General features: G+C 42.8%; 50 protein-coding genes and 1 pseudogene. 41 read left to right on the top strand and 10 right to left on the bottom strand.

The window, feature by feature from the left end; translation table 11 throughout:
* Positions 1-26 precede the first annotated feature (26 nt).
* From RDS42_RS00375 to RDS42_RS00385, 3 genes are read right to left on the bottom strand one after another with little or no spacing between them, the layout of a single operon-like run.
* Positions 27-653: a manganese catalase family protein gene (locus tag RDS42_RS00375; RefSeq protein ID WP_308781851.1), complete on the bottom strand. Its 627-nt coding sequence runs from the start codon at positions 651-653 to the stop codon at positions 27-29.
* 3 nt (positions 654-656) lie between these two features.
* On the bottom strand, positions 657-941 hold the full coding sequence (locus RDS42_RS00380) for a spore coat protein CotJB (protein ID WP_308781852.1): 285 nt from the start codon (positions 939-941) through the stop codon (positions 657-659).
* A complete protein-coding gene (locus tag RDS42_RS00385; protein ID WP_308781853.1) occupies positions 938-1255 on the bottom strand; it encodes a spore coat associated protein CotJA in 318 nt (105 codons plus the stop codon). The genes RDS42_RS00380 and RDS42_RS00385 overlap by 4 nt, the downstream gene beginning before the upstream one ends.
* A 189-nt stretch (positions 1256-1444) precedes the next feature.
* Between RDS42_RS00385 and RDS42_RS00390 the strand changes: the two genes are divergently transcribed.
* The 4 genes from RDS42_RS00390 (at position 1445) to RDS42_RS00405 (ending at position 5793) form a co-directional block, all read left to right on the top strand.
* Positions 1445-2419 (top strand): hypothetical protein, encoded by a 975-nt coding sequence (locus RDS42_RS00390; protein WP_308781854.1) that lies wholly within the window; start codon positions 1445-1447, stop codon positions 2417-2419.
* 64 nt (positions 2420-2483) lie between these two features.
* The gene (locus RDS42_RS00395; RefSeq protein ID WP_308781855.1) at positions 2484-2966 is read left to right on the top strand and encodes a hypothetical protein; all 483 of its coding nucleotides are present in this window, start codon (positions 2484-2486) and stop codon (positions 2964-2966) included.
* Between the two features lie 103 nt (positions 2967-3069).
* The gene (locus tag RDS42_RS00400; RefSeq protein ID WP_308781856.1) at positions 3070-3501 is read left to right on the top strand and encodes a hypothetical protein; all 432 of its coding nucleotides are present in this window, start codon (positions 3070-3072) and stop codon (positions 3499-3501) included.
* Between the two features lie 189 nt (positions 3502-3690).
* Complete coding sequence (locus tag RDS42_RS00405) at positions 3691-5793, top strand: penicillin-binding transpeptidase domain-containing protein (protein ID WP_308781857.1); 2103 nt, start codon at positions 3691-3693, stop codon at positions 5791-5793.
* 55 nt (positions 5794-5848) lie between these two features.
* On the opposite strand, the gene RDS42_RS00410 is transcribed toward RDS42_RS00405, so the two are convergent.
* Positions 5849-7627, bottom strand: coding sequence for a BlaR1 family beta-lactam sensor/signal transducer (locus RDS42_RS00410; protein ID WP_308781858.1), 1779 nt, complete (start codon positions 7625-7627; stop codon positions 5849-5851).
* 11 nt (positions 7628-7638) lie between these two features.
* Complete coding sequence (locus tag RDS42_RS00415) at positions 7639-8019, bottom strand: BlaI/MecI/CopY family transcriptional regulator (protein WP_308781859.1); 381 nt, start codon at positions 8017-8019, stop codon at positions 7639-7641.
* Between the two features lie 165 nt (positions 8020-8184).
* Between RDS42_RS00415 and uvrB the strand changes: the two genes are divergently transcribed.
* From uvrB to thiI, 9 genes are all read left to right on the top strand, one after another.
* A complete protein-coding gene (gene uvrB, locus RDS42_RS00420) occupies positions 8185-10173 on the top strand; it encodes an excinuclease ABC subunit UvrB (RefSeq protein WP_308781860.1) in 1989 nt (662 codons plus the stop codon).
* A gap of 209 nt (positions 10174-10382) precedes the next feature.
* Positions 10383-11444 (top strand): heat-inducible transcriptional repressor HrcA, encoded by a 1062-nt coding sequence (gene hrcA / locus RDS42_RS00425; protein WP_308781861.1) that lies wholly within the window; start codon positions 10383-10385, stop codon positions 11442-11444.
* 40 nt (positions 11445-11484) lie between these two features.
* Positions 11485-12111: a nucleotide exchange factor GrpE gene (grpE, locus tag RDS42_RS00430; RefSeq protein ID WP_334307431.1), complete on the top strand. Its 627-nt coding sequence runs from the start codon at positions 11485-11487 to the stop codon at positions 12109-12111.
* Between the two features lie 15 nt (positions 12112-12126).
* A complete protein-coding gene (gene dnaK, locus RDS42_RS00435; protein WP_308781863.1) occupies positions 12127-14007 on the top strand; it encodes a molecular chaperone DnaK in 1881 nt (626 codons plus the stop codon).
* Between the two features lie 24 nt (positions 14008-14031).
* Positions 14032-15213 (top strand): molecular chaperone DnaJ, encoded by a 1182-nt coding sequence (gene dnaJ, locus RDS42_RS00440; RefSeq protein WP_308781864.1) that lies wholly within the window; start codon positions 14032-14034, stop codon positions 15211-15213.
* 141 nt (positions 15214-15354) lie between these two features.
* The gene (prmA, locus tag RDS42_RS00445; protein ID WP_308781865.1) at positions 15355-16341 is read left to right on the top strand and encodes a 50S ribosomal protein L11 methyltransferase; all 987 of its coding nucleotides are present in this window, start codon (positions 15355-15357) and stop codon (positions 16339-16341) included.
* Positions 16342-16344: 3 nt separating this feature from the next.
* Positions 16345-17088 (top strand): 16S rRNA (uracil(1498)-N(3))-methyltransferase, encoded by a 744-nt coding sequence (locus RDS42_RS00450; protein ID WP_308781866.1) that lies wholly within the window; start codon positions 16345-16347, stop codon positions 17086-17088.
* Positions 17089-17138: 50 nt separating this feature from the next.
* Positions 17139-18293, top strand: a complete 1155-nt coding sequence (locus RDS42_RS00455; RefSeq protein ID WP_308781867.1) for a cysteine desulfurase family protein — start codon at positions 17139-17141, stop codon at positions 18291-18293.
* A gap of 43 nt (positions 18294-18336) precedes the next feature.
* Positions 18337-19518: a tRNA uracil 4-sulfurtransferase ThiI gene (gene thiI, locus RDS42_RS00460; RefSeq protein ID WP_308781868.1), complete on the top strand. Its 1182-nt coding sequence runs from the start codon at positions 18337-18339 to the stop codon at positions 19516-19518.
* A 47-nt stretch (positions 19519-19565) separates the two neighbouring features.
* Here the strand turns inward: thiI and RDS42_RS00465 are convergent, their stop codons facing one another.
* The gene (locus RDS42_RS00465) at positions 19566-19802 is read right to left on the bottom strand and encodes an HPr family phosphocarrier protein (RefSeq protein WP_308781869.1); all 237 of its coding nucleotides are present in this window, start codon (positions 19800-19802) and stop codon (positions 19566-19568) included.
* A 212-nt stretch (positions 19803-20014) separates the two neighbouring features.
* On the opposite strand from RDS42_RS00465, the gene mtaB reads away from it, so the two are divergent.
* The 9 genes from mtaB to RDS42_RS00510 all read left to right on the top strand — a co-directional run bounded on the left by mtaB (position 20015) and on the right by RDS42_RS00510 (position 27091).
* Complete coding sequence (gene mtaB / locus RDS42_RS00470; protein WP_308781870.1) at positions 20015-21364, top strand: tRNA (N(6)-L-threonylcarbamoyladenosine(37)-C(2))-methylthiotransferase MtaB; 1350 nt, start codon at positions 20015-20017, stop codon at positions 21362-21364.
* Positions 21365-21410: 46 nt separating this feature from the next.
* Positions 21411-21683 carry an IreB family regulatory phosphoprotein gene (locus tag RDS42_RS00475; protein WP_308781871.1) on the top strand — a complete coding sequence of 91 codons (273 nt, stop codon included), beginning with the start codon at positions 21411-21413 and terminating at the stop codon, positions 21681-21683.
* 1 nt (position 21684) lies between these two features.
* Entirely contained in the window at positions 21685-22110 is a 426-nt protein-coding gene (gene ruvX / locus RDS42_RS00480; protein ID WP_308781897.1) for a Holliday junction resolvase RuvX, read from the top strand.
* A gap of 10 nt (positions 22111-22120) precedes the next feature.
* A complete protein-coding gene (locus RDS42_RS00485) occupies positions 22121-22378 on the top strand; it encodes a DUF1292 domain-containing protein (RefSeq protein ID WP_308781872.1) in 258 nt (85 codons plus the stop codon).
* A gap of 313 nt (positions 22379-22691) precedes the next feature.
* Entirely contained in the window at positions 22692-24425 is a 1734-nt protein-coding gene (locus tag RDS42_RS00490) for a ribonuclease J (RefSeq protein WP_308781898.1), read from the top strand.
* 2 nt (positions 24426-24427) lie between these two features.
* Positions 24428-24766: a YlbF family regulator gene (locus RDS42_RS00495; RefSeq protein WP_308781873.1), complete on the top strand. Its 339-nt coding sequence runs from the start codon at positions 24428-24430 to the stop codon at positions 24764-24766.
* A 26-nt stretch (positions 24767-24792) separates the two neighbouring features.
* The gene (locus RDS42_RS00500; protein ID WP_308781874.1) at positions 24793-25194 is read left to right on the top strand and encodes an endolytic transglycosylase MltG; all 402 of its coding nucleotides are present in this window, start codon (positions 24793-24795) and stop codon (positions 25192-25194) included.
* Complete coding sequence (locus tag RDS42_RS00505; RefSeq protein WP_308781875.1) at positions 25191-25868, top strand: O-methyltransferase; 678 nt, start codon at positions 25191-25193, stop codon at positions 25866-25868. The genes RDS42_RS00500 and RDS42_RS00505 overlap by 4 nt, the downstream gene beginning before the upstream one ends.
* Entirely contained in the window at positions 25865-27091 is a 1227-nt protein-coding gene (locus RDS42_RS00510; protein WP_308781876.1) for a U32 family peptidase, read from the top strand. Before RDS42_RS00505 ends, RDS42_RS00510 begins: the two co-directional genes overlap by 4 nt.
* A 53-nt stretch (positions 27092-27144) precedes the next feature.
* Here the strand turns inward: RDS42_RS00510 and sigK are convergent, their stop codons facing one another.
* The gene (sigK, locus tag RDS42_RS00515) at positions 27145-27774 is read right to left on the bottom strand and encodes an RNA polymerase sporulation sigma factor SigK (protein ID WP_308781877.1); all 630 of its coding nucleotides are present in this window, start codon (positions 27772-27774) and stop codon (positions 27145-27147) included.
* A gap of 169 nt (positions 27775-27943) precedes the next feature.
* On the opposite strand from sigK, the gene RDS42_RS00520 reads away from it, so the two are divergent.
* The 12 genes from RDS42_RS00520 (at position 27944) to xerD (ending at position 42274) form a co-directional block, all read left to right on the top strand.
* Positions 27944-28828: a ribokinase gene (locus tag RDS42_RS00520; RefSeq protein ID WP_308781878.1), complete on the top strand. Its 885-nt coding sequence runs from the start codon at positions 27944-27946 to the stop codon at positions 28826-28828.
* Positions 28829-28867: 39 nt separating this feature from the next.
* Entirely contained in the window at positions 28868-32413 is a 3546-nt protein-coding gene (locus RDS42_RS00525; protein WP_308781879.1) for a DUF5717 family protein, read from the top strand.
* Positions 32410-33657, top strand: coding sequence for a DUF5716 family protein (locus RDS42_RS00530; protein ID WP_308781880.1), 1248 nt, complete (start codon positions 32410-32412; stop codon positions 33655-33657). The genes RDS42_RS00525 and RDS42_RS00530 overlap by 4 nt, the downstream gene beginning before the upstream one ends.
* A 12-nt stretch (positions 33658-33669) precedes the next feature.
* Positions 33670-34452: a tetratricopeptide repeat protein gene (locus RDS42_RS00535; protein WP_308781881.1), complete on the top strand. Its 783-nt coding sequence runs from the start codon at positions 33670-33672 to the stop codon at positions 34450-34452.
* A gap of 105 nt (positions 34453-34557) precedes the next feature.
* Entirely contained in the window at positions 34558-35421 is an 864-nt protein-coding gene (gene fba / locus RDS42_RS00540) for a class II fructose-1,6-bisphosphate aldolase (RefSeq protein ID WP_308781882.1), read from the top strand.
* A 162-nt stretch (positions 35422-35583) separates the two neighbouring features.
* Positions 35584-36345 (top strand): arginase family protein, encoded by a 762-nt coding sequence (locus tag RDS42_RS00545; protein WP_308781883.1) that lies wholly within the window; start codon positions 35584-35586, stop codon positions 36343-36345.
* Positions 36335-37090, top strand: a complete 756-nt coding sequence (locus RDS42_RS00550) for a prolipoprotein diacylglyceryl transferase (RefSeq protein WP_308781884.1) — start codon at positions 36335-36337, stop codon at positions 37088-37090. The genes RDS42_RS00545 and RDS42_RS00550 overlap by 11 nt, the downstream gene beginning before the upstream one ends.
* A 193-nt stretch (positions 37091-37283) precedes the next feature.
* Entirely contained in the window at positions 37284-38348 is a 1065-nt protein-coding gene (gene recA / locus RDS42_RS00555) for a recombinase RecA (protein WP_308781885.1), read from the top strand.
* A 3-nt stretch (positions 38349-38351) separates the two neighbouring features.
* Positions 38352-38855, top strand: a complete 504-nt coding sequence (locus RDS42_RS00560; RefSeq protein WP_308781886.1) for a regulatory protein RecX — start codon at positions 38352-38354, stop codon at positions 38853-38855.
* A gap of 95 nt (positions 38856-38950) precedes the next feature.
* The gene (gene rny / locus RDS42_RS00565; RefSeq protein ID WP_308781899.1) at positions 38951-40501 is read left to right on the top strand and encodes a ribonuclease Y; all 1551 of its coding nucleotides are present in this window, start codon (positions 38951-38953) and stop codon (positions 40499-40501) included.
* A gap of 157 nt (positions 40502-40658) precedes the next feature.
* Positions 40659-41276 (top strand): stage II sporulation protein M, encoded by a 618-nt coding sequence (locus tag RDS42_RS00570; RefSeq protein ID WP_308781887.1) that lies wholly within the window; start codon positions 40659-40661, stop codon positions 41274-41276.
* 113 nt (positions 41277-41389) lie between these two features.
* Positions 41390-42274: a site-specific tyrosine recombinase XerD gene (gene xerD, locus RDS42_RS00575; RefSeq protein WP_308781888.1), complete on the top strand. Its 885-nt coding sequence runs from the start codon at positions 41390-41392 to the stop codon at positions 42272-42274.
* Between the two features lie 163 nt (positions 42275-42437).
* On the opposite strand, the gene RDS42_RS00580 is transcribed toward xerD, so the two are convergent.
* On the bottom strand, positions 42438-43469 hold the full coding sequence (locus tag RDS42_RS00580) for a 3-deoxy-7-phosphoheptulonate synthase (RefSeq protein ID WP_308781889.1): 1032 nt from the start codon (positions 43467-43469) through the stop codon (positions 42438-42440).
* 206 nt (positions 43470-43675) lie between these two features.
* Positions 43676-44977, bottom strand: a complete 1302-nt coding sequence (locus RDS42_RS00585; protein ID WP_308781890.1) for a polysaccharide biosynthesis protein — start codon at positions 44975-44977, stop codon at positions 43676-43678.
* 123 nt (positions 44978-45100) lie between these two features.
* On the opposite strand from RDS42_RS00585, the gene RDS42_RS00590 reads away from it, so the two are divergent.
* From RDS42_RS00590 to RDS42_RS00620, 7 genes and pseudogenes are all read left to right on the top strand, one after another.
* On the top strand, positions 45101-45535 hold the full coding sequence (locus RDS42_RS00590) for an Rrf2 family transcriptional regulator (RefSeq protein ID WP_308781891.1): 435 nt from the start codon (positions 45101-45103) through the stop codon (positions 45533-45535).
* Between the two features lie 31 nt (positions 45536-45566).
* A complete protein-coding gene (nifS, locus tag RDS42_RS00595) occupies positions 45567-46751 on the top strand; it encodes a cysteine desulfurase NifS (protein WP_308781892.1) in 1185 nt (394 codons plus the stop codon).
* Between the two features lie 82 nt (positions 46752-46833).
* Entirely contained in the window at positions 46834-47280 is a 447-nt protein-coding gene (nifU, locus tag RDS42_RS00600; RefSeq protein WP_308781893.1) for a Fe-S cluster assembly scaffold protein NifU, read from the top strand.
* A gap of 109 nt (positions 47281-47389) precedes the next feature.
* A complete protein-coding gene (locus RDS42_RS00605; protein WP_308781894.1) occupies positions 47390-49888 on the top strand; it encodes an HAD-IC family P-type ATPase in 2499 nt (832 codons plus the stop codon).
* Positions 49889-49982: 94 nt separating this feature from the next.
* Positions 49983-50599: pseudogene (gene yedF / locus RDS42_RS00610) on the top strand (sulfurtransferase-like selenium metabolism protein YedF).
* A complete protein-coding gene (locus RDS42_RS00615) occupies positions 50596-50835 on the top strand; it encodes a DUF3343 domain-containing protein (RefSeq protein ID WP_331602296.1) in 240 nt (79 codons plus the stop codon). Before yedF ends, RDS42_RS00615 begins: the two are co-directional and overlap by 4 nt.
* 83 nt (positions 50836-50918) lie before the next feature.
* Positions 50919-52052, top strand: a complete 1134-nt coding sequence (locus RDS42_RS00620) for an aminotransferase class V-fold PLP-dependent enzyme (RefSeq protein ID WP_308781895.1) — start codon at positions 50919-50921, stop codon at positions 52050-52052.
* A gap of 7 nt (positions 52053-52059) precedes the next feature.
* On the opposite strand, the gene RDS42_RS00625 is transcribed toward RDS42_RS00620, so the two are convergent.
* The gene (locus RDS42_RS00625) at positions 52060-54345 is read right to left on the bottom strand and encodes an alpha-amylase family glycosyl hydrolase (protein ID WP_308781896.1); all 2286 of its coding nucleotides are present in this window, start codon (positions 54343-54345) and stop codon (positions 52060-52062) included.
* Positions 54346-54391: the final 46 nt, after the last annotated feature.

Here is a 54391-nt window from a genome sequence, read left to right on the forward strand (position 1 = left end):
CCCGGCCTGCAGACCGGGGAGGTTTTTTAGACGTTTTTACAGGAAGCTTCGCAAGGTATATCAAAGCCTGGGTTAAAGGCATAGAAGTTTTTGGAGTCAAGCTGTTCCTGAACACTTCGAAGTGCTTCACCGAATCTCTGGAAATGAACCACTTCCCTTGCACGGAGAAAACGGATAGGATCAGCAATTTCCGGGATATTGCGTACTACACGGAGAATGTTGTCATAGGTAGCACGGGCTTTTTGTTCTGCTGCAAGGTCTTCAAAAAGATCAGTAAGAGGATCGCCCTTGCTCTGGAATTCACAGGCATTAAATGGGATTCCACCTGCTGCCTGAGGCCAGATACCGACTGTATGGTCAATATAATAGGCGCCGAAACCACTTTTTTCAATTTCCTCCATAGAGAGATCGCGTGTAAGCTGATGAACAATGGTGGAAACCATTTCAAGGTGGGCGAGCTCTTCAGTTCCCACATCGTTTAAAACGGCGGCAACCATACGGTTCGGCATGGCAAATCGCTGAGACAGATAGCGGAGAGACGCGCCGATTTCTCCGTCCGGGCCGCCATACTGACTCATGATATATTGGGCGATTTTGGCATTGGGAGTTTTGATATTGATCGGATACTGCAGTCTTTTTTCATAATTCCACATATATTATCTGCACCCTCCTTCCCTTTCCCATGGGAATGGCTGTTCCATCCATTTCCATGTGTCTGCATTTGTTTCTAATGCATTGTCTATGGTAAGCGGTCCATAGCATTCGGCATACTCCTTCATGAGTTTTTTTCGTTTTTCCGCATATTCTCTGTAAAGTGCCATACCTTTTTCACAGCAGGGATGAGTGTCCAGATATAAAAGAAGGTCATCCACCGCAAAGCTTACTTCATTGATCTGCTGGAGAAGCTGGGCTCTGGAACAGGAAGGACTGTGATGCATCATCTCTGGACACCTCTCTTTCCGCAAAATGGCTTACATAACTGGGGGAAGATTGTTCCGGCATTTAATGCATAGCAAAGATCATAGGTGTTGGTAAGCTGTTGGCAGGGTACATATGCCATGGCAGGCTCCATGTGATCGGTATGGGTATACATTTCTGCATTTTTTGTTATTGTACCTGGAATCCGGCAGGCACAGGACTGTCTGTTCTGCCCGGAATCACAGCGGCAGGCCGGGACAGGGGACTGAGCCTTTGCCATACCACAGGTTGCATGGTAGGGACGGCTGCAGGAACGGTTTATCGGATAATTTTCCATGGATAAATCCTTTCTTTTCAAAGTTACTGTATATTTTATGTGGGGAAAACGGAAGTGTGAACGTTGGTACTATCCCGGACTGCTGTGAAGGAGGTGTTTTCTGTATTTCAATGAAATCCGTTGCTTTATATTGTAAAAAAATGATACAATAAAGAAAGATATTTTACCATTGATGCAAGGAGAAGTGCCATGATATTAACAGAAGAAAAAAAATACACCATATCCCTGGAAATGGAGGATCGGGAAAGTACCACAGGGCTTACCAGCAAAAACACAGAACTGGAATTTTCTAATAAGGAACTGCTCCATGCAGTTGTTACCTGTGGAATGCCAATACAGAGGATGACAGCAGGTTTTTTTAGCAAAAAGAGACTGGAGTTAACTTATAAGCTGTTTCTGGTGGAAACCGCGCTGGATACGGAGGGCGATCGGATAAAAAAAGCAAAACGTATTGCATATCTGGATTCCTCAGAAAAAAGCGTGATGTCTTATTATATGGGAATGTTTCTTACAAAGCTGATCAGCAAGAGAATGTATGACACAGATTACCTGACTCACTTAAATCTGATTGAAAAAACAAATGGGGATGGTTTTATTGATTTTTTCAACAGCGAATGGCGTCCGGATATGATCGGTCTGCAGGAGACTGCTCAGACCTGGAGTGTATGGGAAGCAAAAGGCGGAAGCAACAGAAGAGAGCAGGCACTGAAAAAAGGCAGCCAGCAGGCTGCAGCCATTGCCTCTATCAATGGAACCGTTCCAGCTCCGGCAGCAGTATGTATGACCTATTATGACCATGGATTTCTCTGCGGTGTGGTAAGAGAACCGGAAAAACTGGAAGAAAAAAACAGAGAAGCCATTCAGTTTACTGAGGAAACTTTTTTTCGGGCGTATTATAAACCAATCTGTGAATTATTTACGGAGCAGGGAACAAGACTTCATTTTCATGGTAAAAATGCAGAAATTTCTGTGGCAGTTCCGTATTTTCCGGAGGAGAAAAGAGAAGAAGAGGAGCGTATGATCCATGTGGGAATGTCCCGAGATCTTCTTTTCTGTCTTATGGAAAACGATTATAAAAAACTGGTGAAGGGCAGAAAAAAACTTTTGGAGATTTCCTGTCCGGAGGGAGCTTTTATGGGAAGCGACGGGATTTATATCCGCTAAAAATATAATACAATGGAACAAAAACGGGTGTGCTTCATAAGATAAACAAAAAAGGTTTTTTATTATGACATATGCTTCCTATGAAAAAGTTGTTGGTATGATCCGGGATATCCGAAGCGGCGGTTCCTGCTGTTCCATTGTGGTATCAGTAGATACGGAGGGGGAGATTGTTAATTTTGTGGTGTCACCGGATACCATAGTAGTGGATAATATAAGACTGAGGCGAGGAATGCGGGTGGCTGCTTTTTATGATACCAGCCTTCCGGCTCCGAAGATTTTTCCGCCGCAATATCAGGCAGAACTGATCACAGCACTTAGAAATAGTCAGGATGTGACTCTGAAATTTTTTGATGATTCCCTGACTGCCGAAGACCAGTCCCTGAAGCTGAATCTTTCTCCGCTGACAAACATCCGGACACTGAACGGACAGAGGTTTCTGTGCACTCCGGAAGGTCAGGAGCTTTTGGTCTATTATGGATCTGTGACAAAAAGTATTCCTCCTGAGACAGCTCCGCAGAGAATTATTGTTATGTGTCCGAACCGGTAAGATACTGCGCTGACAGAAATTTACCGTAGATTCTGTGATAAAAGGTGTATGAAAGCAGCAAATTTGGAAATACTGTCCTGTATTAAGATCAGGAGGTGTTTTTTTGGAAGACGATACCATTAAGCTGCTGAGAGAATGCAATGCAGGAATCAAGATGGGAGTTTCTTCTCTGGAGGATGTACTGAAGCATGTAACGGACAGTAATTTACGTAAATTGATACTGAAAAGTATGGAAACCCACTCCAGATTGGGCGATACGACTCATGAATATCTGATTTCCTTTCATGATGAGGGGAAGGAACCGCCTGTTATGGCAAAAATGATGTCCTGGGTAAAAACAAACATGAAATTTGAGGATGATGATCCGGATCGTGCAGCGGCAGATCTGCTTACAGACGGATGTAATATGGGAGTAAAGTCATTGCATCAGTATCTGCATCAGTATCCAAAGGCAGAGGAAAAGGTAAAAAAACTTGCAGAAGATGTGATAAAAGCAGAGGAAACTCTGATAAAAGAATTACAGGATTATCTTTAAAATCTGGTCAGATAAACGAAATACCACAGCATGAAAAGGTGTCAGAAAGTCTTAGAAAAGGCTTTCTGACATTTTTGTCTGTCAGGAAAGAGTACCTGTTTCATTAGGTCAAAAAGAATACTTGACTTCTAATTCTTACAGATGTAATATTTAATAAACTTACAAATGTAATATTTAGGAGGACAACTGATGAGAAAAAAATTAAGACACAAAGAAAAGAAAAAGATCAGAAGAGCCCTGCTCTTTTTTGGGGGGATTATCGTACTTATAGGAGGAGCAAATGCAGCTGGAAATTTACTCCAGGAAAACCCGGAAAAGCTGCTTACAGAGTATATGGCTCATATTGAACAGAAGGAATACGAAGAAATGTATGAAATGACAGACACAGATGGACAGTCTCCTGAACAAAAACAGCATTTTATAGAACGTAATTCCAGGATTTATGAGGGGATTGGCATAAAAAATTTGAAATTAAGCAATATTACAGAAAAGAAAAACAAAGGGAAAATGAAATCTTTTTTCTATACTGTTTCCTTTGAAACAGAAGCTGGAAAGGTGGAATTTGACAATCAGGCAAATTTTGTCAGATGTAAAGAGGGATATAAATTACTATGGCAGGACAGTATGATTTATCCGACACTGACAGAGACAGATAAAGTACAGGTTTCTGTGTTAAAGGCAAAGAGGGGACAGATTCTGGACAGAAACGGAAAACGTCTTGCAGGGCAGGGAAGAGCGGTTTCTGTGGGAGTTGTTCCTGGAAAATTAGAAGAACATTCGTTAGAAGATCTGGCTGCTTTATTGGATACAGATATAGAAAATATAGAGAATAAACTGGAGGCTGACTGGGTAAAAGACGGTTTTTTTGTACCGGTGGCAACTCTTCAGAAAATACATGAAATTGATCGGATGAAGATAGAGACAAATGAGGAAATGATGAAGGAATATGAAAGACAAAGGCAGATGAAAGAGATTCCGGGGGTCCAGTTTTCTGATATTGAGATCCGCACCTATGATATGGGGGAAGCTGCCGCCCATCTGGCAGGATATGTGCAGGCTGTTACTGCAGAAGATCTGGAAAAGCATCCGAACGAAGGATATCGTTCGGACAGCGTCATTGGACGAAGCGGAATGGAAGGGCTTTATGAAAAAGAACTGAAAGGAAACGACGGATGTGAAATCTGGATAGTAGATAAGACAGGAGAAAAAAAGGAGAAAATTGCCGGAATCACAAAAGAGGACGGAAAGGATATCCGTCTTACTATAGATTCTGAACTTCAGATGCAGCTTTATGAACAGTTTAAAGAGGATGAGGGATGTTCTGTTGCCATGGATCCTTATACGGGAGAGATTCTGGCTCTGGTAAGTACTCCTTCGTATGATAATAATGATTTTGTCAGAGGGATGTCAGAAGAACAGTGGGATACTTTAAATGAAAATGAAAAAAGACCATTATATAACCGGTTCCGGCAGATCTGGTGCCCCGGTTCTGTATTTAAGCCTGTAGTTGCCGGAATCGGAATAAATGAGGGGATACTTGATCCGAATGAGGATTTTGGAAATGAGGGACTGTCATGGCAGAAGGACTCTTCCTGGGGAGATTATCAGGTAACGACACTGCATGAATATGAACCGGTGATACTGAAAAATGCTCTGATTTATTCGGACAATATTTATTTTGCAAAAGTGGCATTGAGAACAGGCTCCGAGAGACTGGAAAGAGCCCTGGAGCAGCTGGGATTTAATCAGAAACTGCCCTTCGAAATAGAGATGGTACAATCGCAATATTCAAATACGGAGCATATAGAAACCGAGATACAGCTTGCAGACAGTGGATATGGACAAGGACAGATTTTAGTAAATCCGGTGCATCTGGCAAGCATTTATTCAGCATTTCTAAACGGAGGAAATATGATAAAGCCTTATTTGCTGTATGAGGAGAAGCAGGAGAGTGAAATATGGATTCCCGAAGCATTTTCTCAGGAAGCTTCGGCAGAAATACTGGAGGGATTAAAAGGTGTTATAAATGATCCAGGCGGTACAGGATACGGAGCCTGCAGAGAAGATATTTTACTGGCCGGTAAAACAGGGACGGCTGAATTAAAGGCTGCAAAAGAAGATCATACGGGAACAGAAATTGGATGGTTTGCAGTTTTTACTGCAGATAAGAATGTGGAGAGACCGATTCTTATCCTTAGTATGGCTGAAAATGTTAAGGATACAGGGGGAAGCGGTTATGTTGTGAAAAAAGATAAAGCAGTATTGGATCAGTATTTTTCCATGCAGAAATAGAGTAAGTAAAAAGAACTGACAGTAGATCAAATAAATCTGGCGCCAGTTCTTTTTATTAATAAGGAATCTTTAATTTTGACAAAGCAGAAGCTGTGATTTCTGCCGCTTTGCTTCCGGAAGCGGATGCAGTATTCTGAATATTTGTTGCAAAGTAATACACATGATCAGGGGATTCTATAAAGCCGATAAACCAGCCGCTGACATCTTTTCCGTCTATGCGGTCTGTTCCGGTTTTTCCATAAAGAACACTCCGTGGAGAGGCACTTTGAAGGATGGAAGCTTTGACCGTCTGGATATGCTCCGATGAAAAATGAAACTGGTTTTCATTTAGTTTTCTTAACAGATCCACCTGTTCAAAAGGAGAGATTTTCAGATCCCCATCTGTCCAGTATAAACGGATATCGGAACCAATCTGCTGATTTCCATACTGTATTTTTTGCAAAAAAGAGCTTATAGAATGAAATCCCAGCTGAGAATCAATAGACTGAAAATACCAGTTTACAGAATTTTTCATGGCAGAGTCTAATGTCTGGTCTGCTTCCCATGAATGGAACGGCTGATCTTTGCCATCCCAGACCATACCGGTGCTGCCGGGAGTAATGATACCGGATTCCAGCCCAAGCAATGCGTCATATATTTTGTAGGTGGAATTTGGCGAGATCCTTTTGGCGGCATTCTGGGGATGATAAACTGTCCATGTGTTTTGACCGGAATCATATAATACAAAACTTCCGTCATAGTCTCCGAATATATCCCTCAGGTCAACGACAGAAATATGATCCATATGTTCCGGAAAGTAAGCTTCACCGTATTGTGGAGAGCCAGGGAAAGCAAGTGCGGGAGCAGAAAAAACAAATAAGCAGGCAAGTATTGTAAGTACAGCTCCTCCTCTTAGTCTGCTGATTTTTGTATCTCTCTGAAAATGTATAATATTCAGGATCCTGCTTTCCATCTGAGATTTGCTTCCGCTGATGCCGGCTGTATAAGGAAAATGAGAAATTTTTTCAGCATAATCAATCAGTGTATTTCCATAGGCATGATGATCAGAAGGTTTGAGAAGCTGCAGCACGGCTGAGTCGCAGGCGATTTCACGGTCACACTGTATTTTTCTCAGAGCATACCATACCAGAGGATTAAACCAGTACAGAATACCTGTTAGGGGCATGAGAAAACTGATAAAAGTATCTTTTTGGCGGCAATGCTGTAATTCGTGCAGCAGGATAAAACGTAATTCAGCCGGACTGAAATCTGAGATCAGCTGGATCGGAAGATAAATGCGCGGTTTTAATAATCCTGCAGCATAAGGGGAAGCTAAAAATGCGGTACTGTAAACAGGAACAGCTTTTTTTATTTTTAGTTCACTGCAGCATTTTTTATATAAATCCTGAACCTGAGGGTTCTGTACGGGCAGGGCGGATTTTTCTAATATACGACGGTGCGAAAAAGATCGGAGAGTAAAAAAGCTTACTACAGCCATACCGGAAATCCACAGGATCAGCAAAAACAAAGGAATCAATGGAGTCCTGCTGCTGACAGAAACTGCAAAGTCATTGGCTTCTGTGAATATAGAGCCCGGATCTGTGAAGAGAGGCCGGGCAGACATATCCATAAGTCCTGTTTGTGAAAGGTGATTTGATGAAAGCCCTGGCAAAAGGCGAAAGATATCCGCAGGCAAAAAAGGAACAGTCAATAATCCTAGTACGAAAAACCAGAGATAATAGAGAATCCGGGCAGATACATATTTTTTCAGTAAATGCCTTACTATACTTATGATACCGATTTCTATGGAAATAAAAATATTGCATATGAAAAAATGAACGGCAAAATCAGGCAAAAGCTTCCCTCCTATTTATTATCACTGGTATCAGAAAGAAGACGGCGCAGGGCGGTGAGATCTGTTTCCGATAAATGTTCATCTTTTAAATAGGAAGAAACCATAGAAACAAGATTGCCGTTATAGAAACGGTTTAAGAAGGTGCTGCTTTCCTGCTGAATATATTCTTTTTCCTGAACCAGCGGAGTATAGACAAAGACCCTGCTGTGTTTTTCGTAGGTAATGGCTTTTTTGTTGACCAGACGTTTCAGCATGGTCTGTATGGTCTTAGGACTCCAGTCGGTTGTTTTTGTTAATTTTTCAGTTACTTCATTGGTACTGACAGGTGCATATTTCCAGATGATTTTCATTACTTCAAATTCAGCTTCTGAAATCTGGGGAAGTTTTGTCATTGTGATCCCTCCAAATCTTACATATGTAATAAAAATAGTATAAGAGGATTTTGGAAGAAAGTCAAACAAAAAGAAAAAGAACAGACATTCGATTGTCCTGTACTTTTATTTTATAGTCTGATATAATGACAGAAGAAACAGATAACAGATTCATAGGAGGAATTTATGGATCATTTTGAATTAGTATCAGAATATGCCCCTACCGGCGACCAGCCCAAGGCTATTGAGAAACTGGTCCAGGGATTTAAAGAAGGAAATCAGTTTGAGACGCTGCTTGGGGTTACCGGCTCCGGCAAGACCTTTACTATGGCAAATGTTATTGCACAGCTAAATAAGCCTACGCTGGTGCTTGCTCACAACAAAACCCTTGCAGCACAGCTTTATGGGGAGTTTAAAGAATTTTTTCCCAATAATGCAGTTGAATACTTTGTGAGCTATTACGATTACTATCAGCCGGAAGCCTATGTTCCTTCCACAGACACCTATATTGCAAAGGATGCTTCCACCAATGACGAAATCGACAAGCTGAGGCTTTCTGCCACAGCGGCTCTTTGTGAACGCAGAGATGTGATCGTGGTTTCTTCAGTATCCTGCATTTACGGATTGGGAGCGCCTCAGGAATTTTTTGATATGATGATTTCTCTTCGTCCGGGAATGGAAAAGGACAGGGATGAGGTAATATGCCAGCTGATCGATATCCAGTATACAAGAAACGAAATGGATTTTCATAGAGGTACCTTCCGGGTAAAAGGGGATGTGCTGGAAATTTTTCCTGCCAATGCTACAGACCGTGCAGTGCGTGTAGAGTTTTTTGGCGATGAGATCGAGCGTATTACAGAAATTGATGTACTGACAGGCGAGATCAAAAATGAGCAGAGCCATGCGGCTATTTTCCCGGCATCTCATTATGTAGTGCCCCAGGAACAGATAAAAAGAGCCGCGGATGCCATCCTTGCAGAAATGAAGGAGCAGGTGGATTACTTTAAAAGTGAAGATAAGCTGATCGAAGCCCAGAGAATTGCGGAACGGACAAATTTCGATGTGGAAATGATGAAGGAAACAGGATTTTGCTCCGGTATTGAAAACTATTCCCGGCATCTGACCGGACTGGCTCCGGGCCAGCCGCCCTATACCCTTATGGATTACTTTAAAGACGATTTTCTTCTTATTATTGATGAGTCCCATAAGACAGTTTCACAGGTGGGAGGAATGTACGCCGGAGATCAGAGCAGGAAACAGACCCTTGTGGATTATGGCTTTCGTCTTCCATCGGCCAAGGATAACCGTCCTTTGAGTTTTGAGGAGTTTGAGGGAAAACTGGATCAGGTTATGTTTGTTTCTGCTACACCGGGAGTTTATGAGGCAGAACATGAACTGCTTCGTGCAGAGCAGATCATCCGCCCGACAGGCCTGCTTGATCCAAAGGTAGAAGTACGTCCGGTAGAAGGGCAGATTGATGACCTGATCGGAGAGGTTAATAAAGAAGTCGAAAAAGGGCATAAGATCCTGATCACTACGCTGACAAAGAGAATGGCAGAGGATCTGTCTGCTTACATGAAAGACGTGGGAATCCGTGTCCGTTATCTTCATTCGGATATTGATACTCTGGAACGGGCGGAGATCATCCGGGATATGCGTTTGGATGTATTTGATGTGCTGGTAGGCATCAATCTTTTGAGAGAGGGACTGGATATTCCCGAGATTACTCTGGTGGCGATCCTGGATGCTGACAAGGAGGGATTTCTCCGTTCAGAGGTTTCTCTGATCCAGACCATTGGACGAGCTGCCAGAAACAGTGAGGGACATGTGATCATGTATGCGGACGTGATGACAGACTCCATGAAAAATGCGATTCGTGAAACAGAGCGCCGCCGCGGAATTCAGGAAGCATATAATAAAGAGCATGGAATTACTCCTACTACCATCAAAAAGGCGGTTCGCGACCTGATCACGGTATCCAGGGCGGTAGCGGAAACAGAAGTGAAGCTGAAAAAGGATCCGGAATCTATGAACCGCAAGGAATTGCTTAAACTGATTGCACAGGTGGAGAAACAGATGCGGGCAGCAGCGGCAGACCTGAACTTTGAACAGGCGGCAGAGCTGAGAGACAAGATGCTGGATTTAAAGCGAAATCTTCAGGAACTGGAGAACTGATATAAATAAAAACCCCGTATATAAAAGACAGACATGACAGAGGATAAGATTCTGTGCCGTCTGTCTTTTTTTGCCGAACAAAAAAGATTTTTATAAAAATACATCTTATCCCTTGACAAAAGATTTTAACGGTGCTATCTTAACAATGTAGATGTTAGCACTCCTTGAAATCGAGTGCTAACAAAAACAGAAGGAAAGGAGCTGAGGGCGTGGAAGATAATTTGACAGATCGTAAAAAGAAAATTCTGAAGGCGATCATCAAAACCTACATGGAAACAGGAGAACCGGTTGGATCCAGAACGATTTCCAAGTATACGGATCTGAATGTCAGCTCAGCAACAATCCGAAATGAAATGTCGGACCTGACAGATTTAGGCTACATTATACAGCCCCATACATCAGCGGGAAGAATCCCTTCTGATAAAGGTTATCGCTTATATGTAGATGAGCTGATGCAGGAAAAGGAAGATGAGATCGAAGAAATACGTAATCTGATGATCGAGAAGACAGACAAGATGGAAAAGGTCCTGAAAAATGTGGCCAAGGTTCTTGCTTCCAACACCAATTACGCTACGATGATCTCCGTTCCGCAGTACAGTGGAAGTAAGCTGAAATTCATCCAGCTTTCACGAGTCAATGAACTGCAGCTGGTGGCTGTGGTGGTTTGCGAGGGAAATGTGATCCGAAATCAGATTATAGATCTGGATGAGGAGATGGATGATGAGACGATCCTGAAATTGAATCTGCTTTTGAATACCAATCTGAACGGCCTTCCTATTCAGGATATTAATCTGGGTATGATCGCAAGGCTGAAGGAGCAGGCAGGAATCCACAGCGGACTTGTTGCAAGAGTGCTGGATGCTGTTGCCGCAACGATTCAGGTGGATGAAGATGATTTGGAGATTTACACTTCAGGCGCTACAAACTTCTTTAAGTATCCGGAGCTTTCTGATAAGCAGAGAGCCACCGAACTGATATCAACCTTTGAAGAAAAACAGCAGCTTGCGGATCTGGTGAAGGAACATATGTCAGACTCTGAAAACACTGGGGTTCAGGTGTATATAGGAGATGAACTTCCGATCCCTACAATGAAAGACTGCAGTGTAGTAACTGCAACGTATGAGCTGGGAGAAGGGATGCACGGTACCATTGGTATTGTAGGTCCGAAACGAATGGATTATGAAAATGTTGTAAACAATCTGAAAACCCTGAAAGTTGAATTGGATCAGGTATTCAGAAAGAATAAAAATGATAATGATGACAGCCAGTAGGTGAAGATAGAAAGGTGGTAGAAAAAGCGTGGCAGAAGAAATGAAAAACACGTCTGAGGTGCAGGAGGATACAGAACAGGTTGTTTCTGAAAACGAAACTGCAGCAGAAGTGCAGGAGGATTCACCGGAAGCCACAGCCGGAGAGGAAACTGCTGAAGAGGTTCCGGAAGGAAAGGAAGAGGCAGAGGAAAAAACAGAAGGAAAGGCGAAAACCTCTTTTTTCGGCAAAAAGAAAAAAGATAAAAAGGATCAGCAGATTGAAGAGCTGACAGATCGTCTGAAACGAAGCATGGCAGAATTTGATAATTTCCGTAAGCGTACAGAGAAAGAAAAATCCAGTATGTATATTGTGGGAGCAAAAGAAATTATTGAGAACATGCTTCCTGTAGTGGATAATTTTGAGAGAGGTCTTGCACAGGCTCCGGAAGGAGATGCATTTGCCGAAGGTATGCAGATGATCTACAAACAGCTTATGACAACACTGGAAGGACTGGGAGTAGAGGTGATCGAAGCTGTAGGCAAAGAATTTAATCCGGACTTCCATAATGCTGTAATGCATGTGGAGGATGAAGAAGCCGGCGAGAATATTATTGTAGAAGAGTTTCAGAAGGGCTACACCTATAAAGGATTTGTAGTCAGACACAGTATGGTAAAGGTTGCTAATTAAGGAGGATAAATTATCATGGGAAAAATTATTGGTATTGACTTAGGAACAACAAACAGCTGCGTAGCAGTTATGGAAGGTGGTCAGCCCACCGTTATCGCAAACACAGAAGGCGCAAGAACAACACCGTCTGTAGTTGCTTTTACAAAAACAGGAGAGCGTCTGGTAGGTGAGCCTGCAAAACGTCAGGCAGTTACCAATGCAGAGAAAACAATCTCTTCTATTAAAAGAGAAATGGGATCCGATTATCGTGTGACAATCGATGATAAAAAATACTCTCCGCAGGAGATTTCTGCGATGATCCTTCAGAAGCTGAAAAAAGATGCTGAGGGATATCTTGGAGAAAGTGTAACAGAAGCGGTTATCACAGTACCGGCATATTTCAATGACGCACAGCGTCAGGCAACCAAGGACGCAGGTAAGATCGCAGGCCTTGACGTAAAACGTATCATCAACGAGCCTACAGCAGCAGCTCTGGCATATGGTCTTGATAACGAAAAAGAGCAGAAGATCATGGTATATGACCTTGGCGGCGGTACTTTCGACGTTTCCATCATTGAGATCGGTGACGGCGTTATCGAGGTTCTTTCTACAGCAGGCAACAACCGTCTTGGCGGTGATGACTTCGACCAGAAGATCACAGACTACATGCTTTCTGAGTTCAAGAGAACTGAGGGTGTAGATCTTTCCAATGACAAAATGGCTCTTCAGAGACTGAAAGAAGCAGCTGAAAAAGCAAAGAAAGAGCTTTCTTCTGCAACAACAACAAACATCAACCTTCCGTTCATTACTGCTACAGCAGAAGGACCGAAGCATTTTGATATGAACCTTACAAGAGCAAAATTTGACGAACTGACACATGATCTTGTTGAAAAGACAGCAGAGCCGGTACGCCGTGCACTTTCTGATGCAGGCATCAGCGCTTCTGAGCTTGGTCAGGTGCTTCTGGTAGGCGGATCCACACGTATCCCGGCTGTACAGGACAAAGTAAAACAGATCACAGGCAAAGAGCCGAGCAAATCTCTGAACCCGGATGAGTGTGTTGCACTTGGTGCTTCTGTACAGGGCGGTAAACTTGCAGGTGATGCAGGCGCAGGCGATATCCTTCTTCTGGATGTTACTCCACTGTCTCTTTCTATTGAGACTATGGGTGGAATCGCAACTCGTCTGATCGAGAGAAACACAACTATCCCGACAAAGAAGAGCCAGATCTTCTCTACAGCAGCAGATAATCAGACAGCTGTAGATATCAACGTAGTACAGGGTGAGCGTCAGTTTGCAAGAGACAATAAATCCCTTGGCCAGTTCCGTCTGGATGGAATCCCGCCAGCACGTCGTGGTGTTCCGCAGATCGAGGTTACTTTTGATATTGATGCCAATGGTATCGTTAATGTATCCGCTAAGGATCTTGGAACAGGAAAAGAACAGCACATTACTATTACAGCAGGCTCCAATATGTCTGATTCCGAAATCGACAAGGCTGTTAAAGAAGCAGCAGAATTTGAGGCTCAGGATAAGAAACGTAAAGAAGCAATTGATACAAGAAATAATGCAGATTCTATGGTATTCCAGGTTGAGAACGCTTTGAAAGAAGCTGGTGATAAACTGGATGCAAACGACAAAGCGGCGGTAGAGGCTGACCTGAACGCATTGAAAGATCTTCTTTCCCAGACTGCAAATGCAGAGCTGACAGATGCACAGGTTGCTGATATCAAGGCAGCACAGGAGAAGATGATGGAAAGCGCTCAGAAACTGTTCCAGAAGATGTATGAGCAGACACAGCAGGGCGGCGGTCAGGCTGGTCCGGACATGGGCAACATGGGCGGCGGAGCTTCCCAGGGAGGAAATGAAGCCGGATATGGTGATGATGTAGTAGACGCAGACTATAAAGAAGTCTGATAGAAAGCATAGGAAAGAGAAACAATGGCTGATAAAAGAGATTACTATGAAGTCCTGGGGGTTGCCAAAAACGCCAGTGACGCAGACCTGAAAAAAGCATATCGAAAATTAGCCAAAAAATATCACCCGGATGTAAATCCGGGTGATAAAGATGCTGAGGCAAAATTTAAAGAAGCCACAGAAGCATACGGCATTTTAAGTGATCCGGATAAAAGAAGACAGTATGACCAGTTTGGCCATGCAGCCTTTGAAAATGGCGGAGGCGGTGCAGGAGGCTTCGGCGGATTTGATTTTAACGGCGCAGATATGGGTGATATCTTTGGCGATATTTTCGGCGATCTGTTCGGAGGAGGCAGCAAAAGGCGGGCAAACAATGGTCCTATGAGAGGCGCTAACCTTCGTGCGCGGGTAAATATTACCTTTGAAGAGGCTGTATTTGGATGCGAAAAGGAACTGGAAATTGTCCTGAAAGATGAATGTACTGTTTGTCATGGAACCGGGGCAAAGCCTGGAACACAGCCGGTAACCTGTCCGAAATGTAACGGTGAGGGACAGATTGTCTATACCCAGCAGTCCATGTTCGGTATGGTACGTAATGTACAGACATGTCCGGAGTGCGGTGGTTCAGGAAAGGTGATCAAAGAAAAATGTACTTCCTGTCATGGAACCGGTTATACCTCTTCCAGAAAGAAGATCCAGGTATCTATTCCGGCAGGTATTGATAACGGACAGAGTATCCGTATTCGTGAGAAAGGTGAACCGGGAACCAACGGCGGCCCCAGAGGAGATCTTCTTGTAGAAGTGAATATTGCCCGTCATCCGATCTTCCAGAGACAGGATATGAATATATTCTCCTCTGCACCGATTACTTATGCACAGGCAGCTCTTGGCGGGGACGTTCACATCAGTACTGTGGACGGAGATGTCGTTTATGAGGTGAAGCCTGGAACACAGACAGATACCCGTATCCGTCTGAAAGGAAAAGGCGTTCCGTCACTGAGAAACAAGAATGTGCGCGGAGATCATTATGTAACGCTTGTGGTTCAGGTTCCGACTAATCTGAATGATGAGGCAAAAGAAGCTCTGCGTAAATTTGACGAAGCCTGCGGAAATAAGACGGCAGGAACAAAAAACAGCGGTTCTGAAAAAACAGAAAAAAAGAAAAAGAGCTTTATGGATAAACTGAAAGAGACTTTTGAGGAATAAAAAAGCTTTTGGGGAAAAGAGGGTAAATCCTCTTTTCTTTTTTTGTATTTTCATGTATGATAGAGTGCGAGATAGTATTTACTGTTCGGTCTATGGATAAGAACAGTCCATTTTTACAGAGTAAAAACAGGAGAAATTGTTATGAAGTGGAAAAAATTTAAAATAAAAACAATAACAGAAGCAGAAGATGTGATCATCAGCACCTTGTATGACATTGGATTTGAAGGTGCTCAGATTGAGGATAATGTGCCTCTTACCGCTATGGAAAAGGAGCAGATGTTTGTGGATATCCTTCCCCAGATGAATGAGGATGACGGTACGGCATATCTCAGCTTTTTCGTAGAGGAAACAGAAGATGGAAAGCTTCTGAAAAATGAACAGGAAACAGATGCGGAAACGATCATCAAAGAGGTGGAAAGAGAACTGGCGGAGCTTCGTACTTTTATGGACATCGGAGAAGGGACTATCGAAGTCAGTGAAACGGAAGATATTGATTGGATTAACAACTGGAAGCAGTATTTTAAACAGTTTTATGTAGACGATATTCTGATCGTTCCCTCCTGGGAGGAAGTAAAGGAAGAAGATAAGAGTAAGATGATCCTTCATATCGACCCAGGTACTGCGTTTGGTACCGGAATGCATGAGACCACTCAGCTGGTGATCCGCCAGCTGAAAAAATATGTGAAAGAAGGCTGTGAGCTTCTTGATGTAGGAACCGGAAGCGGTATCCTCGGCATTACGGCTCTGAAGCTGGGAGCAGGACATGTAGTAGGAACAGACTTGGATCCATGTGCAGTTCCGGCAGTTCAGGAGAATAAAGAAGCAAATCAGATTCCGGATAAAGATTTTGACATGATGATCGGAAATATCATTGATGATAAAGAGGTGCAGGACCAGGTGGGATATGAGAAGTACGACATCGTGGCAGCGAATATTCTGGCGGATGTTCTGGTACCTCTGACTCCGGTTATCGTCCATCAGATGAAAAAAGGCGCTTATTATATCACTTCGGGAATTCTTGATGTTAAGGAAACGGTCGTAACGGAAGCTGTAAAAAAAGCAGGACTTACTCTTGTTGAGGTGACAAAACAGGGTGAATGGGTATCTGTTACAGCAAGAAAGGACTGATCCATGCAGAGATTTTTTGTAGAACCCTGTCAGATTGATGAACCTGCTCATCGGATCCACATTACAGGAACAGATGTAAATCATATTGTTAATGTTTTGAGGATGAAGCCCGGCGAGGAACTGTGGATCAGCGACGGGGAGAAAAAAGAATATCATTGCAGGATTGAATCAGCTGCGTCTGATGAAGTTTGTCTCCATATCCTTTATGCCCAGGAACCAGATTATGAACTGCCAAATAAGATTTATCTTTTCCAGGGACTGCCTAAGTCAGATAAGATGGAACTGATCATTCAGAAAGCAGTAGAACTGGGAGCTTTTGAGATTATTCCTGTGGAAACGAAAAGATGCGTGGTTCGTTTGGATGGAAAAAAAGCTGCAAAAAAAGTGGAAAGATGGCAGCAGATCGCAGAAAGCGCAGCCAAACAGTCAAAACGTATGCTTGTGCCGTCTGTTCATTCTGTTATGAATTTCAAAGAGGCAATTGCTTATGCTGAAGAGATGGATGTCCGCCTGATTCCTTACGAACTGGCAAAAGGTATGGCAGAGACGAAAGAAATCATAAAGCAGATACAGCCGGGACAGTCCATAGGGATTTTTATCGGACCGGAAGGCGGATTTGAGGAAAGTGAAGTGGATACTGCTGTAAATTCAGGAGCGGTTCCCATTACTTTAGGAAAACGGATTCTTCGTACAGAGACTGCCGGACTTGCAATCCTGTCAGTTCTGATGTTCCAGCTGGAGCAATGATCATAAATCGTTTACAGAGCATGTAAAAATAAAGGGAGTATTGATTGAACATGGAAGTATATTTTGATAATTCTGCAACTACCAGATGCTACGATTCTGTAAAAGATATTGTTATCAGGACTATGACAGAGGATTTTGGAAACCCGTCTGCCATGCATCTGAAAGGAGTAGAAGCTGAAAAATATGTAAAGGATTCCGCAGCCCAGCTGGCACGGATACTGAAAGTACAGGAAAAAGAAATCCTGTTTACGTCAGGAGGAACAGAATCAGATAACCTTGCTCTGATCGGAGGCGCAATGGCAAATAAACGGAGCGGAAACCATATTATTACCACAGCAGTGGAACATCCGGCAGTAAGCCAGCCGGCGCTGTTTCTTCAGGAACAGGGATTTGAAGTTACTTATCTTCCGGTTGACAGCCGCGGTGTTGTAAAGCTGGATGCATTGGAAGCAGTCCTGCGTCCGGATACCATACTGGTGTCGGTTATGTTTGTAAATAATGAAGTAGGCGCAGTGATGCCTGTGGAGGAGATCAGCAGGCGTATCCGGGAAAAAAGCCCGAAAGCACTGTTTCATGTGGATGCGATCCAGGCATTTGGAAAATACAGGATCTATCCGAAAAAAATGGGAATAGATCTTCTTTCTGTCAGCAGCCATAAGATCCATGGTCCGAAAGGTGTGGGTTTCCTTTATATAAGTGAAAAGGCAAAAATCCAGCCGCAGATTCTTGGGGGCGGCCAGCAGAGCGGAATGCGTTCCGGTACAGACAATGTTCCGGGAATTGCCGGATTAGGAGTGGCAGCAGAAGAAATATATCGTAATCTGGATGCGAATGTGGAAAAAATGTATTGCTTAAAAGAGCATATTGCAAAAGGGCTGGCAAAGATCCCGGATATCCGTATGAATGGAATGGATCTAAGAGAAGGGGCGCCTCAGATCTTAAGTATCAGTGTTATGGGGGTACGAAGCGAAGTGCTTCTTCATTCTCTGGAAGAAAGAGGTATTTTTATATCAGCAGGCAGCGCATGCTCCAGCCATAAGCGCAAGCCAAGCAGCACTCTGGCAGCAATGGGAATGCCGAAGGATCAGATAGAGAGTACAGTGCGCCTTAGCTTTTCAGAAGAAAATACTGTGGAAGAGGCTGATTATTTTCTTCAGGTAATGGAAGAAATAGTTCCTATGCTGCGGAGATATTCCAGAAGATAAAAATTTAAAAAGATAAAATTAAGAAGCATAAAGGAGAAAAATTATGATTTTTCATGCATTTCTGATTAAATATGCGGAAATTGCCATCAAAGGAAAGAACCGGTATCTTTTTGAGGATGCCCTGGTAAAACAGATGCGTCTGGCTCTGGAACCTGTAGATGGAGAGTTCCGTGTGATCAAAGAACAGGGAAGAGTATATGTGCTCTGTCCTGAAGAATATGATTTTGATGAGGCGGTAGAAGCGCTTCAGTGTGTATTTGGCATAGTGGGAATCAGTCCGGTTGTAATTTATGAGGATCAGGGACTGGAACAGATGGGAAAAGATGTAGTCAGCTATATGAGAAACCGCTATCCGGAATTTTCCGGGACTTTTAAGGTTTATACCAGAAGAGCAAAAAAATCTTATCCGGTCAATTCCATGGAGGTCAGTGCACATCTGGGAGGTCTGATCCTGGACGAGTTTCCAGAGGCATCTGTAGATGTTCATAATCCTCAGATGACACTTTCTGTAGAAATCAGAGATAAGATCTATGTTTATTCAGAAACCATTCCGGGACCGGGAGGAATGCCTGTGGGAACAAACGGCAAGGCAATGCTTCTTCTTTCCGGTGGAATTGACAGTCCGGTGGCAGGCTATATGATCGCCAAGCGCGGTGTAAAGATCGATGCGGTATATTTTCATGCACCGCCGTATACCAGTGAACGGGCAAAACAGAAAGTAGTGGATCTGGCTAAGCTGGTTGCGCGCTACAGCGGTCCGATCCGTCTTCATGTGGTGAATTTTACAGATATCCAGCTGTATATTTATGACCAGTGTCCTCATGAAGAACTGACCATTATCATGCGGCGTTATATGATGCGTATTGCAGAGCATTTTGCGAAAGAATCAGGCTGTCTTGGTCTGATCACAGGAGAAAGCATCGGACAGGTGGCAAGTCAGACGCTTCAGAGTCTTGCAGCTACCAACGAAGTATGCACACTTCCTGTTTATCGTCCTGTAATCGGATTTGATAAGCAGGAAATTGTAGAGATTTCCAGAAAGATAAATACTTTTGAAACTTCTATCCAGCCTTTTGAAGACTGCTGTACGATTTTTGTGGCAAAACATCCGGTAACAAAACCAAACTTAAATGTGATCCACAGATCCGAGACAAAACTGGAAGAAAAAATCGATCAGCTTATGGAGGAAGCGTTAGCTTCCACAGAAGTGATTGAGATAAAGTGAAATGAAAAAAGCCGCGGCGTAAGATACGCTGCGGCAAAATAAAAAACTTATTCGATCACATAAGCCTGAACAACAGCAAGGATGGAATCCAGAGTGGTTCCCTCTGCATGAATATTCAGATTTATAGGCTTGGACAGATCCAGGCTGAAGATACCCATGATAGATTTTGCATCAATAACGTATCTTCCGGATACCAAATCAAAATCACAGTCAAATTTACTGATTTCATTTACAAATGCTTTTACTTTATCGATAGAGTTCAAAGATATTTTTAATGTTTTCATAATGGTGCCCTCCTTTAATTAGTTGTATTACAGCTTTTATCTTATACGTCTCATGATAAAAAGTCAAGGGAAAAGCTGTTAAATTTCCATGAAGTGGAAAATATGAGACAATGGAATTTGTAATAAAGATTCTGTTCATGTAAACAGAAGAGACAGTACCAGTGATATTTGAAATAATGACTAGTTGACATAGAAAAAGGAATGACATAAATATGAGTAAAAAAGTTGCGCTTCATAATCTGGGATGTAAGGTGAATGCCTATGAAGTAGAGGCAATGCAGCAGCTTCTGGAGCAGGCAGGATATGAGATTGTGCCTTTTCAGGAGGGAGCAGATGTATACCTGATCAATACCTGTACGGTAACTAATATAGCGGACAGAAAATCAAGACAGATGCTCCATAAAGCAAAAAAAATGAACCCGGATGCTATTGTAGTAGCTACCGGATGTTATGCCCAGACGGATACAGAGAAGCTGAAAGAAGATACATCCGTAGATCTGATCCTTGGAAATAATCAGAAAAATCAGATTGTTCAGGCTCTTGAAGAATTTGAAAAAGAACATGAAAGAGCAGCACGGGTGATAGAAATAAATAAAACAAAAGAATATGAGGAGCTTTCTATTGACCATACGGCAGAACATGTACGGGCATATATTAAAGTGCAGGATGGCTGTAATCAGTTTTGTACTTACTGTATCATTCCCTATGCAAGAGGGAGAGTACGCAGCCGTAAGATTACGGAAATTCTGGAAGAAGTAAGGAAGCTTGCAGCAGGCGGATATAAAGAGGTGGTGCTTACCGGTATCCATTTAAGCTCTTATGGTGTAGACTTTAAAGAAGAGGATAAAAAAGAAGATCTTCTTTCTTTGATCAGAGCAGTTCATGAGATAGAGGGCATCAAAAGAATTCGTTTGGGGTCATTGGAGCCTCGTATTATTACAGAAGAATTTATGGAAGGTATTTCAGCACTTCCAAAAGTATGCCCTCATTTTCATCTTTCTCTTCAGAGCGGCTGCAATAAGACTCTGAGGGATATGAACCGCAGATACAGCGCTGAAGAGTATGCGGAAAAATGTGAGCTGATCAGGAAATATTATCAGACCCCTGCGCTGACTACCGATGTGATCGTAGGCTTTCCTCAGGAGACAGAAGAAGATTTCCGGGAATCTTATGAATTTGTAAGGAATATCCATTTTTATGAGACGCATATTTTTAAGTATTCCAGACGTCAGGGTACAAAGGCGGCAGCTATGGCAGGACAGCTGACAGAAGCCGAAAAGGCAAAACGAAGTGAAAAAATGCTGGAATTACATGACCTCCGTGCCCGGGAATATGAAGAAAATATGATTGGCAGAGAGCTGGAGATTCTGATCGAGGAAGAGACGGAGATCGGTGGAAAAGTTTTTTATCTCAGCCACAGCAGAGAGTATGTAAAAGTTGCTGTAGAAAAACAGGAAGGAATTGGCATCAATGATCTTCTGACAGTCAAAATCGCCGATTTTGCCAGGGAACATATTCTTCTTGGGAAACCGACAGAAAACTCACCTTGTATTTTACGGTGAATTATATTAAAATAGAAAAGAAATAATAGTAAGGACGTGAGAAAAAATGGCAGAAAACAATTTAGGAAATACACAGTATTTCAGGACAAAACCGGATCAGGAGCTGGAGGTAAAAGAAGTTTTGGATCTGGTGTACAATGCAATGGACGAAAAAGGATATAATCCGGTCAATCAGATCGTAGGCTATATTATGTCCGGTGATCCAACTTATATTACCAGTCATAAAGGTGCCAGAAGCATGATCATGAAGGTAGAAAGAGATGAACTGGTAGAGGAGCTTTTGAATGAATATATCAGAAATCGCTCCTGGGAACGCTGATATGCGTATATTAGGACTGGATTATGGCTCTAAGACCGTAGGTGTGGCAGTCAGTGACCCTTTGGGGCTGACTGCTCAAAAAGTGGAGACCATATGGAGAAAGCAGGAAAACAAGCTTCGAAAAACACTGGCTCGTATAGAGGAACTGGTGGCGGAGTATGGTGTAGAACAGATTGTTGTGGGACTTCCGAAAAACATGAACAATACCCTTGGAGAAAGGGCAGAAAAATCTCTGGAATTTAAGGAAACATTGGAGAGAAGGACAGGTCTGCCTGTGGTCATGTGGGACGAGCGTTTGACAACAATGGAGGCGAACCGTGTTCTTATGGAAGGCGGAGTACGCCGTGAGGACAGAAAAGAGCATCTGGATTCTCTGGCGGCAGTTTTGATTTTGCAGGGATATCTGGATTCTCTGACAAACAGATAAGGATGGCAGAATGGAAAAAATCAGATTTCAGTCCCCGGATGGGACAACAGAAGAGTTTTATGTAGAAGAACAGACAATGATCGCAGGGAAATCATATCTTCTTGTATCAGATTCCCTGGAAGATGAAGCCTCTGCCTATATTTTAAAAGATACTTCTTCGGATGAAAGCCCGGAAGCATGTTATGAAATGGTGGAAGAGGAAGAAGAACTGCAGGCAGTTTATAAAGTATTTGAGCAAATGCTGGAAGATGTAGATCTGGAAATGTAATTTTTGAAAAAATAAATATAACGACAATATTACCGATGTCTGCCTGCAGCAGACAAAATAAAAAGGAATGCCGATGGTATTCCTGAGTTTTCGTGCACAAATTTGTATAAAGCAGCACATAAGTATGGAGGTGCAATGTTTGAAAAGTGATAATAGTAATATAAAAGAAAAAGATGAAAAACAGAGACGAAGCGGAGGAAACCAGAAATCTTCCGATTACAATACAAAAAAACAGGTAACAAAACAGAAAAATAACAGATACAGATCACAGACAAGACAAGGCGGAAAATATACAGATAAACAGCAGAAACCGATGAATAAGAATGTTGTCAGAAACAATTCTGCCAAAAATCCTGTGAAAAGTCCGTCCAGACAGGGAAGACGAAACCGCAGAACAGGGGAACGCCTGAAAGTGATTCCGTTAGGCGGTCTGGAACAGATTGGAATGAATATTACAGCTTTTGAATATGGAGATAGTATAGTAGTAGTAGACTGCGGACTGTCTTTTCCGGAAGATGATATGCTTGGAATCGACCTTGTGATCCCGGATGTAACATATTTGAAAGACAATATTTCCAAGGTCAAGGGTTTTGTGATCACACATGGACATGAGGATCATATCGGGGCACTGCCTTATGTATTAAAAGAAGTAAATGTACCGATTTATTCCACAAAGCTGACTCTTGGACTGATCACCAACAAATTAAAAGAGCATAATCTGGTACGCTCCACCAAATTAAAAGAGGTGAAGCATGGACAGGTGATCAATCTGGGAGAATTTTCAATTGAATTTATCAAGACAAACCACAGTATACAGGATGCTTCTGCCCTGGCAATTTATTCTCCGGCAGGTATTGTTGTTCATACAGGAGACTTTAAAGTTGACTACACTCCGGTATTCGGAGATGCCATCGATCTGCAGCGCTTTGCGGAAATCGGTAAAAAAGGTGTGCTTGCGCTGATGTGCGACAGTACCAATGCAGAAAGACCAGGGTTTACCATGTCAGAACGTACGGTAGGACGAGTGTTTGATAATCTGTTTAATGAATACCCTTCCAGCAGAATTATCATAGCGACCTTTGCTTCAAATGTAGACCGTGTACAGCAGATCATCAATACGGCATATCGTTTTGGCAGAAAGGTTGCGGTGGAAGGCCGCAGTATGGTCAATGTAATTTCCACAGCATCTGAACTGGGCTATCTTCGGATTCCGGAAAACACACTGATCGAGATCGATCAGGTGAAAAATTATCCGGATGAAAAGGTAGTGCTTATTACCACCGGAAGTCAGGGAGAATCCATGGCTGCATTGTCCAGAATGGCAGCTAATATCCATAAAAAGATCACAATTAAACCAAATGATACCATTATCTTTAGCTCCAATCCGATTCCGGGAAATGAAAAGGCAGTTTCTAAAGTTATCAATGAACTGTATATGAAAGGGGCAAAAGTTATCTTCCAGGACGCACATGTTTCCGGACATGCATGTCAGGAGGAGATAAAACTGATCTATTCTCTGGTACGTCCTAAATATGCAATTCCGGTACATGGAGAATATCGTCATCTGACTGCTCAGAAGCATATTGCAGAGGAACTGGGAATTCCAAAAGAGAATATTTTTATTCTGGCTTCCGGTAATGTTCTTGAACTGGATGAATACAGTGCGCAGGTAACAGGAAGTGTTCAGACAGGCGGAATTCTGGTGGATGGGCTTGGCGTTGGCGATGTAGGAAACATTGTCCTTCGTGACAGACAGCATCTGGCAGAAGATGGAATCATGATTGTTGTAATGACACTGGAACGTCACAGTAATGTGGTACTGGCAGGTCCGGATATTGTATCCAGAGGATTTGTCTATGTAAGAGAATCTGAAGATCTGATGGTTCATGCAAAGGAAGTGGTGGAACAGGCTCTGGAATCCTGTATGGACAGAAATATTACAGACTGGGGCAAGATCAAGCTTGTAGTCAAAGATGCAGTGGGCGATTATCTTTGGAAACGTACCAAGAGAAGACCGATGATATTGCCGATCATTATGGAGGCCTGATAATGGACGGGATTAACAGGAATATCCATATGCTGATCCAGTCTGTAAGAAAAAGCAGTGTTTATAAGGAGTACAGATTTCAGGAGGAAATCCTGAACCAGAATCCGGAGCTGGCGGAACGAGTCCGTCAGTTCCGGGCTGATAATTTCCGTCTTCAAAATGAGGAGGACAGGAGTAATATGTTTCATCTTGCCGAAGTACTTTCCAGAGAATCCGAAGAGCTTCGCCGCATTCCGCAGGTAAACGCATATTTGGATGCAGAACTGGATCTTTGCAGGATGCTGCAGAGGATATGCAGGACATTGACAGAAGGTATTGAGATGGATATTCCGCTGCTGTAAAGCAGGCGGTCAGTAAGGAGGATTACATGGGAGATACAAGAGACCGTGTAGGGAAGGCAGGCGTGTTTGTGGCAGGCGGTGCATTCAGGATCGCCCTGTATGTCTGCATTGTTGTTTTGATCATCTGGATCGGAAGAGTGTCCTATCAGTTTGGACATGACATTTTTGACCAGCAGCCAATGAGTCCGGGCGAAGGACAGGAGATCACTGTGGTCATTAAAGAAGATGATTCTGTGTATGATATTGCAAAAACTTTAGAAAGCAAAGGACTCATAGAAGATGCGAAGGTATTTTGGGTCCAGGAAAAACTGTCTAATTATAAAGGGAAAATGAAACCGGGAACTTATCTGCTCAGTACAGCATATGAACCTGCAAGGCTTATGGCGATCATTTCCGGTGATGCAGAGCAGGAGGTAACAGAACAGTGATCGTAGAGGAGAGAATGAGAACCTATATCAATTCTCTTGATCCGGGAAATACAGAGTTTCTGGAAAATCTGGAAAAAGACGCGCTTTCTTCGGGAGTTCCTATTATCCGCAGAGAGATGCAGAGCTTTATAAAGGTACTTCTGGCTGTAAAAAAGCCAAAGCGTATTTTGGAGGTGGGGACAGCCGTAGGCTTCTCCACACTTCTTATGTGTGAGTACGGTCTGCCGGATCTGGAAATCACTACAATAGAAAATTATGAAAAAAGAATTCCTGTTGCAAAAGAAAATTTTCTCAGAGCAGGAAGGAACGGGCAGATCACGTTGCTGGAAGGTGATGCCGGGCAAATCCTGAAAGAACTGGAAGGGAAATATGATCTTATTTTTATGGATGCAGCGAAAGGGCAGTATATCCATTGGCTGGAGGATGTGATCCGGCTTCTGGCGCCGGAAGGAATTCTTCTTTCAGATAATGTGCTTCAGGAAGGTGAGCTTATTGAATCGCATTATCTGGTAGAGCGGAGAAACAGAACCATCTATAAAAGAATGAGAGAATATCTTTATACACTGAAACATGATAAACGTCTTATGACCAGTATACTTCCATTGGGAGATGGAGCAGCCCTCAGTATTAAAATGCCACTGGATCCGATGCCTATGGATAAGGAGGAAATATGAGAAAAGTAGAATTACTGGTACCTGCCAGCAGTCTGGAGGTTTTGAAGATTGCAGTAATCTTTGGTGCAGATGCGGTATATATTGGAGGAGAAGCTTTTGGACTTCGAGCAAAAGCCAAAAATTTCTCACATGAGGATATGAAAGAGGGAATTGATTTTGCCCATGAGCATGGAGTAAAGGTTTATGTAACAGTCAATATTCTGGCACATAATGAAGACCTTCCGGGAGTACGTGAATATCTTCAGGAATTAAAGGAATTAAAACCGGATGCGCTGATCATTGCAGATCCGGGAATTTTTACCTACGCAAGGGAAATATGTCCGGAGATTGAATGTCACATCAGTACTCAGGCTAACAACACAAACTATGAAACTTACCGTTTCTGGTATCAGCTGGGAGCGAAGCGTGTGGTGACAGCCAGAGAGCTTTCTCTGGATGAGATAAGAGAAATACGTGCGCATATTCCGGAGGATATGGAAATAGAAACTTTTGTCCATGGTGCTATGTGTATTTCTTATTCAGGACGCTGTCTTCTCAGTAATTATCTGGTGGGAAGAGATGCCAACAGAGGTGCATGTACACATCCATGCCGTTGGAAATACTCAATAGTGGAGGAATCCAGACCAGGTGAGTATATGCCTGTTTTTGAAAATGAGAGGGGAACCTACATTTTTAATTCCAAGGATCTTTGTATGATCGAGCATATGGATGATATCCTTACCTGCGGCATTGACAGTCTTAAGATCGAGGGACGTATGAAAACAGCTCTTTATGTAGCTACTGTTGCCAGGACATATAGAAAAGCAATTGATGATTATATGGAATCTCCGGAAAAATACCATGCAAATATGGAATGGTACAAGGAACAGATATCCAACTGTACTTACCGTCAGTTTACAACGGGATTTTTCTATGGAAAGCCAGATGAAAATACGCAGATCTACGATAACAACACATATGTGAAAGAGTATACTTATCTGGGATATGCAGAAGAAATTGATGAAAATGGTCTGGTCCATATTACTCAGAGAAATAAATTTTCGGTAGGGGAGACTATTGAGATCATGAAACCTGACGGGCGGAATCTTACTGCCGTTGTCAGGGCAATCTATGATGAAAACGGAGTTTCTGTGGAGAGCGCGCCCCATCCTCAGCAGAAACTTGCTGTAGATCTGGGCGCAGAGGCAGAAAAATATGATCTGCTGAGAAGAGCAGAAATGTAAAAGAAAAAAGGGATGCTGCCGGATCCGTCGGGAGAAGGCGATATCCCTTTTCCTTATGTCTGCTCCTGAAAAAGCTGACGCAGTTTTTTTAGCGCGTTTTTTTCGATCCTGGATACATAGGATCGGCTGATATGAAGTTTTTGGGCAATGATCTTCTGTGTTTGTTCAGGAATACCGTAGAGACCATAACGCAGACAGATAACCTGATATTCTCTGGGAGTAAGAGCAGAATCCAGAGATGCAAGCAGAAAACGGATATCCTGACGGGCTGCATAGGCATCTACAATATCTACAGGCGGGCTTTCGATAATATCCAGGAGGCTGATTTCATTCCCTTCTTTGTCAGTGCCGATTGGTTCATATAATGAAACTTCCCGGGAATGCTTTTTTCTGGAGCGCAGCATCATAAGAAGCTCATTATCAATACATCGTGCGGCATAGGTGGAAAGTCTGGCAGATTTTGCCTGGTCAAAGGTGGAGACTGCCTTGATCAGTCCGATGGTTCCAATAGAGATCAGATCGTCCAGATCCTCCTCAGGACCCTGATATTTTTTGACCACATGAGCCACAAGACGGAGATTCCGCTCGATCAGAATATTTTTTGCCTCCAAATCTCCCTCCTGGAAGCGTTGAAGGTAGTACTTTTCTTCGGCTGATGTCAGAGGTTTCAGGAAAGTCTTCAAGTCTTCACCTCAAAGGGGATTTCATTATAGTCTATGTCCGGGACAAGAAGTTCGTGCTTTTCCATCAAAAAGAAGCTGGTTCTTGACGGAAATTAGAATGAAATATATACTTGAAGATATAAAAATCGTATAGAGCAGAGAATGATACCTGTATAAAGGAGGTTGCAATATGAAGGTATTGAATTTTGGATCATTGAATCTGGATTATGTGTATCAGGTAGAAAGTATTTTGATCCCAGGGGAAACGCAGGCCTCAAAAGACAGAAAGACATTCTGCGGAGGAAAGGGACTGAATCAGTCGATTGCTCTGGCAAAAGCGGGGATTCCGGTCTATCATGCGGGAATGATTGGAGAAGAAGGCGATATTCTTCTGGAAACATGTCGGGATAATGGTGTAAATACAGAGTTTATCCGCAAGATACAGGGACCCAGCGGACATACAGTGATCCAGGTGGATAAGGATGGACAAAACTGTATACTTCTGTTTGGAGGAGCCAACAGAAGTATCACGAGAGAATTTGTGGATCAGGTACTGGAGAATTTTGAAAAAGAGGATATCATCCTGCTTCAGAATGAGATCAGTGAACTGGATTATGTGATTGACAGAGCATATGAAAAAGGTATGACGATCATCCTGAATCCATCTCCTTATGACAAAGGGCTGGAAAAATGTGACCTTTCAAAGGTGAGTCTGTTTTTGGTAAATGAGATTGAAGGATATCAGATTACAGGTGAAAAAGAACCGGATAAAATCCTTTCCAGGATAAAAGAAATTTATCCTGATGCACGGGTAGTACTGACTCTGGGCGGAGATGGATCTGTTTTTCAGGATCATACAGGAATCTACCGTCAGGGAATCTACAAGGTAAAAGCAGTAGATACTACTGCAGCAGGAGATACCTTTACGGGATATTTTATTTCCTCTCTGATAGACGGGCTTCCGGTGGAAGAAGGATTGAAGCTGGCAGCGAAAGCCTCAGCTATTGCAGTATCAAGACCGGGTGCGACAGCTTCTATTCCTATGAAGGAAGAAGTTTTAAACACCATATTGTAAATAGAAACACTAGATAAAAGGACAAAAAGGTGAACCATATTGAAAAAAAAGATTGAACAAATACTCAGCGGAAAATTCAGATACGAAGAACCGGAGCTCCTTTTTTCTCAGGAGAGACTGGAAATTTCTTTGAAGGCAGGAGATGCTGTCAGAGGAGAGCTTTATTTGGGAACGGAAGATGATGAAAAAATCCAGGGCTACATTACCTCCTCACATCGAAGATTTGTACCTGGAGCCGGAAAATTTTCAGGGACAACTGTATGTATTCCCTATGGCGCAGATGGAAGCGGCATGCTGCCAGGTGATGTCTGCAGTGGCTGGCTGTGTATTACCTCCAGCATAGGGGAGTATAAGATACCGTTTGAAATAAAAGCAGAAAAAGAGAGTTTTCAGGGCGCCGCAGGAGAATTAAACGATATGGAGAATTTTCGGAAGATCGCAAAAAAAGATTTCCGAAAAGCATATCACCTTTTTACCGGCAGTTGCTTTTCTGCAATGATGGGTCAGGCTGAAGAAAAACAAAAAGCTCTTTTTATGGGACTTTCACAGCAGCCCGTTACCTACCAGCATCTGGAAGAATTTTTTATTGCCCTGAAGGAAAAGGAGCCTGTTTCAATTTCTCTGAAAACTGTGAAAAATGAATTTTATGAGCTTACAGAGCCAATGCAGGAATCCTTTGATATCCAAAGGAGCGGATGGGGACATTTAAGGCTTGATATAGAAGCAGTAGGTGATTTTCTGGAGGTAGAACATCATGTAGTGACCCAGGAGGATTTTATTGGAAGCACCTGCCATATTGAATATGTACTTCATGTGGATCGGCTTAAAGAGGGAAACCAGGTCGGACAGATCATAGTAAGCAGTCCGTATCAGAAACTTGTGTATGAGGTGATGGCTTCCCGTGGACCCCGTGTAAGAGTAGACGTACGGGCAGAAGAAAAGCGCCACAGAATTGCATTGATCAAAGATTACCTGGAATATCGGGAAGGCAGGATGGACTTTAATACCTGGATCGGAAGCAGCCATTTTATTTTGAATCAGCTTCATGCATCAGGATGCGATTATCCGGATTATCAGATGTATGAAGCCTATATCGATCATCTGGAAGGCAAAGATGCAGAAGCTGCTGAGATTCTGAAAAAATATGAGAATAAGGAGTTTTCCAGGGAGGAGCTGGAGCTTGCGGGGATTTACCTGTATCTTTGCAGCGCAGTGGGACTGTACAGAGATAAGACTCAGGCAGTATGGAGAATCCAGAATTTTCATATGCAGAAAGCAGATAGTTTTCAGCTTTTGTGGCTTCTGCTCCAGATGGACGGCGGATATAAAAAACTTCCGTCCGAAGCCATTTTTATGATGGAGGAGCAGTTCGAGAGAGGATGTACCAGTCCGCTTTTATATATGGAGGCATGGCAGTGGATCAGCAGAGATATTTCATTGTTCCACAGACTCAGTCCTTTCTGGATCCAGGTGTTTCGGTTTGCAGGAAGACGGAAACTTCTTACAGAAGAACTGGTTATGCGTCTTGCTTATCTTTCAGGTTATGAAAAGAACTTTTCAGGAAGTCTTTATCATGCTCTGGAGGCTGGATACGAACAGTTTCCTTCCGAAGATGTGCTGGAGGCCATCTGTAAATATATCATGAAGGGAAATCCAAGGAAACCTGAGTACTTTCGGTGGTTTTCCCTGGCAGTGCAGCAGGGGCTCAGACTTACCAGACTTTATGAATACTATGTGGAAACAATGGATATCACTTATCAGAGAGAGCTTCCAAAACCACTTTTAATGTATTTTAATTATAATGACAAATCACTTGGGGACAGCAGGCGTGCTTTTGTATATGCAAGCGTGATCACATATAAGGAAAAGGAACCGCTGATTTACGAAGGCTATAAGGAAACAATGGAAAAATTTGCCCGACGCAAGCTGGCGGAAGGTCAGATGGATGAAAATTATGCGGTTCTCTATCAGGAATTTCTGTTTGATCCGCAAAATACGGCAGACGCAGAACTGCTTGCCCGGAACTTGTTTACCTGCCGTCTTTACTGTGATGATAAAAAAATCCGTCAGGTCATTGTCTGCCACAGTCAGATGAAGAAAGAAGAAATTTATCCGTGTGTAAAAGGTGTGGCATACCCAAGGATCTATACGGAAGATGCAGTGATCCTCTTTCAGGATGATAAACAGCGCAGATATGCTTCTACAATCCATTACAACTTGAAAAAACTTAACGATGACGAGGCTGCGGCTTTAAAGGTATTAAAGCTTGGAACAGAGGAACCGGGAGTACTGCTCCATCACTGTGAAAAAACGGGAATGAATGAAGAGACCCTGGGATATTTTTGTAAAATCACAGACTCTCCGGCTTATTCAGATCAATATAAAGAGAAAATAAGAAAACAGCTGCTTGATTATTATGCGGAAAATGTTCAGGGAGATGAGCTGGATCATTATCTGCAGAAAATGGATTATAGAAAATATATAGCAGTTGACCGTCCAAAACTTCTGAAAGTGCTGATCGGCCGCAGAATGTTCCGCCAGGCAATGGCGCTTGTGGAAGAATACGGATATGAAGGTTTGGATTTGGGGTGCCTGCTGAAGCTTACCAGCCGTATGATACTGAAGGCTGATATGACAGAAGATGATGAACTTCTGGCTCTTGCTTCGGAAGTTTACCGGCAGGGCAAGTATGATGAAGTGATCCTTCATTATCTGATGTTATATCGGTTTGGACCGATAGATGAGCTGCTCTCCATATGGAAAAGTGCAAAAGGCTTTGAAATGGATACCTATGATCTGGAGGAGCGGATTCTCTCACTTTTGATATTTTCTTCTGATTATCGGAAAGAGGGGGAGGCTGTTCTGGAATCCTATGTAAAGCAGTCCGGCAAAGAACGAATCATAGGTGCATACCTGACACAGGTAGCCTATGGAATTTTTGTCAAGGAATATCCAATGACACGTTTTATACGGGAACGTCTGGAATATGCATGGGAAAACAGATGGCCGTTAAATAGAATCTGCAGGCTGGCTCTTTTTATGGAACTGTCAAAAGAAAAGGAACTCAGTGAAAAATACCGGGAAATGATTCAGATATTTTTGGAAGACTGTGCCAAAAATCATATGGAATTCGGATTTTTCCGAAGATTACCGCCGGAAATCCTCAGTCCATGGCAGCTGGATGACAAAACATTTGTAGAATGCCATGGCCATCCGGATGCAAAGGTTACTTTGTATTATGCTCTGGATGCCGGTCTGGGAAAAGTACGGGAATATAAAAGTGAGCCTGTCCGTAATATTTATCAGGGTATTTTTGTTAAGACGTTTACCCTGTTTTATGGAGAGACCCTGCATTATTATTTCCGTATTGAAAGAAATGGAGAGGTAAAAGAAACTGCAGAACATACAGTAACTATGAAAAAAGTAGAAGGAACGCCGGGAAGTAAATATCAGCTTTTGAACAGGATTCTTTCTGCAAGACGCCTGGATAAGACAAAAGAGGTTAATGACGGGGTAAAACAGTATCTTTGCCAGGAGCAGTATGTAAAAGAAATGTTTACCATAGAAAAGGAACAGGAAGAATGAACGAGACACGGGATTTGATTATTGGAATTGACCTTGGAAAAAAATATTCGCAGATCTGTTATTATGACCGGAAGGCGGAGGAATCCCGTTCTCTTCCGGTAAAAGTGGGAAGCAGCCTTTACGAAACACCTACATGCCTGTGCAGACGGGCAGACCAGGGAGATTACTGTATTGGACTGGAAGCAGAATATTTTGCCAGAGAGAAAGGCGGATTTTTAGTAGAAGACCTATATCACATCTCCATGAGCAAAGAAAAAATCCAGATTGCCGGAGAACAGAAAGAGCCCTGGGAGCTTCTGGGGTATTTTTTGAAAGGAATGCTGCAGTTTCTGGGTGTTTCCGAGGTAGAAAAAAATATAAAATATCTGACAGTCACTATGGAGACGATGGATTCGATCCAGGTGAAAAATCTTCAGAAGGCTGCAGAATTTCTGGGGATCGAAGAGGAAAAATTCAGTCTTCTGGATTATGAAGAAAGTTTTTACTATTATGTTCTGACTCAGAAAATAGAAACCTGGAACCGCAGTGTGGGATGGTACAGTTTTAAAAAAGACAGGGTGCTGTTCCGTAAACTGGCAATGAGCTCAGGAACAAAACCGGTGTTTGTAAGGCTGGTGAATCCGGTAGAAGCCTCGCTGAGAGAACTGCCGGAGGAGAGGGACGAAGATTTTTATAAGTTTATAAAGGAAACATTGGGAACAGAGCTTTATTCCAGCATTCAGATGAATGGTGAAGGATTTGACCAGGAATGGGCGCTAAAATCAGTAAAACTTCTTTGCTATCAGAAAAGAAAAGTATTTTATGGGAATAACCTTTTTGCAGCAGGCGCGTGCGGAGCCGGTGCAGAAAAATGTATTCACAGAAGACTGAAAGGATATCGGTATCTGGGAAGTTCTCTGGTGGTAAAAGATGTAGGAATGGAAATGCGTGTAATGGGAGCTCCGGTTTACTATCCTCTTTTGGAAGCCGGCACAAACTGGTATGAATGCAAAGCTTCCTGCGAACTGATCCTGGACAATACGGAAGAACTGGTCTTCGTGGTGGGAACTATGGGAGAAACAGAAAAAAAACGAATGGGCATGCTGCTTCCGGGCATTCCAAAACGTCCAAATAAAACAACACGTATATCTTTGAAGCTTCAGTATATATCAAGAAAAGAATGCCAGATCACGGTAAAAGATCTGGGATTTGGCGAGATGTTCCCGTCAAGCGGAAAAGTTTGGGAAGAGATTGTACAGTGGTAAGGAGGAAGACTTTTGAGCGGATATATTTTATGCCAGACGAAAAAAGCAGATTCGCCGTATTTTATCGAAAATATCAGTACGAATATCTACACTCTGGAGGAACTGTGCTATTATCTGTATCACAATCTCTATCTGATAGATGAAACGATCATTAATAAGGAGCTTTGTGACTGGATCCAGAATGAACTGAATCTTGGACGTCTTGCGGCTAAGCTGAGGACAGTTATTGGGAAATTCAGCAGTGCAGAAGATATCCTTTATCCTGTGTTTAAGGAAATTAATTATCTGACATATGAAGAATTGAAAGTTTTGAATGGAAGAATCCAGAGACTGGATCGGGAATCCCTTCCTGTACGGGAAAAACAAAAAGGAGATGCCCTGATGGAAAACGGTATGTATGTACATGCCATACAGGTGTATCAGAAGCTTCTGGAAAGGGATGATCTGAATACTTTCAGAGATGGACTGGAGGAAAGTATCTGTCATAATCTGGGATGTGCATACAGTTATCTTTTTCAGATGGAAAAGGCATTGGAATATTTTGAGAAGGCATATGAAGCAGGGCATGAAAGGAAGCGTCTGAAAACATATCTTCTGGCTGTATATAACATACGCAGCAGGGATATATATATAAATACAGCGGCTCAGATGGGCGCAGATAAGGAGCTTTTGGAGGAAATAGAAGAGGACCTTGTAAAACTGGATTCACAGCCCCCTTCTATGACAGACGAGAAAACTTCAGACCTTCTTCTGGAAAAGCTTACAGAAAAATATCACAGAGCTACAGGTTCGTGAAAAATCAACAAAATAGTAGACGAATCCGCTGTAATCTGGTAAACTAAAGTTATATTTGGGGAAAGTCGAAAGCCCTTCCCCGTGAAAGATTAGGAGGAATTTATCATGTTAGTAAACGCGTCAGAAATGCTGAAAAAAGCGAAAGCAGGTCATTATGCAGTAGGACAGTTTAATATCAACAACCTTGAGTGGACAAAGGCTATTCTGCTGACAGCACAGGAGAACAATTCTCCGGTCATCCTTGGTGTTTCCGAAGGTGCAGGAAAATACATGGCTGGATACAAGACCGTTGTAGGTATGGTAAAAGGAATGATCGAGGAGCTGAATATCACAGTTCCTGTTGCCCTTCATCTGGATCACGGCAGCTATGAAGGATGCCTGAAATGCGTAGAAGCAGGATTTACTTCTATCATGTTTGACGGTTCTCATTATCCGATTGAAGAGAACGTAGAAAAAACAAAAGAACTGGTTAAAATCGTAGCAGACCATGGAATGTCTCTGGAGGCAGAGGTTGGTTCTATCGGCGGTGAAGAAGACGGCGTTGTAGGTATGGGTGAATGTGCAGATCCTAAGGAATGCAAGATGATCGCAGATCTTGGCATTGATTTCCTTGCAGCAGGAATCGGTAATATTCACGGAAAATATCCGGAAAACTGGGCTGGATTAAGCTTTGAGACTCTGGATGCTATCCAGCAGCTTACCGGAGATATGCCTCTGGTACTTCATGGAGGTACAGGTATTCCGGCTGACATGATCAAGAAAGCAATTGACCTTGGTGTTTCCAAGATCAATGTAAACACAGAGTGCCAGCTTTCCTTTGCAGAAGCTACACGTCAGTATATCGAAGCAGGAAAAGACCAGCAGGGCAAGGGTTATGACCCACGTAAACTTCTGGCTCCTGGATTCGAGGCAATCAAGGCTACTGTAAAAGAAAAAATGGAACTTTTCGGATCTATTGACAAAGCCTGAGATCAACAGAGCAGAGCGTAATTTTATTGAAGATCAATGACGGAACACCGGGAATGCTGTGCGCAGCGTTCCCGGTGTTTTTGACAGAAGAGATTTCTGTATAAAAATATACCGCAGAAGGGGAGACTTGCATGGAAAACCTGTTCGTGGTAAGATGGCTTTATGAAAAAAAAGAATGATATTATTTTAATGGATTTTACAGGAACATATAAGGAACAGCAGTTTTATGAGAAGGAAAGCGTTTCCTGGGTAAATGTGCAGGAGCTTTCCGGCTGTAACTGTTATTGTGACAATGAGGCACAGGAAACACTGGAGAATCTTATCAGAGAGTATCCGGCAAGGGGAATACACTTTTTGGATTCCGGAAACTATCATTATGTAAGCCTGCTGTGGCTGAAAAAGATTCAGGAGCCTTTTTGTCTTCTTTTATTTGACAATCATACAGACATGCAGCCTCCGGCTTTTGGAGGACTGTTATCCTGTGGAGGATGGGCGGCTGAGGCTCTTAACACGCTTCCTTTTCTCCGTGAACTGATCCTGGCAGGACCGGATCAGGAATCTTTTGACCAGACGGAAGCTGTTTCAGGCAAGCAGATCCGCTTTCTTTCAAGAGAACGTCTCAGAACAGAAAAAAAAGAGACTCTGCTTCACTTTTTCCAAAATCTGCCGGATGGACTGCCTGTCTATATTTCTGTAGACAAGGATGTGCTGTGTCCGGAGGATGCTTCTACAGACTGGAGTCAGGGAGATATGAAGCTGGTGGATCTGGAGGAATATCTGGGGGAGGTTTTGGGCAGAAGAAGAATTCTGGGAATAGATGTGTGCGGAGAATGCGCTTCTTCAGGAAATCTATGGCTGAATGATCTGGGAAATAAAAAACTGCTTACAATATGGAAAGACTGGAGGGATTCCCATGAAAAATGAACTTCTTAGGATCGGGCCGTTTACCTTATATGGCTATGGGCTTATGATCGCCATAGGAGTACTGGCCGGATGGGGAACTGCGGAATACCGGGCACGAAAACTCAAAGCAGATGCGGAACATGTGTTTTTTCTTTTGCTGTGGTGTCTTCTGGGAGGATTTCTGGGAGCAAAAATTCTGTTCTGGATCACAGAATGGAAGGAGATAGTATCAGACCCGGCATTTATCTTATGGACAATGTCAGATGGATTTGTTGTTTATGGAGGTATTCTGGGAGGGATTTTTGCCGGCTGGCTGTACTGTCATATAAAGAAAATCTGTTTTCTGGAATATTTTGACCTTATGATGCCTTCGGTAGCTCTGGCCCAGGGATTTGGGCGTATTGGCTGTTTTCTGGCCGGCTGCTGTTACGGAAAAGAAACAGAGGGATGGCTTTCTGTTACATTTCATAATTCGGATTTTGCACCAAATGACATAGCGCTTGTGCCTACACAGATCTATTCAAGCATTCTTGATTTCGTACATTTTGCTGTGCTTCTTTATATTGCCCGACATAAAAAATCAGATGGGCAGGTAGCTGCATTCTATATGATATTTTATAGCATTGGACGATTTTGCCTTGAATTTTTCAGAGGAGATCTGATACGGGGAAGTGTGGGGATTTTATCTACTTCTCAGTTTATCAGTATTTTTATTTTTGCAGCCGGAATTCTGCTTCTTATAAGTGTTTCCGGAAAAAGAAAATAATAAAGTAAGAAAGACCAGACTGTACGTTTTTCGTATGGATCTGGTTTTTTATATGGAAAATACGGACAGTGCAGATAGAAGACTGTCGAAAAGTTTTACTTGACAATAAGGAAAATATATAATAGCATGTAAGAAGAAAACACGAACATAGGTTTGGAACTTTTGGAATAAGAAATTAAGGAGAAACTGCAGGATGGTAAATGAAGAAAAGCAGAAAGCGCTGGAAGCAGCGCTGGGACATATTGAAAAACAGTACGGAAAAGGCTCTGTAATGAAGCTTGGCGAATCAGGAGCACATATGCATGTAGAAGCAGTTCCTACAGGATCTTTAGGACTGGATATTGCCCTTGGAGTAGGAGGCGTGCCTAAGGGACGTATTGTTGAAATCTATGGTCCGGAATCCAGCGGTAAGACAACCGTTGCCCTCCATATGGTGGCTGAAGTTCAGAAAAGGGGCGGAATAGCAGGATTTATTGATGCAGAGCATGCTTTGGATCCTGTTTATGCTAAAAATATTGGTGTAGACATTGATAATCTTTATATTTCACAGCCTGATAATGGAGAGCAGGCACTGGAAATTACAGAAACAATGGTGCGCTCTGGTGCAGTAGATATCGTGATCGTAGACTCTGTGGCTGCACTTGTACCTAAAGCAGAAATTGAAGGAGAGATGGGAGACAGCCATGTAGGACTTCATGCACGACTGATGTCCCAGGCACTGCGTAAGCTTACGGCAGTGATCAGCAGATCCAACTGCGTGGTTATTTTTATCAATCAGCTTCGTGAAAAAGTAGGTGTGATGTTTGGAAACCCGGAAACCACAACCGGCGGCAGGGCTTTGAAATTCTATGCATCGGTACGTCTTGATGTAAGAAGAGGAGAGACTCTGAAACAGGGCGGAGACATGGTAGGCAGTCATACCAAGGTAAAGGTTGTAAAAAATAAAGTTGCGCCTCCATTTAAGCAGGCAGAGTTTGATATCATGTTTGGCACAGGAATTTCCAGAGAGGGAGAAATTCTGGATCTGGCAGCAGAATGTTCCGTAGTCAATAAAAGCGGAGCATGGTATTCTTATAAAGGTGAAAAAATAGGTCAGGGACGTGAAAATGTTAAGGTATTCCTTAAAGATCATCCGGAGATCTGTGAGGAAATTGAAAAACAGGTAAGGATCTTCTATCACCTTCTTCCTGAGGATGAAGCGCAGGAACTGGAACAAAAGACAGAAAATTCTTCTGAAAAAGAGGATGACCTTTTATAAAATATGACCATGATGGAAATACAGGAAGAACAGAGACAGGCGCGCAGAAAAGCTATGAAGCTTCTGGAGCGAATGGACCGAACGGAGAAGGGACTTACAGAACGTCTGGAGCAGGCAGGATTTTCCGGGGAAGCAGTAAAGGATGCGGTTGAATATGTAAAAGATTACGGATATATCAACGATGAGCGTTATGCGGTAAATTTTATTACATGCCGTATCCATGAAAAAAGCAGACAGAAGATATTTCAGGAGCTGTATTCCCGGGGAATCAGCAGAGATATGGCGGAATCAGCCTGGAATACAGCCTGTGAAATAGAAACTCCGGATGAGCGCCGGCTTTTGAAACGAACTGTAGAGAAACGTTGTGCGGCAGGATCAGAATTAGATGAGAAAGAGATGAGACGCCTTTACGGATTTCTTTCCAGAAGAGGATTTCGTGCCGGAGAGATTTCTTCCGTACTGGAGGAAATGGAAATTACCTTTTGTAAAAATTATGGCAACAAATAGGTAGAAAAACTTGACAGATTTCTCAAAAACAGCTAAACTTGTATTGTTGTATTTGTACAATGAAAACTAAATAAGGAGGTGCTCCTGTGACAACTATCATTATAAGTGTAATTGTCGCTGTAGTGGTCGCACTGCTTATTGCGGTTCCTCTTACTTGCAAGTTGGCTGTCGAGAATAAGGCAAAGAAAGATGCCGAGGTTGTCGGCACAGCAGAAGACAGAGCAAGAAGCATCATAGATGAAGCTTTAAAAACTGCTGAAACGAAAAAAAGAGAAGCTTTATTGGAAGTGAAGGAAGAATCTCTCCGCACTAAAAACGAACTGGAGAAAGAAACCAAGGAACGCAGAAATGAGCTGCAGAAATACGAGAGACGTGTTTTATCAAAGGAAGAATCTGTAGATAAAAAAGCGGATATCGTAGAGAAACGTGAGACTGAATGCACAGCAAAAGCTGCTGAATTGCAGAAGAGAGAAAAGAAAGTAGAAGAGCTTGAACAGAAGGGAGTACAGGAACTGGAAAGAATTTCCGGTCTGACCTCCGAACAGGCAAAAGACGAACTGCTGAAAACTGTAGAAGATGATGTTAAGGTGGATGTGGCAAGACTCTATAAAGAGCTTGAGAATCGTGCCAAGGAAGAAGCAGGAAAGAAAGCAAAGGAATATGTTGTTAATGCCATTCAGAAATGTGCGGTAGATCATGTGTCAGAAACAACAATCTCTGTTGTACAGCTGCCAAGTGATGAAATGAAAGGCCGAATCATTGGAAGAGAAGGCCGAAATATCCGTACATTGGAGACCCTGACAGGTGTTGATCTGATTATCGACGATACTCCTGAAGCTGTTGTTCTTTCCGCATTTGATCCGATTCGAAGAGAAGTGGCAAGAGTTGCTCTTGAGAAGCTGATTGTAGATGGGCGTATCCATCCGGCGAGAATTGAAGAAATGGTGGAGAAAGCGCAGAAGGAAGTGGAAGCACAGATTCGTGAAGATGGTGAAAATGCTGCTATGGATGTTGGTGTGCATGGAATCCATCCGGAATTACTGAAGCTTCTGGGCCGTATGAAATTCCGTTCCAGCTATGGACAGAATGCTTTGAAGCATTCTATTGAAGTTGCACAGCTTTCCGGAATTATTGCTGGTGAAGTTGGTGTAGATGTTCGTATGGCAAAACGTGCAGGTCTTCTTCATGACATCGGTAAATCTATTGATCACGAGGTAGAAGGTTCTCATATTCAGATTGGTGTAGATCTTTGCAAGAAATATAAAGAATCTGCAGTTGTGATCAATACAGTAGCATCCCACCATGGCGATGTTGAGCCCGAATCTCTTGTTGCATGTATTGTACAGGCGGCAGATGCAATTTCCGCTGCAAGACCAGGCGCAAGAAGAGAGACGCTGGAGACATATACCAACAGGCTGAAACAGTTGGAAGACATCACCAACGAATTTAAAGGTGTGGATAAGTCATTTGCTATTCAGGCAGGCAGGGAAATCCGTGTTATGGTAGTACCGGAACATGTGACAGATGCTGATATGGTTCTGCTGGCAAGAGATATTGCAAAACAGATTGAAGCTGAACTGGAATATCCAGGACAGATTAAAGTTAATGTTATCCGTGAGAGCAGAGCTGTAGATTATGCAAAATAATTCTGGCAGATGATATACTGCAAAAAGTTCTTTTTATGAAGTATATAAGCCGTGTGAAAGAAATTTCACACGGCTTTTTGCGTGGTGTAAATAAAAAGTCTGTTGGCGGCAGACATATTTTTACTGCTGGATCAGTAAAATGGTACAGGGTGAGAGAATGAAAAAAAAGCTGGGATTATATAAAAAGGGAAATCTTCCAGTATATGGTCTTTTTCTGATCGGTTTTTTGGCAGGTGTGATTTTACCTAATCTGGCCTGGAAATATGACTGGAGCCAAAAAACAGCTGCGTCCATTTATCTTTTGACATCTTTTGCAGATAAAAATCTGGAAAAGCAAAAGTATATGCTTCATGTTTTAAGATTAAGAGGAAGTCAGTTTTTGATACCGGTATTTTGCGGTCTTTCTGTATTCGGGATAACATTTTCAGTGGTAGAAATCGTGCTCATAGGTTTCCAGACAGGCTTTCTTATGACAGCATCTATTCTTCAATTTGGCCTTCAGGGGGGAATTATAGGGATAGGGGCAATGTTTCCCCAGTACATTCTTTATTTTCCGTGTTATTTTTATCTTATGAAAATGGTTTATGAGCAATCTGCGGAAATATGGAAAAATCATGGATTATTTCCTACAGAAATTTCGAGATATTTTGTTAAAATCCTTTTGTGCGGAGTCCTGTATGCTGGAGGAATAGTTCTTGAAATATGGTGTAATCCTCCGGTAATGGAGATTTTAATGAAAAGCCTGAATATCTTTGGAACAGCTGATATTTCATAACAGAAAAGGACTTTGATTTGAGGGAAATACAGTGTATAATATTGCACATATCATAAGAAAAAATCACATCAGAGACTTAGAAGATAGGTCCTGAATAAAAAGGAAGTAGAAGAATGGAATACTTAATCAACCAGTTTATAGAATACCTGCACCGGGAGAAAAATACTTCCGGAAACACAGTACTTTCTTACAGACGGGACTTAAAAAAGATGGCTGTATATTTCGAAGAGGCAGGACTTAAAAATATAGAAGAGGTAACAGAAGCAGATCTTAAAAGTTACTTAAGCGATATGAAAAAAGCAGAGTTTGCACCATCTACAATATCCAGGAATACCGCATCTATACGAGCTTTTTTTCACTATTTATTTAAGAAAGGGATGATTTATGAAGATCCCTCAGAGGGATTAAAAGCGCCAAAGATCCAGAAAAAGGCACCGGAATTTCTTACAGTAGAGGAAGTTGACCGTCTGCTCAGGCAGCCAAATCCAGAAACCGGAAAAGGTATGCGGGATAAAGCAATGCTGGAACTGCTTTATGCAACAGGGATGCGTGTCAGTGAACTGCTGAACCTTCAGACAGAAGATGTGAATCTTAGTTTTGGATATGTAATCTGCCATGACAGTGAAAAGGAGAGAGTACTTCCTATTGGAAATGTGAGTAAAGATGCACTTGCAGTATATATGGACAAAGCAAGAGGATTTTTTGTGAAAGATACAAAAGAAACGACATTGTTTACAAACTGTTCAGGAAAAGCCATGAGCAGGCAGGGATTTTGGAAAGTACTGAAAGGATATGCAGAAGCGGCGGGAATTCACAGGGATATCACCCCTCACACGCTTCGCCACTCATTTGCGGTTCATATGCTGCAGAACGGGGCAGATATTAAAAGCGTACAGGAAATGTTAGGTCACTCAGATATTTCTTCTACTCAAATCTATTTGGGGCTGGATCCTGTAAAAATGAGAGATGTTTATATGAAGGCACATCCAAGAAGTTAAAGAGACAGGTTTTTTGGGGCTGACAATGGAGAAAGTTAAATGTTCCGCAGATATGAAACCGGATGCAGAATGATCTGGCAGTCTGCATCCGGTTTATGAGACAAAATAAATTTTTAGCTGACAGCCTGGGAATTCTGAAAAGACAATCATCAGTCTGCTGTTATCAGCACATTTCAGCAATGGTGTAAAGCAGTTTTTCGGATTCATCCCATCCAAGACAGGCATCTGTAATAGATTTTCCGTAGATATGTTCTTTTCCGATTTTCTGGTTTCCCGGTTCGATATAACTTTCAATCATAAGACCTTTTACCAGTGTTTTCAGTTCAGGATCTACCAGACGGCTGTGCAGAACCTCTTTGGCAATACGAATCTGCTGTTCGTACTGTTTGTTAGAATTGGAATGGTTGGTATCCACGATCACGGCAGGATTTGTTAAATCTTTTTCCTGATATTTTTCCCAGAGAAGTTTCAGATCTTCGTAGTGATAGTTGGGAATCGCCTCTCCATGCTTGTTTACCGCTCCTCTCAGAATCGTATGGGCAAGAGGATTCCCGGTTGTTTCTACTTCCCATCCTCTGTAAATGAAACGATGAGATCCCTGAGCTGCAGTGACGGAATTCAGCATTACACTGAAGTCTCCGCTGGTAGGATTTTTCATTCCGGCCGGAACATCCATACCGCTGACTGTGAGACGGTGCTGCTGATCTTCTACAGAACGCGCACCTACAGCAACATAGGAAAGAAGATCCGAAAGATAACGGTAATTTTCCGGATAAAGCATTTCATCGGCACAGGTAAAGCCGCTTTCCTGGATGGCGTGGATGTGCATTTTACGGATAGCCACCAGTCCTGCCAGCATATTTGGCTTTTTCTCAGGATCCGGCTGATGCACCATACCCTTATAGCCCTCGCCGGTAGTGCGGGGTTTATTTGTGTAAACTCTTGGGATGATCAGTACTTTGTCAGCAATTTTATCCTGAACTTTTCGCAGTCTTAAAAGATAATCAATTACGGCATCTTCATTGTCTGCAGAGCAGGGACCGATTATAGCAAGAAATTTATCGGATTTCCCGGTAAATACATCACGGATCTCCTGATCTCTTTTTTCTTTTAACGCCTGTATGGAAGCATCAACAGGATATTCTCCGCGTATATCTTCCGGTGTAGGCAGTTTCTTGATAAATGAAAAACTCATAATTTCCTCCTCGCGTCCATGTGTTTGGACATACAGGTACTCTCTTGAGAGTTTCCTCTTCGCGTCCGTGTGTTTGGACAGATGATATTTCTCTGTTATGATTATAAACGATTCTTGTTTTATTGTCGATAGAGAATCTGTATGTGCAGATACTTATTTGTTTACTGATCATATGACCGCTGTTGAGAACGGAATGAACAGAACCCTTATGTGCTGCTGTACAGAGCAAAAATGTGAAGGCAGGTGAGAAGAATCTCACTTATCAGGATTCCGTAAAGGTATCCTTTGATTCCTATTACAGGAATAAGAAGCAGCACAAAAGAAATTCGTATAAGAATTCCTGCCGTATTGTGAATCAGAGAACGGGTAGTACGTCCAAGTCCATGCAGAATACTGGTCAGTGCGGTATTTGCATAAAGAAAAGGGCAAATAAAAGACAGTGTGCGGATATAAAGTCCTGCGGAAGGAGTTTTAAATAGAAAAATCCCAAGAAATGGACCAAGGAGAAAGAAAAATGCCGTACAAAAAATCCCCAGAGCCATACAGCCTGTACAGGCTTTTAAAGCTGTGCTTCGGATTTTTTCTTTGCAGTCAAGAGCCTGCATTTCCGCTATGGAAGGCATCAGCATAAGAGAAGCAGAATTTGTTACGGCAGATGGAAATAGAATCAGAGGAAGCGCCATTCCTGTAAAAATGCCGTATATTTTCAGAGAATCAGGACCGGACAGACCATAGGCCTGAAGCTGCTGCGGAATCAGGATCACTTCTATGCTTCCAAGGAGAGTCAGAAGTATCCGGTTCAATGTCAGGGGGAGAGAGGTGTGGAAAATTTCCCGCCCAAAAGACAAGGGAGTAAAAAAGGATATTTTCTTACCGGAAAAATGTAGTCCAATAAGAAGAAGGCCTGCTGCTGCAGAAAAAATTTCAGAAATAAGAGAGCCGCCTACAGCAATGGCTGCAGTGACAGAAATATTTTTTGAAAGAAAGATCTGAAACAGAACCCAGGAGGAGCTTACTCGGATGATCTGCTCCATAAGCTGGAGACCGGAGGGAACTCCGGTTTTTTTTTCTGCAAAATAATAGCTGTTTATACAGGAATGAAGAGCAATCAGAGGAAACTGAAAAGAAAGAATCTTAATCAGAGATTCAGTAAGGGGTTCCTTCAAAATCTGCACAGCAAAAAAAGAGGCATTGGAATATAGAATCCATGCAGCAAACAGGGAAAGTGAGAAAGACATAAATGTTCCGGTACAGAATATTTTTCGTGCATCAGACTCTTTTTTCAAGGCTAATCGGGAGGCGATGAGACGGGAAAGGGATGTCTGGATGCCGGAAACGGTAAATGCCAGTACCAGATTTTGTAAAGGCATGATCAGCTGATAAAGTCCCAGTCCCTGTGCACCGATTGTATGAGAAAGGAATATCCTATAGAAGAACCCTATGACCCGGCTGATAAGCCCGGCACACGTCAGGATAAAGGTTCCCTTTAAAAAATTTTGTTTTGACATATAAGATCCTGGATGTTTTTTGTTAGTATATGCAAAAAATAGCCTTGACAGAACGTCCGCTATCTGTTACTGTAATTACAGTAATTCCGACAAAAATACTGGGAATTAAAAAGAGGTGAACAGATGAAGCTGTCAACGAGAGCGATTTATGGGCTTCGCGCTATGATAGACCTGGGTGTGTTTAGTCAGACAGAGGCTGTTTCAATACAGAGTATTGCCGGAAGACAGAATATTTCTGTCAGCTATCTGGAACAACTGATGGGAAAACTGAAGCGGGCAGGACTTGTGGAAAGCACTCGCGGCGCCTGCGGCGGATATCGTCTGGGACGTCCGGCAGAGGATATATCGGTAGGAGATATCCTGCGTGTTCTGGAAGGCGGTCTGGATGCAGCCCAGTGTGCAGGAACCTCATCAGAAGAAACCTGTGAGACAAAAGATATCTGTGTTGCGAAGTTTGTGTGGAAACGGATCAATGACAGTATTACACAGGCTGTAGACACTTTGATGCTGGATCAGCTGATAGAAGAGAGCAGAAAAAAACAGGAAGAGAGAATGTAATACATTTTATCATAGCAGGAGGATAAGAATTATGAATAAATTGATTTATCTGGATAATGCAGCTACCACAAAAACAGCTCCTGAGGTTGTAGATGCCATGCTGCCTTATTTTACAGAATATTATGGAAATCCATCCAGTGTATATGATTTTGCAGCGGAGTCAAAAGCGGCAGTAACAAAAGCAAGACACCGTATTGCAGAAGTGCTGAACGCCAAAACAGAGGAAATTTATTTTACTGCAGGTGGATCAGAAGCCGACAACTGGGCGCTGAAAGCAGCGTTTGAGGCATATAAGGGTAAGGGTAATCACATAATTACAACAAAGATAGAACACCATGCTATTCTTCATACATGTGAATATCTGGAAAAGGTAAGAGGGGCAAAGATCACTTATCTTGATGTAGATGAAAACGGAATCGTACGTCTGGAAGATCTGGAAAAAGCAATCACACCGGAAACCATCCTGATTTCTGTGATGTTTGCAAATAACGAAATTGGTTCCATCCAGCCGATCAAAGAAATTGGAATGATTGCCAGAGAGCATGGGATACTTTTCCATACAGATGCGGTTCAGGCTTTCTGTCAGCTGCCGATAGACGTAGATGAATGCAATATTGATATGCTCAGCTCCAGTGCACATAAAATCAACGGACCGAAAGGAATCGGCTTCCTTTATATCCGTAAGGGGGTAAAAATCCGTTCTTTCGTCCATGGAGGAGCACAGGAAAGAAAACGCCGTGCAGGAACTGAAAATGTTCCGGGTATCGTCGGCTATGGGGCTGCTGCGGACCGTGCGGCAAAAACTATGGAGGACCGTGCGAAAAAAGAAATAGAACTGAGAGATTATCTGATCGGCAGGATCACATCAGAAATTCCTTATGTGAAACTGAACGGAGATCCGGTAAAACGTCTTCCAAATAACGTAAATGTGAGTTTTCGCTTTATTGAGGGAGAATCTCTGCTGCTGATGCTGGATGGATGTGGAATCTGCGGCTCCAGCGGATCAGCATGTACATCAGGTTCTCTGGATCCTTCTCATGTTCTTCTGGCAATTGGCCTGCCTCATGAGATTGCCCATGGTTCTTTAAGATTGTCACTCAGCGAGGAGACTACGAAAGAAGAACTGGATTATACAGTAGATAAGCTGAAAGAAATTGTCCAGAATCTGAGGAATATGTCTCCGCTTTATGAGGATTTTGTAAAAAAACAGAAATAACTCCCGTACCTGAATGGAAAATAAAGGATGGGAATCCACAGGAAATATGATATTTGTGCGAAAATACAGGAGGAAGTAAATTATGTACAGCGAAAAAGTAATGGATCATTTTCAGCATCCCAGAAATGTAGGAGAGATTGAAGATGCAAGCGGAGTAGGAACAGTAGGAAATGCAAAATGTGGAGATATCATGAGAATTTTCCTTGATATTGATGATGAGACGCATGTGATCAAAGACTGTAAATTTAAAACTTTCGGATGTGGTGCGGCAGTGGCTACAAGCAGTATGGCAACTGAGCTTGTGATCGGAAAAACTATTGAAGAGGCTATGAAGGTTACTAATAAGGCAGTTATGGAAGCGCTTGACGGACTTCCGCCAGTGAAGGTACACTGCTCACTTCTGGCTGAAGAAGCAATCCATGCAGCTTTATGGGATTATGCCCAGAAGAATCATATTGAAATTGAGGGACTTTCCAAACCAAAGTCTGATATTCACGAAGACGAAGAAGAAATCGAAGAAGAATATTAATAATTAAAAAGGCTGCACAGGCGCTTTCCGGTATAACTGCAAGAAAATACCGGAAGCTTCTGCCGCAGCCTTATTGTGCTTATTAGAAAATGCATTGTGAGGTGGAAGCTTGACTGGACTTACAGATGAACAGGTAAAAGAGCGGATTGAAGCCGGACAGGTAAATGCTGACGAGAATCCAAATACCAGAACATATAAACAGATCATTAAAGAAAACACACTGACATTTTTTAACTTCCTGAACCTGGTGCTGCTTGTACTGGTTCTTATGGTAGGATCATTTAAAAATGCTTTTTTTGTATGTATCATAATTATCAACACACTGATCGGTATTGCGCAGGAGATCCGGGCAAAAAAAACAATTGATAAACTGGCAATTCTGACTGCAAAAAAATCTGTCGTGATCCGAGAGGGGAAAAAGTGGACGGTTCCTACGGAGGAACTTGTTATGGACGACCTGGTCTGTCTGAAGACAGGGGATCAGGTTCCGGCAGATGCAAAGATACTGGAAGGCAGTCTGGAGGTAAATGAATCTCTGCTGACAGGTGAATCAGATAACCTTCCTAAAAATAAGGGAGATGAACTGTTTTCCGGAAGCTTTGTAACGGCAGGAGAGGCCTGCTGCCAGATCATTCATGTAGGAAAGGATAATTATGCTTCCCAGATCACCAGTGAGGCAAAGGAGTTTAAACGTCATAATTCTGAACTGCGGAATTCTTTAAATGCCATACTGAAGGTGATCAGTATTATTATTGTTCCATTGGGAGCGCTGCTTTTTTATAAGCAGTATTATATGGTGGGAGTCAGCTTCCGCGATTCTATTGTAAGTATGGTGGCCGGTGTTCTGGGAATGATTCCTGAGGGTCTCGTGCTTCTTACCAGTGTGGCTCTGACTTTGGGAGCCCTTGTACTTGCAAATAAAAAGACATTAGTGCAGGAGCTTTACTGTATTGAAACATTAGCAAGAGTGGATACACTTTGTCTGGACAAGACAGGTACGATCACAGAAGGCAGTATGCGTGTAGAACGCGTTGAACCTTTTTCATTGAGCATGGATAAGGAAACAGACAGTACAGAAACGACAGATGACAGGGAAACATCCGGTGAAAGAACAGCAGATGACAGAGAGCCGGAGGATTCTCAGACAATAACTGAGCAGAATACGTCCACAGAAAAGATGAAAGAAATCGAGCGTATCATGTGCAGTATGATGAGCGTGCTTCGGGACGAAAATGCAACCGCCAATGCCCTTAGAAGGCGTTTTCCAGCAAAGGCATCTATGGAATGCGATCATGTGATACCGTTTTCGTCTGACAGAAAATACAGCGGCGCCGTATTCCATGAGGAAGGAACGTATCTGATGGGAGCTGCCCAGTTCCTTTTTCCGGAGGAGAACAGGAAGCTTACAGAATATGCTCAGAAGTATGCGGAAGAAGGGCTTCGTGTTCTTGTACTGGCTCATAGTACAGAAAAAACTGAAGAAACTGAGCTTCCGGCAGGGCTGCAACCAATAGCACTGCTTCTTCTTACGGACGTGATCCGTGAAGAAGCACCGGATACACTGAAGTTCTTTGACAGTCAGGAAGTAGATCTGAAAGTGATCTCCGGTGATGATCCGGTAACTGTTGCAGCAATTGCCAGACGTGCAGGATTGAAAAATGCAGACCGTTATGTAGATGCGACTACTTTGGAAACAGAGGAGGATATACAGAAGGCGGTAGCTGATTACAGTGTGTTTGGACGTGTAACTCCTCAGCAGAAAAAACAAATGGTACAGGCTTTGAAACGTCAGGGGCATACAGTTGCCATGACAGGAGACGGTGTAAATGATGTTTTAGCGTTGAAGGAAGCAGACTGCAGCATTGCTATGGCACAGGGCAGCGACGCGGCCAAGAATATTGCAAATGTTGTGCTTCTGGATTCCAATTTTGCATCGATGCCTCATATTGTCAACCAGGGGCGGCGTGTGGTAAATAATATCCGTACCGCAGCGTCCATGTTCCTGATCAAGACCATGTTTTCAGTTATGCTGTCACTGCTGACTATCTTTTTTGGAAATGCATATCCTTTTGAGCCCATTCAGATGTCTCTGATCAGCGCCTGTGCGGTGGGAATTCCAACTTTCCTTCTTGCTCAGGAAAACAATTACGATAAAATTGATCATACATTTTTGAGACATGTATTTTTAAATGCATTTCCGGCAGCCATTACTATCAGCTCCTGTGTGTTTACGATTATGCTGGTATGTCAGAATGTATATCACTCCAATGATATGCTGAATACAGCCTGTGTTCTTGTGACCGGATGGAATTATATGGCAGCTTTAAAGACTGTGTATGCGCCTTTGAACCGCTACCGAAAGGTAATTATTTATGGGATGCAGTTTATTTTCTTTGCTGCAGCCGTAATCTTCCAGAAGTTGCTGGCGCTTGGCTCACTGGACTTTGGGATGATCATTCTGGTATTTATCCTGATGACCTTTGCACCGGTTCTGATCGATGTGATCACCGGATGGATCCGGGATATTTTTGCACGTTCTCTGGATAAAGAAAAACCGGGACCAGTTACTTCTTTTATGACAAGACTGCTGAACGGCAAAGATGTATAAAATAAAGATTCCGATTGAACAGTTGTTTCAGGAATCTGTGATTAAAAACGATTATTCCAAAGCAGACAGCGAGCAGAGAAAGGTGGAAATGAATATGAAAAAGACAGTAGATGCAATAGGAGATGTATGTCCGATCCCTGTAGTAAAAACAAAGAAAGTTATAGAAGAGCTGAAGGCACAGGGTGGTACAGTAGAAACATTGTAGACAATGAGATCGCTGTACAGAATCTGACAAAACTGGGAAAGAGCAGCGGATATACAGTGATTTCAGAAAAACTGGAGGAAAAGAAATTTCGTGTTGAAATCCAGGTAACTACAGGAGAAGGCGTGGAGACTCAGAAGCAGGAAATTTCCTGTATCCCGGATGGGAGACGTCAGAATACGGTAGTGGTGATTTCGTCAGAATGTATGGGAGAAGGAAATCCGGAGCTTGGAACAGCGCTGATGAAAAGCTACATCTATGCACTTTCTCAGCAGGATCAGCTTCCTTCCACGATTCTGTTTTACAATGGCGGTGTGAAACTGGCCTGTAAGGATGCTCCTACACTGGATGATTTGAAGAGTCTGGAGGCTCAGGGTGTGGAAATCCTTGCATGCGGAACCTGTCTGAACTTTTATGGTCTTTCAGAAAAACTCCAGGTGGGAACAGTGACGAATATGTATGTGATCGCTGAAAAAATGGGTCAGGCATCTCTGATCATCAAGCCATGATAAGAAAAAAATTTCCCTGTGCGGTACTGACTTTTTCCACAACAACAGCAGCCATGTCCATGGAAAAAAAGTGTGGGGATTATAAAATTCCGGGACGGCTGATCCCGGTTCCAAGAGAGATCACTGCAGGCTGCGGACTTGCCTGGAAAATGACAGCAGAAGATTATGAAGCATATAAGCAGAAAATAGAAAGACTGAACCTCACAGTGGAACAGATAGTTTTCATGGAATTATAAAATATGGAAACATATGATCAAGGATTATATTGGAGAGGAGCTGCACTTTGCAGCAGAAACATATAGAACAGAGGAGAAGCGTTATGATTTATTTTGATAATGCAGCCACAACCATGCATAAGCCGGAAACGGTGATCCATGCAGTGGCGCAGGCTATGAATTCTCTGGGTAATGCAGGAAGGGGCGCCCATGAGGCGTCCCTTGATGCTTCTCGGAATATTTACGGGGTTCGGGAACGGATCTCAGAGTTTTTTCATGGAGAGGATCCTTCCAGAATTGCATTTACCTCAAATTCTACAGAAAGTCTGAATACGGCGATTAAGGGAATACTGGATCCGGGAGATCATGTGGTCACTACGGTTCTGGAACACAATTCTGTCCTTCGTCCGCTGTATGAAATGCAGGAAAAGGGCGTGGAAGTGACGATTCTGCCCTGTGACGGGTATGGGATGGTATATCCGGAGGACTTTGCGGCGGCAGTCCGTCCGAATACCAAAGCCTTTATCTGTACCCATGGATCAAATCTTACAGGGAATGTTATTGATATCAGACAGATAGGAAAAACTGCTAGAGACAGAGGAATCCGGTTTGTTGTGGATGCCTCTCAGACTGCAGGTGTATTCGATATTGATGTGCAGAAGATGAATATTGATATTCTGTGTTTTACCGGTCACAAGGGACTTCTGGGACCACAGGGGACCGGTGGTATGTATGTGAGAACCGGTGTAAATGTCCGTCCTTTGAAATCCGGCGGAAGCGGAGTGAAAACCTTTGAAAAGAAGCATCCTGCACAAATGCCCACTGCTCTGGAGGCAGGGACTCTCAACGGACACGGACTGGCCGGACTGGGGGCTGCGGTTGATTATCTGAATCAAAAGAGAATTACATCTATTCGTAAAAAAGAACAGGAATTGATGGAGAAGTTTTATTTGGGAGTCCGGGATATTCCGGGAGTGAAGGTTTATGGAGATTTTCGCACTATGGAACGCTGTGCAATCGTAACCTTGAATATCAGAGATTATGATTCCGGTGAGGTAGGAGACGCACTGTATATGGATTATGGAATTGCAGCAAGAACAGGAGCGCACTGCGCTCCCCTGATGCATCAGTCACTGGGAACTGCTGAACAGGGGGCGGTACGCTTCAGCTTCAGTCATTTTAATACAGAAGAAGAAATACAGAGAGGCATAGATGCTGTCAGGGAACTGGCAGAATAATCTGCTTTTATTTTTTTCTTAATAACCAGAAGCATCCGAAGGCAGGAATCTGAACACCTCTTGCCTCCATTTCTCTTCCGGAGATCAGATCGGTATACATGCCGTCTTCTTCGTTGATCCATGCAACCTTATCGTATTCGCTGAAATTGTAGATTCCAATGAATTTTTCCTTGTCATTTTCGCGAACCAGGGCAAGGATAGAAGAATCCCAGGTGTCAATAGTGCGGAATGCCACATCGCTGTTAAACACACTGTGCTCTTTTCTTGCTTTTTCCAGCTTGTCAAGAATTGGGAAAAGCTTTCCCTGTACAGTTTCCGGACGATGGCGGTTTTCTGCCAGATCCCAGTTAAAGTTTCCTCTGTGGAGATAACGGGAATCAGCAGCCTTTTCAGGATCGTTTTTATAGGAATAGTCATTCAGCTGTCCGATCTCATCACCGCTGTAGATTACCGGGATGCCTGACTGAGAAAGCATAAATGCATGAAGGGTGATGTCGTAGCGGATGCCTCTTGCAACCCCTTCTTCATTTCCTTCAAAACCAAAACGTTCAATTCCGCAGAGAGAAGCAGTGGTTCCGCACAGCCTTGCATCTCCAAGACGGGGATCGTCATTATAGAGCTCCCCTCGTGCAAAGGAATCCTGATAGCTTCCGGTAAGGAAATCATTCAGATATTTTTTATGAGGGATTTCCTGGATACCAAAGCTTTCAAGGAAATCATAGTCCAGTCCCCAGCCGATGTCATCATGACAGCGGAGATAGTTCTGGAACACATAATCTCTTGGAAGTCCTGCTACAATATCAAGCTGACGGCGGAGCAGGGAAACATCTCTTGTGGCAACAGTATGCCAGGTACTTGCCATTGTGGTCACATTGTAAAGAAGATGGCACTCTGGTTTTTCCACTGTACCGAAGTAAGGAACTACCTTTTCAGGAGCCATAACGACTTCACCCAGAAGAAGGACGCCAGGGCATACGATCTCGCAGATCATACGCATGATACGGACAATGGTATGTACCTGGGGAAGATTGCGGCAGTTGGTGCCAAGCTGTTTCCAGATATAGGGAACCGCATCCAGCCGGACAATATCAACACCCTGATTTGCAAGATAAAGCATATTGAAGATCATTTCATTCAGCACAACAGGATTGCGGTAGTTAAGATCCCACTGGTATGGATAAAAAGTGGTCATGACATGCTTCTGCACATCCTCCAGCCATGTGAAGTTTCCGGGAGCTGTTGTCGGAAAGACCTGAGGACAGGTTTTCTCATACATTTCCGGTACATCATAGGAATCAAAGAAGAAGTAACGGTCCTGATATTCTTTTTCACCCGCACGGGCGCGTTTTGCCCACTGGTGATCCTCAGAAGTATGGTTCATGACAAAATCAAGACACACATTGATTCCCCGTTTATGACATTCGGCAGTTACGTGAGAGAAATCCTCCATGGTTCCCAGCTCTTCCTGAACACTGCGGAAATCTGCTACGGCATAGCCGCCGTCGCTGCGTCCTTTCGGAGAGGCAAGAAGAGGCATCAGATGCAGATAATTTACATTGCATTCCTGAACATAATCCAGTTTGCTTTCAAGTCCTTTTAAAGTTCCGGCGAAAGAGTTTACATACATCATCATTCCGGTAAGATCGTTGCGTTTGTACCATGTGGGGTCTTTTTCGCGGGCAAGATCGGAAGCTTTCAGCTCTGTGTTTCGTGCATCGTAGAAATTTTTCAGTTCATCCAGAAGGTCATTCAGATGCATGGCAACATAAGGATTATCCTGGTAAAGCTCGCAGTAAAGCCATTTCAGTTCATCCAGATGACGGCTGAGGCGTGCCTGATATACGGCTTCCTCTTCCGGACGGGCGGATAATTTAGGAGCATCCACTTTTTTTGTCTCGACCTTAATCGGATCTACCTTTTTTGTTTCAACTTTAACAGGCTCTACTTTTTTAGTTTCGACCTTGATGGGATCTACTTTCTTAGTTTCGACTTTGACGGGCTCAACTTTTTTGGTTTCGACCTTGACGGGATCTACCTTTTTGGTTTCAACTTTAACAGGATCCACTTTCTTAGTTTCGACTTTGACGGGATCCACTTTTTTTGTTTCAACTTTAACAGGCTCCACTTTTTTGGTTTCGACCTTAATCGGCTCTGTCTTTTTTGTCTCTACTCTTGCAGGTTCTGTTTTATCAGATTTTGTATCGGATACCGGAGTGCTTGCTACAGTGAGTGTCTGCTCTGTTTTTGCAGCTGCAGCTGCGGCTTTTTTTTTCTGGAGTCTTTTTTTTGCCATAATAATTTCTCCTTTGCTGTTTAATTTAAATAGGCGTTTGCGAAAC

The organism is uncultured Blautia sp. (assembly GCF_902497045.1).
Lineage (GTDB): Bacteria > Bacillota > Clostridia > Lachnospirales > Lachnospiraceae > Blautia_A.

Coding starts and splice junctions, on each gene's coding strand:
- RDS42_RS00560 (WP_308781886.1), top strand. CDS start 38,352: ATGACCATGATGGAAATACAGGAAGAACAGAGACAGGCGCGCAGAAAA.
- RDS42_RS00510 (WP_308781876.1), top strand. CDS start 25,865: ATGAGAAAAGTAGAATTACTGGTACCTGCCAGCAGTCTGGAGGTTTTG.
- grpE (WP_334307431.1), top strand. CDS start 11,485: ATGAAAAACACGTCTGAGGTGCAGGAGGATACAGAACAGGTTGTTTCT.
- RDS42_RS00495 (WP_308781873.1), top strand. CDS start 24,428: ATGGACGGGATTAACAGGAATATCCATATGCTGATCCAGTCTGTAAGA.
- RDS42_RS00395 (WP_308781855.1), top strand. CDS start 2,484: ATGACATATGCTTCCTATGAAAAAGTTGTTGGTATGATCCGGGATATC.
- fba (WP_308781882.1), top strand. CDS start 34,558: ATGTTAGTAAACGCGTCAGAAATGCTGAAAAAAGCGAAAGCAGGTCAT.
- mtaB (WP_308781870.1), top strand. CDS start 20,015: ATGAGTAAAAAAGTTGCGCTTCATAATCTGGGATGTAAGGTGAATGCC.
- dnaK (WP_308781863.1), top strand. CDS start 12,127: ATGGGAAAAATTATTGGTATTGACTTAGGAACAACAAACAGCTGCGTA.
- RDS42_RS00405 (WP_308781857.1), top strand. CDS start 3,691: ATGAGAAAAAAATTAAGACACAAAGAAAAGAAAAAGATCAGAAGAGCC.
- nifS (WP_308781892.1), top strand. CDS start 45,567: ATGAATAAATTGATTTATCTGGATAATGCAGCTACCACAAAAACAGCT.
- RDS42_RS00570 (WP_308781887.1), top strand. CDS start 40,659: ATGAAAAAAAAGCTGGGATTATATAAAAAGGGAAATCTTCCAGTATAT.
- dnaJ (WP_308781864.1), top strand. CDS start 14,032: ATGGCTGATAAAAGAGATTACTATGAAGTCCTGGGGGTTGCCAAAAAC.
- uvrB (WP_308781860.1), top strand. CDS start 8,185: ATGGATCATTTTGAATTAGTATCAGAATATGCCCCTACCGGCGACCAG.
- RDS42_RS00455 (WP_308781867.1), top strand. CDS start 17,139: ATGGAAGTATATTTTGATAATTCTGCAACTACCAGATGCTACGATTCT.
- RDS42_RS00530 (WP_308781880.1), top strand. CDS start 32,410: ATGAACGAGACACGGGATTTGATTATTGGAATTGACCTTGGAAAAAAA.
- RDS42_RS00380 (WP_308781852.1), bottom strand. CDS start 941: ATGATGCATCACAGTCCTTCCTGTTCCAGAGCCCAGCTTCTCCAGCAG.
- RDS42_RS00585 (WP_308781890.1), bottom strand. CDS start 44,977: ATGTCAAAACAAAATTTTTTAAAGGGAACCTTTATCCTGACGTGTGCC.
- RDS42_RS00625 (WP_308781896.1), bottom strand. CDS start 54,345: ATGGCAAAAAAAAGACTCCAGAAAAAAAAAGCCGCAGCTGCAGCTGCA.
- RDS42_RS00615 (WP_331602296.1), top strand. CDS start 50,596: ATGATAAGAAAAAAATTTCCCTGTGCGGTACTGACTTTTTCCACAACA.
- RDS42_RS00550 (WP_308781884.1), top strand. CDS start 36,335: ATGAAAAATGAACTTCTTAGGATCGGGCCGTTTACCTTATATGGCTAT.
- thiI (WP_308781868.1), top strand. CDS start 18,337: ATGATTTTTCATGCATTTCTGATTAAATATGCGGAAATTGCCATCAAA.
- RDS42_RS00545 (WP_308781883.1), top strand. CDS start 35,584: ATGAAAAAAAAGAATGATATTATTTTAATGGATTTTACAGGAACATAT.
- RDS42_RS00590 (WP_308781891.1), top strand. CDS start 45,101: ATGAAGCTGTCAACGAGAGCGATTTATGGGCTTCGCGCTATGATAGAC.
- RDS42_RS00520 (WP_308781878.1), top strand. CDS start 27,944: ATGAAGGTATTGAATTTTGGATCATTGAATCTGGATTATGTGTATCAG.
- RDS42_RS00490 (WP_308781898.1), top strand. CDS start 22,692: ATGAATAAGAATGTTGTCAGAAACAATTCTGCCAAAAATCCTGTGAAA.
- RDS42_RS00475 (WP_308781871.1), top strand. CDS start 21,411: ATGGCAGAAAACAATTTAGGAAATACACAGTATTTCAGGACAAAACCG.
- RDS42_RS00465 (WP_308781869.1), bottom strand. CDS start 19,802: ATGAAAACATTAAAAATATCTTTGAACTCTATCGATAAAGTAAAAGCA.
- nifU (WP_308781893.1), top strand. CDS start 46,834: ATGTACAGCGAAAAAGTAATGGATCATTTTCAGCATCCCAGAAATGTA.
- RDS42_RS00580 (WP_308781889.1), bottom strand. CDS start 43,469: ATGAGTTTTTCATTTATCAAGAAACTGCCTACACCGGAAGATATACGC.
- RDS42_RS00500 (WP_308781874.1), top strand. CDS start 24,793: ATGGGAGATACAAGAGACCGTGTAGGGAAGGCAGGCGTGTTTGTGGCA.
- recA (WP_308781885.1), top strand. CDS start 37,284: ATGGTAAATGAAGAAAAGCAGAAAGCGCTGGAAGCAGCGCTGGGACAT.
- xerD (WP_308781888.1), top strand. CDS start 41,390: ATGGAATACTTAATCAACCAGTTTATAGAATACCTGCACCGGGAGAAA.
- ruvX (WP_308781897.1), top strand. CDS start 21,685: ATGCGTATATTAGGACTGGATTATGGCTCTAAGACCGTAGGTGTGGCA.
- RDS42_RS00390 (WP_308781854.1), top strand. CDS start 1,445: ATGATATTAACAGAAGAAAAAAAATACACCATATCCCTGGAAATGGAG.
- RDS42_RS00375 (WP_308781851.1), bottom strand. CDS start 653: ATGTGGAATTATGAAAAAAGACTGCAGTATCCGATCAATATCAAAACT.
- RDS42_RS00385 (WP_308781853.1), bottom strand. CDS start 1,255: ATGGAAAATTATCCGATAAACCGTTCCTGCAGCCGTCCCTACCATGCA.
- RDS42_RS00415 (WP_308781859.1), bottom strand. CDS start 8,019: ATGACAAAACTTCCCCAGATTTCAGAAGCTGAATTTGAAGTAATGAAA.
- RDS42_RS00620 (WP_308781895.1), top strand. CDS start 50,919: ATGATTTATTTTGATAATGCAGCCACAACCATGCATAAGCCGGAAACG.
- prmA (WP_308781865.1), top strand. CDS start 15,355: ATGAAGTGGAAAAAATTTAAAATAAAAACAATAACAGAAGCAGAAGAT.
- RDS42_RS00485 (WP_308781872.1), top strand. CDS start 22,121: ATGGAAAAAATCAGATTTCAGTCCCCGGATGGGACAACAGAAGAGTTT.
- RDS42_RS00450 (WP_308781866.1), top strand. CDS start 16,345: ATGCAGAGATTTTTTGTAGAACCCTGTCAGATTGATGAACCTGCTCAT.